General features: G+C 36.1%; 66 protein-coding genes, 1 tRNA gene and 2 pseudogenes (1 of these 69 running past the window's edge). 49 read left to right on the top strand and 20 right to left on the bottom strand.

Going from position 1 to position 57,671, the window contains the following annotated elements; all coding sequences use genetic code 11:
* The 4 genes from P177_RS00325 to P177_RS00310 form a co-directional block, all read right to left on the bottom strand.
* On the bottom strand, positions 1-597 hold the 5' portion of the coding sequence (locus P177_RS00325; RefSeq protein ID WP_036150630.1) for a GH3 family domain-containing protein. 927 nt of this gene lie to the left of the window's left edge; 597 of the gene's 1,524 nt are visible here — the first part of the coding sequence; its start codon is at positions 595-597; its stop codon lies off the left edge, out of view.
* Between the two features lie 152 nt (positions 598-749).
* Positions 750-1,337, bottom strand: a complete 588-nt coding sequence (locus tag P177_RS00320; protein ID WP_036150627.1) for an SUKH-4 family immunity protein — start codon at positions 1,335-1,337, stop codon at positions 750-752.
* A gap of 131 nt (positions 1,338-1,468) precedes the next feature.
* Positions 1,469-2,215, bottom strand: a complete 747-nt coding sequence (locus tag P177_RS00315) for a hypothetical protein (protein WP_036150625.1) — start codon at positions 2,213-2,215, stop codon at positions 1,469-1,471.
* Positions 2,216-2,277: 62 nt separating this feature from the next.
* A complete protein-coding gene (locus tag P177_RS00310; RefSeq protein WP_036150623.1) occupies positions 2,278-3,033 on the bottom strand; it encodes a sulfite exporter TauE/SafE family protein in 756 nt (251 codons plus the stop codon).
* A gap of 75 nt (positions 3,034-3,108) precedes the next feature.
* On the opposite strand from P177_RS00310, the gene P177_RS00305 reads away from it, so the two are divergent.
* The gene (locus P177_RS00305; RefSeq protein ID WP_036150622.1) at positions 3,109-4,920 is read left to right on the top strand and encodes a sodium:solute symporter family protein; all 1,812 of its coding nucleotides are present in this window, start codon (positions 3,109-3,111) and stop codon (positions 4,918-4,920) included.
* Between the two features lie 7 nt (positions 4,921-4,927).
* Positions 4,928-6,016, top strand: coding sequence for an acyltransferase family protein (locus P177_RS00300; protein WP_036150620.1), 1,089 nt, complete (start codon positions 4,928-4,930; stop codon positions 6,014-6,016).
* A gap of 4 nt (positions 6,017-6,020) precedes the next feature.
* Here P177_RS00300 and P177_RS00295 read toward each other — a convergent pair whose 3' ends face one another.
* Positions 6,021-6,605, bottom strand: coding sequence for a riboflavin synthase (locus P177_RS00295; protein WP_036150617.1), 585 nt, complete (start codon positions 6,603-6,605; stop codon positions 6,021-6,023).
* A gap of 138 nt (positions 6,606-6,743) precedes the next feature.
* Here P177_RS00295 and pdxA point away from each other — a divergent pair, with 138 nt between their 5' ends.
* From pdxA to P177_RS00240, 11 genes are all read left to right on the top strand, one after another.
* Positions 6,744-7,796, top strand: coding sequence for a 4-hydroxythreonine-4-phosphate dehydrogenase PdxA (pdxA, locus tag P177_RS00290; protein ID WP_036150616.1), 1,053 nt, complete (start codon positions 6,744-6,746; stop codon positions 7,794-7,796).
* 122 nt (positions 7,797-7,918) lie between these two features.
* Positions 7,919-8,449 carry a YceD family protein gene (locus P177_RS00285; protein WP_036150613.1) on the top strand — a complete coding sequence of 177 codons (531 nt, stop codon included), beginning with the start codon at positions 7,919-7,921 and terminating at the stop codon, positions 8,447-8,449.
* Positions 8,450-8,456: 7 nt separating this feature from the next.
* Positions 8,457-8,654 carry a 50S ribosomal protein L32 gene (rpmF, locus tag P177_RS00280; protein WP_027065618.1) on the top strand — a complete coding sequence of 66 codons (198 nt, stop codon included), beginning with the start codon at positions 8,457-8,459 and terminating at the stop codon, positions 8,652-8,654.
* 234 nt (positions 8,655-8,888) lie between these two features.
* On the top strand, positions 8,889-9,881 hold the full coding sequence (locus P177_RS00275; RefSeq protein ID WP_036150611.1) for a beta-ketoacyl-ACP synthase III: 993 nt from the start codon (positions 8,889-8,891) through the stop codon (positions 9,879-9,881).
* 33 nt (positions 9,882-9,914) lie between these two features.
* A complete protein-coding gene (gene accB, locus P177_RS00270) occupies positions 9,915-10,403 on the top strand; it encodes an acetyl-CoA carboxylase biotin carboxyl carrier protein (protein ID WP_036150610.1) in 489 nt (162 codons plus the stop codon).
* 84 nt (positions 10,404-10,487) lie between these two features.
* On the top strand, positions 10,488-11,840 hold the full coding sequence (gene accC / locus P177_RS00265; protein WP_036150607.1) for an acetyl-CoA carboxylase biotin carboxylase subunit: 1,353 nt from the start codon (positions 10,488-10,490) through the stop codon (positions 11,838-11,840).
* Between the two features lie 87 nt (positions 11,841-11,927).
* A complete protein-coding gene (locus P177_RS00260; protein WP_036150605.1) occupies positions 11,928-13,043 on the top strand; it encodes an NAD(P)/FAD-dependent oxidoreductase in 1,116 nt (371 codons plus the stop codon).
* A gap of 173 nt (positions 13,044-13,216) precedes the next feature.
* A complete protein-coding gene (locus P177_RS00255) occupies positions 13,217-13,825 on the top strand; it encodes a hypothetical protein (RefSeq protein ID WP_036150602.1) in 609 nt (202 codons plus the stop codon).
* A complete protein-coding gene (locus P177_RS00250) occupies positions 13,812-14,282 on the top strand; it encodes a GreA/GreB family elongation factor (protein ID WP_036150600.1) in 471 nt (156 codons plus the stop codon). The genes P177_RS00255 and P177_RS00250 overlap by 14 nt, the downstream gene beginning before the upstream one ends.
* 14 nt (positions 14,283-14,296) lie before the next feature.
* Positions 14,297-15,070, top strand: a complete 774-nt coding sequence (locus P177_RS00245; RefSeq protein ID WP_167333082.1) for an FKBP-type peptidyl-prolyl cis-trans isomerase — start codon at positions 14,297-14,299, stop codon at positions 15,068-15,070.
* A gap of 161 nt (positions 15,071-15,231) precedes the next feature.
* Complete coding sequence (locus P177_RS00240; protein ID WP_036150595.1) at positions 15,232-16,560, top strand: GntP family permease; 1,329 nt, start codon at positions 15,232-15,234, stop codon at positions 16,558-16,560.
* A gap of 13 nt (positions 16,561-16,573) precedes the next feature.
* Here P177_RS00240 and arfB read toward each other — a convergent pair whose 3' ends face one another.
* From arfB to P177_RS00205, 7 genes are all read right to left on the bottom strand, one after another.
* Entirely contained in the window at positions 16,574-16,975 is a 402-nt protein-coding gene (gene arfB, locus P177_RS00235) for an alternative ribosome rescue aminoacyl-tRNA hydrolase ArfB (RefSeq protein ID WP_036150592.1), read from the bottom strand.
* Between the two features lie 14 nt (positions 16,976-16,989).
* On the bottom strand, positions 16,990-17,979 hold the full coding sequence (locus tag P177_RS00230) for an ABC transporter ATP-binding protein (RefSeq protein WP_036150589.1): 990 nt from the start codon (positions 17,977-17,979) through the stop codon (positions 16,990-16,992).
* A gap of 85 nt (positions 17,980-18,064) precedes the next feature.
* Entirely contained in the window at positions 18,065-20,221 is a 2,157-nt protein-coding gene (locus tag P177_RS00225) for a prolyl oligopeptidase family serine peptidase (protein WP_036150587.1), read from the bottom strand.
* 86 nt (positions 20,222-20,307) lie between these two features.
* Entirely contained in the window at positions 20,308-21,297 is a 990-nt protein-coding gene (locus P177_RS00220) for an aspartate-semialdehyde dehydrogenase (RefSeq protein ID WP_036150584.1), read from the bottom strand.
* Between the two features lie 243 nt (positions 21,298-21,540).
* A complete protein-coding gene (gene mscL / locus P177_RS00215; protein WP_036150583.1) occupies positions 21,541-21,948 on the bottom strand; it encodes a large conductance mechanosensitive channel protein MscL in 408 nt (135 codons plus the stop codon).
* An 84-nt stretch (positions 21,949-22,032) separates the two neighbouring features.
* Entirely contained in the window at positions 22,033-23,139 is a 1,107-nt protein-coding gene (alr, locus tag P177_RS00210) for an alanine racemase (protein WP_036150581.1), read from the bottom strand.
* Positions 23,132-23,776, bottom strand: coding sequence for a thymidine kinase (locus P177_RS00205; RefSeq protein WP_036150578.1), 645 nt, complete (start codon positions 23,774-23,776; stop codon positions 23,132-23,134). The genes alr and P177_RS00205 overlap by 8 nt, the downstream gene beginning before the upstream one ends.
* Positions 23,777-23,879: 103 nt before the next feature.
* Here P177_RS00205 and P177_RS00200 point away from each other — a divergent pair, with 103 nt between their 5' ends.
* From P177_RS00200 to P177_RS00140, 13 genes are all read left to right on the top strand, one after another.
* Positions 23,880-24,572 carry a hypothetical protein gene (locus P177_RS00200; RefSeq protein WP_036150575.1) on the top strand — a complete coding sequence of 231 codons (693 nt, stop codon included), beginning with the start codon at positions 23,880-23,882 and terminating at the stop codon, positions 24,570-24,572.
* Positions 24,573-24,726: 154 nt separating this feature from the next.
* On the top strand, positions 24,727-25,398 hold the full coding sequence (gene rsmI, locus P177_RS00195; RefSeq protein WP_036150572.1) for a 16S rRNA (cytidine(1402)-2'-O)-methyltransferase: 672 nt from the start codon (positions 24,727-24,729) through the stop codon (positions 25,396-25,398).
* A 134-nt stretch (positions 25,399-25,532) separates the two neighbouring features.
* Complete coding sequence (locus P177_RS00190; RefSeq protein ID WP_051941655.1) at positions 25,533-25,856, top strand: hypothetical protein; 324 nt, start codon at positions 25,533-25,535, stop codon at positions 25,854-25,856.
* A gap of 234 nt (positions 25,857-26,090) precedes the next feature.
* Positions 26,091-26,894 carry an MbnP family protein gene (locus tag P177_RS00185; protein ID WP_036150569.1) on the top strand — a complete coding sequence of 268 codons (804 nt, stop codon included), beginning with the start codon at positions 26,091-26,093 and terminating at the stop codon, positions 26,892-26,894.
* Between the two features lie 52 nt (positions 26,895-26,946).
* Entirely contained in the window at positions 26,947-27,984 is a 1,038-nt protein-coding gene (locus tag P177_RS00180; RefSeq protein ID WP_036150567.1) for a cytochrome-c peroxidase, read from the top strand.
* Positions 27,985-27,987: 3 nt separating this feature from the next.
* Positions 27,988-28,959, top strand: a complete 972-nt coding sequence (locus tag P177_RS00175; protein ID WP_036150556.1) for a transporter family protein — start codon at positions 27,988-27,990, stop codon at positions 28,957-28,959.
* Positions 28,960-28,993: 34 nt separating this feature from the next.
* Positions 28,994-29,338, top strand: a complete 345-nt coding sequence (locus tag P177_RS00170; protein WP_036150554.1) for a HopJ type III effector protein — start codon at positions 28,994-28,996, stop codon at positions 29,336-29,338.
* A gap of 77 nt (positions 29,339-29,415) precedes the next feature.
* On the top strand, positions 29,416-29,988 hold the full coding sequence (locus P177_RS00165; protein WP_036150552.1) for a uracil-DNA glycosylase family protein: 573 nt from the start codon (positions 29,416-29,418) through the stop codon (positions 29,986-29,988).
* A 1,015-nt stretch (positions 29,989-31,003) separates the two neighbouring features.
* Positions 31,004-31,432, top strand: coding sequence for an OsmC family protein (locus tag P177_RS00160; protein WP_036150550.1), 429 nt, complete (start codon positions 31,004-31,006; stop codon positions 31,430-31,432).
* Positions 31,433-31,636: 204 nt separating this feature from the next.
* Positions 31,637-33,325: a single-stranded-DNA-specific exonuclease RecJ gene (gene recJ / locus P177_RS00155; protein WP_036150543.1), complete on the top strand. Its 1,689-nt coding sequence runs from the start codon at positions 31,637-31,639 to the stop codon at positions 33,323-33,325.
* Positions 33,322-33,705, top strand: a complete 384-nt coding sequence (locus P177_RS00150) for a VOC family protein (RefSeq protein WP_036150540.1) — start codon at positions 33,322-33,324, stop codon at positions 33,703-33,705. The genes recJ and P177_RS00150 overlap by 4 nt, the downstream gene beginning before the upstream one ends.
* 62 nt (positions 33,706-33,767) lie before the next feature.
* Positions 33,768-34,130, top strand: coding sequence for a hypothetical protein (locus P177_RS00145; RefSeq protein WP_036150534.1), 363 nt, complete (start codon positions 33,768-33,770; stop codon positions 34,128-34,130).
* A 104-nt stretch (positions 34,131-34,234) separates the two neighbouring features.
* A complete protein-coding gene (locus P177_RS00140; protein WP_036150532.1) occupies positions 34,235-35,497 on the top strand; it encodes an MFS transporter in 1,263 nt (420 codons plus the stop codon).
* A gap of 642 nt (positions 35,498-36,139) precedes the next feature.
* Here the strand turns inward: P177_RS00140 and P177_RS00135 are convergent.
* From P177_RS00135 to P177_RS00105, 7 genes are all read right to left on the bottom strand, one after another.
* The gene (locus P177_RS00135; protein WP_036150527.1) at positions 36,140-36,904 is read right to left on the bottom strand and encodes a UDP-2,3-diacylglucosamine diphosphatase; all 765 of its coding nucleotides are present in this window, start codon (positions 36,902-36,904) and stop codon (positions 36,140-36,142) included.
* Between the two features lie 74 nt (positions 36,905-36,978).
* Entirely contained in the window at positions 36,979-37,965 is a 987-nt protein-coding gene (locus tag P177_RS00130) for an endonuclease/exonuclease/phosphatase family protein (RefSeq protein ID WP_036150525.1), read from the bottom strand.
* An 81-nt stretch (positions 37,966-38,046) separates the two neighbouring features.
* Positions 38,047-38,496 carry a 6-pyruvoyl trahydropterin synthase family protein gene (locus tag P177_RS00125; protein WP_036150523.1) on the bottom strand — a complete coding sequence of 150 codons (450 nt, stop codon included), beginning with the start codon at positions 38,494-38,496 and terminating at the stop codon, positions 38,047-38,049.
* 56 nt (positions 38,497-38,552) lie between these two features.
* Positions 38,553-38,984: a hypothetical protein gene (locus P177_RS00120; protein WP_157486391.1), complete on the bottom strand. Its 432-nt coding sequence runs from the start codon at positions 38,982-38,984 to the stop codon at positions 38,553-38,555.
* Positions 38,985-39,197: 213 nt separating this feature from the next.
* Positions 39,198-39,965, bottom strand: coding sequence for an enoyl-CoA hydratase/isomerase family protein (locus tag P177_RS00115; RefSeq protein ID WP_036150519.1), 768 nt, complete (start codon positions 39,963-39,965; stop codon positions 39,198-39,200).
* Between the two features lie 21 nt (positions 39,966-39,986).
* Positions 39,987-41,321 (bottom strand): MATE family efflux transporter, encoded by a 1,335-nt coding sequence (locus tag P177_RS00110; protein WP_036150517.1) that lies wholly within the window; start codon positions 41,319-41,321, stop codon positions 39,987-39,989.
* A 12-nt stretch (positions 41,322-41,333) separates the two neighbouring features.
* Positions 41,334-41,834, bottom strand: coding sequence for a GNAT family N-acetyltransferase (locus tag P177_RS00105; RefSeq protein ID WP_036150516.1), 501 nt, complete (start codon positions 41,832-41,834; stop codon positions 41,334-41,336).
* 53 nt (positions 41,835-41,887) lie between these two features.
* Here P177_RS00105 and P177_RS00100 point away from each other — a divergent pair, with 53 nt between their 5' ends.
* From P177_RS00100 to P177_RS00090, 3 genes are all read left to right on the top strand, one after another.
* On the top strand, positions 41,888-42,685 hold the full coding sequence (locus P177_RS00100; protein ID WP_036150514.1) for a universal stress protein: 798 nt from the start codon (positions 41,888-41,890) through the stop codon (positions 42,683-42,685).
* Between the two features lie 137 nt (positions 42,686-42,822).
* Positions 42,823-42,896: transfer RNA gene (locus tag P177_RS00095), tRNA-Ala, on the top strand.
* 429 nt (positions 42,897-43,325) lie between these two features.
* Entirely contained in the window at positions 43,326-43,586 is a 261-nt protein-coding gene (locus tag P177_RS00090; RefSeq protein WP_036150512.1) for a GIY-YIG nuclease family protein, read from the top strand.
* 153 nt (positions 43,587-43,739) lie between these two features.
* On the opposite strand, the gene P177_RS00085 is transcribed toward P177_RS00090, so the two are convergent.
* On the bottom strand, positions 43,740-44,780 hold the full coding sequence (locus tag P177_RS00085) for a succinylglutamate desuccinylase/aspartoacylase family protein (RefSeq protein ID WP_036150510.1): 1,041 nt from the start codon (positions 44,778-44,780) through the stop codon (positions 43,740-43,742).
* Between the two features lie 217 nt (positions 44,781-44,997).
* Between P177_RS00085 and P177_RS00080 the strand changes: the two genes are divergently transcribed.
* The 20 genes and pseudogenes from P177_RS00080 to P177_RS20280 form a co-directional block, all read left to right on the top strand.
* Positions 44,998-46,161, top strand: a complete 1,164-nt coding sequence (locus P177_RS00080; protein ID WP_036150509.1) for an imelysin family protein — start codon at positions 44,998-45,000, stop codon at positions 46,159-46,161.
* Between the two features lie 110 nt (positions 46,162-46,271).
* Positions 46,272-47,666 carry a di-heme oxidoreductase family protein gene (locus tag P177_RS00075; protein ID WP_036150508.1) on the top strand — a complete coding sequence of 465 codons (1,395 nt, stop codon included), beginning with the start codon at positions 46,272-46,274 and terminating at the stop codon, positions 47,664-47,666.
* A gap of 1 nt (position 47,667) precedes the next feature.
* Positions 47,668-48,768: an imelysin family protein gene (locus P177_RS00070; protein ID WP_036150507.1), complete on the top strand. Its 1,101-nt coding sequence runs from the start codon at positions 47,668-47,670 to the stop codon at positions 48,766-48,768.
* 166 nt (positions 48,769-48,934) lie between these two features.
* Positions 48,935-49,108: pseudogene (locus P177_RS19575) on the top strand (flavodoxin family protein); the annotation flags it as partial.
* Positions 49,109-49,361: 253 nt separating this feature from the next.
* Entirely contained in the window at positions 49,362-49,907 is a 546-nt protein-coding gene (locus P177_RS00065; protein ID WP_245232984.1) for a sigma-70 family RNA polymerase sigma factor, read from the top strand.
* 54 nt (positions 49,908-49,961) lie between these two features.
* Complete coding sequence (locus P177_RS00060) at positions 49,962-50,840, top strand: PhzF family phenazine biosynthesis protein (protein ID WP_036150506.1); 879 nt, start codon at positions 49,962-49,964, stop codon at positions 50,838-50,840.
* Positions 50,841-51,108: 268 nt separating this feature from the next.
* Complete coding sequence (locus P177_RS00055) at positions 51,109-52,953, top strand: hypothetical protein (protein ID WP_036150505.1); 1,845 nt, start codon at positions 51,109-51,111, stop codon at positions 52,951-52,953.
* Between the two features lie 88 nt (positions 52,954-53,041).
* Entirely contained in the window at positions 53,042-53,578 is a 537-nt protein-coding gene (locus P177_RS00050) for a leucine-rich repeat domain-containing protein (protein WP_036150504.1), read from the top strand.
* Between the two features lie 53 nt (positions 53,579-53,631).
* Complete coding sequence (locus P177_RS00045; protein WP_036150503.1) at positions 53,632-54,204, top strand: hypothetical protein; 573 nt, start codon at positions 53,632-53,634, stop codon at positions 54,202-54,204.
* The gene (locus P177_RS00040; protein WP_036150501.1) at positions 54,204-54,521 is read left to right on the top strand and encodes a hypothetical protein; all 318 of its coding nucleotides are present in this window, start codon (positions 54,204-54,206) and stop codon (positions 54,519-54,521) included. Before P177_RS00045 ends, P177_RS00040 begins: the two co-directional genes overlap by 1 nt.
* 89 nt (positions 54,522-54,610) lie before the next feature.
* Positions 54,611-54,892, top strand: coding sequence for a hypothetical protein (locus P177_RS00035; protein WP_036150499.1), 282 nt, complete (start codon positions 54,611-54,613; stop codon positions 54,890-54,892).
* Positions 54,892-55,164, top strand: coding sequence for a hypothetical protein (locus P177_RS00030; protein WP_036150496.1), 273 nt, complete (start codon positions 54,892-54,894; stop codon positions 55,162-55,164). Before P177_RS00035 ends, P177_RS00030 begins: the two co-directional genes overlap by 1 nt.
* Before the next feature lie 315 nt (positions 55,165-55,479).
* Positions 55,480-55,548 carry a hypothetical protein gene (locus tag P177_RS20530; RefSeq protein ID WP_394330708.1) on the top strand — a complete coding sequence of 23 codons (69 nt, stop codon included), beginning with the start codon at positions 55,480-55,482 and terminating at the stop codon, positions 55,546-55,548.
* Positions 55,532-55,804 carry a leucine-rich repeat domain-containing protein gene (locus tag P177_RS00020; protein ID WP_084684578.1) on the top strand — a complete coding sequence of 91 codons (273 nt, stop codon included), beginning with the start codon at positions 55,532-55,534 and terminating at the stop codon, positions 55,802-55,804. The genes P177_RS20530 and P177_RS00020 overlap by 17 nt, the downstream gene beginning before the upstream one ends.
* Positions 55,805-55,820: 16 nt before the next feature.
* Entirely contained in the window at positions 55,821-55,973 is a 153-nt protein-coding gene (locus tag P177_RS20160; RefSeq protein WP_167333081.1) for a hypothetical protein, read from the top strand.
* Positions 55,955-56,212 carry a DUF6892 domain-containing protein gene (locus P177_RS19245; protein WP_157486365.1) on the top strand — a complete coding sequence of 86 codons (258 nt, stop codon included), beginning with the start codon at positions 55,955-55,957 and terminating at the stop codon, positions 56,210-56,212. Before P177_RS20160 ends, P177_RS19245 begins: the two co-directional genes overlap by 19 nt.
* Positions 56,213-56,405: 193 nt before the next feature.
* Complete coding sequence (locus tag P177_RS00010) at positions 56,406-56,603, top strand: hypothetical protein (RefSeq protein WP_036150488.1); 198 nt, start codon at positions 56,406-56,408, stop codon at positions 56,601-56,603.
* 430 nt (positions 56,604-57,033) lie between these two features.
* Entirely contained in the window at positions 57,034-57,219 is a 186-nt protein-coding gene (locus P177_RS20290; protein WP_245232983.1) for a hypothetical protein, read from the top strand.
* A 94-nt stretch (positions 57,220-57,313) separates the two neighbouring features.
* Positions 57,314-57,481: a hypothetical protein gene (locus P177_RS20285; RefSeq protein ID WP_245232982.1), complete on the top strand. Its 168-nt coding sequence runs from the start codon at positions 57,314-57,316 to the stop codon at positions 57,479-57,481.
* Positions 57,453-57,671 (top strand): annotated as a pseudogene (locus tag P177_RS20280) (oxidoreductase); the annotation flags it as partial. The gene P177_RS20285 and the pseudogene P177_RS20280, both read left to right, overlap by 29 nt.

Here is a 57,671-nt window from a genome sequence, read left to right as displayed (position 1 = left end):
ACGCTCGTCCCAGTCATCAATTTTGGCAATTTCCTTTCCAGGTTTGTAATATCCACTAAACCAAGATGGAATATTACTGGCACTAATACCGCTGATTTCACCTTCTAAATGGTCGTCGTTTTCAACCAAATCCGTAGAACTGCCCAGCATTAAAATTCCCGTTTCAAAGAAATCTGCCGGAAGGTCAAAATTTGATATTGCCAAAACTTGCTTTATTCCTGCTTGTCTTATAGCATCTATCATAGCATCGGTCACCGGAATACGTTTGCTTGTTTTACCAGTTGTACCAGAACTCAGCGCAAAATAATCAGGACTACCGGGCCACGTTACATCGGTCTGGTCTTCGTGCAATTTATGCCACCATTTTTCATTGATTTGATTATAGTCGAAATACGGCACGGCATCACGAAATGCTTGCTGAGGATCATCGCTTTCTAGAATATTATTGAAGTCATAGGCTTTTCCAAAAGAAGTATCTTTTGCGGTTTCTAAAAGGTTTTGAAGAACAGCTTTTTGATCTTCAATAGGGTTATCATCACCAGTAATTTTGTCGGTAATATCGATAACTCCTTTTATAAAATTTCCTATGATATTCATGTGTAACGGTATTTTAGGTTAGTACTGCTATATTACTGGTTACGTGGGGTAAAGATTAACCCTAATCTGAAATATGTGGACTTTATTGGGTTAAGGAGTTAAAAGATAATATTGAAACTTAATATTTCATTTTATATGAATCTTTAGAAACCTTATTCGTTTCGAAAATCTTTTCTCATTTCCAATTCCATTTCTATTTGCTCCAACCAAAATCCGTTTTGTTTTATAATTTTAGAATCTGCTAATAATAATTCCAATTTTAGGGGTTCAAACTGTTCATCAGAAAAATTAGAATTCATAAATGCGTCTTCTCCGTTTTCTTTTTGAACTCTTTCAATAAATTTTCTATAAGCAACTAAGCAGTCAGTCAATGAGCTAAAATTTGAGTTGAAAGGTTTGGAGGAGAAATAATCTTCATGGTCAAGATATTCTATTCGATGGTTTAATTCAGTATTTACAACGATGGGATCCCCGTCACTACAACTACCAATAACTATGTACTTATCAAATTCAGGCTCTAAAAACTCATAAATTTTTGTCAGCTTATGGATTCCCTTGTGTAAATCATCTGAATTCGTTACAAAACTAAGAAAGGGAGCAGCACTTTCTGGAAGTCCAACTGTGTTTAGAAATTGGATAGAGGCATCACATAATCCAAGTCCATTTAACCTATTTATACTAATAGGCTTAAGTTTTTCTTCATTTGAAGTCCATAATTTTTTAAATTCTTCTGGTTTCATTTATAAACGTGTTGAGAATAATTAATCTAAATCTAAAAACCCAATCCTTAACTAAGCATAATAAGCACAGCTCCCACAGAAATCAACACCAAAATAATTCTATTAATTGGACTTGTTTCTTTGGTAATATATTATTTGCCTACTATTTGAATATTGCCACATTTTGCATGCGATGTCCAAATCTTAGATGACACAAAATTGTATCTCAATAGCATTTCCCAACTTTCATTGTGGTATCTATATAGTAGGGTGTAACCTTCACCTTTACAACGGTGGTTTTCAAAAACCGAAATTTTAGCATATTTATGGTCTTTCGAAAATATTGGCTTAGAAATTTGAAAGTATATATTCTCTTCTTCATTAATTTCCTCGTCAATTTCCCAAGCTTTAACCAGTTCTTCGTTAAGTTTTTTATTTTCCCAAATCTTATTTTTATTCCAAAGAAGTTTTTTCTTTACTACTATGGAATGGCGTTTTTTATTTCTTAAAATACTATCGTATTTCCCGGGACTAATATTATACTTTACAAAAATGATACTCTTTGCTAGAGGTGGAGAAAACCTTTTAAACTTATTACTAGACAGAGTTTTTACATTTTTTAAAGAGTAGTTTGTCCAGTCTATAATTTCCTCATTTGATTTATATATCAAGTCTAAAGGAAAATTATTGCTTACCGATTTTAATTCTCTTATTTGATATTTTTGAAGCGAATCGTTTATAATAGGTTCTTCTAAACCTTCTTTAAATAATAAATATTGCTCAAAGTCTTTCGGAAAATTATGATCAATAACACTTTCAACTAAACTTGCAGTCATCGAATCTTGACTGAATATATTTAAGACAGAAAAAATTGAAAGTATTAAAATATAATTTTTCATCTAGTATCGAAAAAGGTCTTTAAAATTGATTTTCACACCAAAATAACTCAAACTTAAAAATTCTAACTAAGCATAATAAGCACAGCTCCCACAGCGGTCAAAACCAAAATCATCTTTCTAAAAAAAGCTTCCTTTATGTGTTTAATAAATCTTACTCCAACGAAGAAACCTAAAAGAATGCCTGGTAAAAGCATCAAGTTCAATTGTAAAGTTTCAATGGAAATGGTTTTCCAGACGAAAAAGTGAAATGGAAGTTTAATGATATTTACAATTAAAAATAACCAAGCTGCCGTACCTATAAATTGATTTTTTGGTAAGCGCATGGCTAAAAAGTAAATGTTAGAGAAAGCTCCCGCTAAATTACCCACCATGGTGGTAATACCTGCTATGGTACCAATGGCTCCGGCAAATGTCCAGTGAGATGGTACGTTCTTGTCTTTTTTGCGATCCCAATAAAACATCATACCAATAGTAATAATAATTATGATTGCCATGGCTATTTTAAAGAATTTTTCGGGCAGTTCGTTTCCTATGAATACACCTATTAATAGACCAACGAGCATCCACGGTAATACTTTAAAAACATATTTCCACTGTGTATATTTATTATAGTAGATAACGGAAAAAATATCAGCAAGAACTAGAAGAGGTACCACCATGCCTGTAGACTGTCTTGCGCCAAATGCTAAAGCCATAATGGTAACGTTCAAAACAGCAATTCCTTTAATGCCCGCTTTAGATAATCCTATAATAAAAGTGGCAATTGATGCCAAAATCCAAGTTGTTGGGGTAATTTCTGTAGTTATTGATAGAAGCACGTGGTACGTTTAGCGTATTAGATATAAAAATGTCCTAAAATAATATATCTTTAACAATCAACCTAAAACCAACTTATGGAACTCAGTACGCTAGACTATAGTTTTATTATAGTTTTCTTTTCCCTTGTCTTAGGCATAGGGTTTTATGTGTCAAAAACATCAGGTAAAAATTCATCGGAGTTTTTTCTATCGGGCCGTACGATGCCATGGTGGCTATTAGGGCTTTCAATGGTCGCAACTACTTTTTCAACGGATACACCCAATTTGGTGACAGATATTGTGCGTACCAACGGTGTTTCTGGTAACTGGGTATGGTGGTGTTTTTTAATCACGGGTATGTTGACTGTTTTCGTTTATGCAAAACTATGGCGTAAGTCAAATGTGAATACAGATTTAGAATTTTATGAAATGCGCTATGGCGGAAAACCTGCTAGTTTCTTAAGAAAATTCAGGGCAGTTTATTTAGGGGTTATTTTCAATGTAATAACCATGTCTGCCGTAACATTGGCAGCGATAAAAATAGGAAGCATTATGCTAGGTCTAGAACCTTGGCAAACGGTAATAAGTGCTGGTCTTATTACAGTAACCTTTAGCGCCCTTGGCGGATTCAAAGGGGTAGTGTATACAGATTTTCTTCTGTTTTTTGTAGCCATGGCAGGTGCCATAGGTGCTGCTTATTACTTGGTAAATCTTCCCGAAGTTGGCGGTATTGAAGCGTTAATGGCGAATGAAAATGTAACGGAGAAACTGAACATACTTCCAGATTTCAGTAACAAGAAAGCATTGATTACTTTATTTATTATTCCTCTAGCTGTACAATGGTGGAGTTCTTGGTACCCAGGTGCTGAACCAGGTGGTGGTGGTTATATTGCACAACGTATGTTGGCGGCAAAAGATGAAAATCACGCTATTGGAGCAACATTTTTCTTCAATATCATGCACTACGCATTAAGACCATGGCCATGGATTTTGGTTGCTTTGGCATCTATAGTAGTATATCCTGATTTGGCGAGTATACAAGAAGCTTTCCCAAATGTAACTGCCGATAAATTGGGGCATGATTTAGCGTATTCCGCAATGTTGACCAAACTGCCTAGCGGATTATTGGGTGTTGTGTTGGCATCCTTGGTAGCTGCGTATATGAGTACCATTAGTACACAGTTAAATTGGGGGTCGTCATACATTGTATTTGATTTTTATAAGCAGCAGATAAACCCGAATGCATCTGAAAAAAGATTGGTGGCAGTGGGTAGAATATCTACTATAGTTTTAATGTTGTTCAGTGCTGCATTAGCCTTGTTGCTTCAAAATGCACTTCAGTTATTTGATATTTTGTTGGCATTTGGTGCAGGTACCGGACTCATATTTATCTTAAGATGGTTCTGGTGGAGAATTAATGCATGGAGTGAGATTACTGCGATGTTCGCATCGGGTATTATTTCTATCATATTAAAACTAACTCCCGTAGGTGCATATCTTTTTGCTACGGAAACAGGCGTTTTGCCAGACTGGTCAGAATACATATTTATTGTAGTGTTGACTACGGTGATTTGGTTGATAGCGACATTTATGACACAACCAGAATCTAACGATACCTTAAGAAGTTTCTATAAGAAAATACAACCAGGTGGTCCGGGTTGGTCAAAAGTGGTAGCCGATGCAAAAACCGATGCAGTAGAGATTGTAAAAGATAAAGAAAAGTGGAGTGTACCCGCAGGTATAACGGCAATGTTGTTAGGGGTTATTCTAATTTATTCTATAATGTTCGCTACAGGGTATTGGATCTATGGTAGAACCACACAAGCTATTGTTTTAACCGTAGTATCAGCAATTGCAGGAGTGTTGTTGATTAAAGCTTGGAACCGCTTAAAAGGTAATATCTTATAGTAATAGGATGATAAAAGACAGAATTTTATCGGTCGATATTTTTAGGGGAGCTACCATATTACTAATGGTCTTGGTAAATACACCAGGTACATGGTCTAATGTTTATGCCCCTTTTTTGCATGCCGATTGGCATGGCTATACGCCGACCGATTTAGTTTTTCCTTTCTTCTTATTTATTGTGGGTACATCAATTGCATTCTCCTATAAAAATAGAACCGTAAATGCTAAAGCCTACAAGAAGATTGCGGTAAGAGCATTGAAGTTAATTCTATTAGGACTCTTCTTAGGAGCATTTATTATTCACTTTCCGTTCTTTAAAAATTTCGGTGATATTCGTTTTCCTGGGGTGTTGCAACGCATAGGTGTCGTGTTCTTTTTTGCCGCATTGTTATTCATCAACCTGAATTGGAAACAGTTGATTTGGGTAACAGTGATATTATTAATAGGATATTGGTTGTTGATGACTTTTGTTCCTGTAGACGGAGTGACATCAACATTAGAAAGGGCACCAAATAATTTAGCCAATTGGATAGATGTAAAAGTATTCGGTTCTCACAATTACAAAGCAGATTATGACCCAGAAGGATTGTTAAGTACCATACCTTCAATCGCAAGCTCCTTATTAGGAATATTTACAGGTCTTATTTTAACCAGCAAGCAAGAAAAGAAAGCCACCATTTTAATGGGGTTGGGCGGTAGTCTTCTTATTATAGGACATATTTGGGATATTATTTTTCCAATCAATAAAGCCCTTTGGACAAGTAGTTTTGTATTGGTCACTGCAGGTTGGGCAAACCTTATTTTAGCTTTGATTTATTATTTGACAGATGTAAAGAAAATAGAATTTGGTTCTATATTCAGGTATGCAGGTGCAAATGCCATCGTTATTTATTTCCTTTCAAGTTTTATCAGTAAGGTAATGGGGCAAGTACAAATTGGCGACACCTCTTTACATGGGTGGTTGTTCCAAAAAATATATGTCCATGATTTTTTGGCACTAGAAACATCGTCCCTTTTATATGGGTTGAGTGTAGTGCTATTCTATAGCCTTGTGGGCTATATTCTATATCAGAAAAAGATATTTATTAAGGTATAGCTGGTTATTTCGCCATCAATTTTGCAACATACTTCCCAATAACGTCAAACTCCAGGTTTACAATGGTACCCGGTTTATAGGTGTTAAATCTAGTATGTTCGTAGGTGTAAGGTATAATAGCTACGTCAAAAGAATTTTTTCCAGAATTAACAACGGTTAAACTAGTACCGTCAATGGTAATAGATCCTTTTTCAATGGTGGGGTTACCAGTTTTTACATCGTAGGTGAAAGAAAATATCCAACTACCATTATCTTCTTTTACGCTAGTACATTCCCCGGTTTGATCTACATGACCTTGAACAATATGGCCGTCTAACCTAGACCCTAAAATCATGGCACGTTCCAAGTTTACAACATCATTGGTTTTAAGCGTATCTAAGTTGGTTTTATTCAGTGTTTCTGCAATGGCAGTTACCGTGTAAGTAGTATCAGTAAGACTTACAACCGTTAAGCAAACGCCGTTATGTGCAACACTTTGATCTATTTTAAGTTCAGGAGTTAAGCTAGATTCTATAGTGATATCTAAGTTTCCGCCTTTGGCTTCCAGAGAAGTAACTTTACCTAATGTTTCAATAATTCCCGTAAACATGTGTCGTTTAATTTAAGTAATTTTGTCCTTTAATATGTGTCCCAATATTTAAATTAGGACGACCACTTTGCTTCTCCTTTTGGAAAGTTAAAACCAATTTTACGGTTTTTAAGTGGGGTTACAAAGGTACAGATTATCATGGAGGAAAATAGGAAAATAAGGTTAGGCATCTCAATAGGAGACTTAAACGGAATAGGATGTGAAGTTGCATTAAAAACATTCCAAGACAGCAGAATGTTAGACTTCTGTACTCCCGTTATTTTTGCCTCTAATAAAACGGTTTCCTTTCAAATGAAGCAGTTGAAACTTAATGTTGTTTTCAACGGAATTCCAGATGCGTCAAAAGCGATAGATAATAAGGTCAATATTGTAAATGTCTGGAAAGAAGTGCCAAGAATTGATTTTGGACAAGCAACTAAAGCTGGTGGTGAATATGCCATTAAATCTCTACGAGCAGCAGTAGATGCATTAAAAAAAGGAGATATAGATGTGTTGGTAACCGCACCGATCAACAAGAATAATATTCAGTCAGATGAATTTAAATTTCCAGGACATACAGACTTTTTAGCGCAAGAGCTGGATGGTGAGAGTTTAATGTTTATGGTAACAGATACCTTAAAGGTAGGTCTGTTGACAGATCACGTAGCGGTAAAGGATGTCTCTGCAGCTATAATACCGAGGTTAATACGCGATAAGATCAATACCATTGAAAAATCATTGAAGATGGATTTTGGTATTCGCAAACCAAAAATAGCTTTATTGGGTATAAATCCGCATAGTGGAGATAACGGAGTAATTGGCAAAGAAGACGATGAGGTAATGAAGCCCGTGATAAAAGAAATGTCAAATATGGGTCATTTAGTATATGGACCGTACTCAGCAGATAGTTTTTTTGGATCTGATGGTTATAAAAAGTTCGATGCCATTTTAGCGGCATATCATGACCAAGGGTTAATCCCTTTTAAAACCATATCATTTGGTCAAGGAGTAAATTTCACGGCAGGGCTAAGTAAAGTGAGAACATCACCAGATCATGGAACAGCCTATGAAATAGCAGGAAAAGGCGTGGCAGACGAGAGTTCTTTTAAAGAAGCTGTCTTTATGGCATTAAAGATTTTTAAGAACAGAACGGAGTACGAAGAGCTCACTAAAGACGTATTAAAAAAGCAACGTTTAAAGAGAGAACGTTAAAATTTAGTTAGATTAAAAAGTTATAAAGATAAATAGTTGATAACTATTGTCTTTTATCAAAATTATAGTATCTTTGCACCCGCCTTTTGTGGGCGATTAGTGTTAATTTAAGTGTGTACGTGATGAAGCAAAAGGAGTTCAATATTCCTTTCTCAGGATTGAAGCAAGGAAAACACAACTTTAATTACCAGATTGACAATACGTTCTTTGATTCTTTTGGATATGATGAGTTCAACGCTGCCAGCATCAATTTAGATGTGGTACTTCATAAAACAAGTACTATGATGGAGGTTGATATGGAGGCATCTGGAACAGTGAATGTTGATTGTGACATTACTAGCGAACCGTATGATCAAGCTATAAGCGGAGATTTACATTTGGTGGTAAAGTTTGGTGAAGAGTATAATGACGAGAATGATGAAATATTGATTCTTCCTCATAACGAGCACCAATTGAACATTGCGCAATACGTGTATGAAATGCTAGTATTGGCAGTTCCGCAAAAAAGAATTCACCCTGGTATTGAAGATGGCACTTTAGAATCTGAAGTGTTAGACAGGTTAAAGGAGCTTCAACCAAAAGAGAAAAGATCAGATAAAGAAGAAAACGATCCCAGATGGGACGCATTAAAGAAACTATTAACGGATAAATAAGGTTTAAATGGCACATCCTAAAAGAAAAATTTCCAAAACAAGGAGAGACAAAAGAAGAACACATTACAAAGCAGTAGCACCTACATTGGCTACCGATTCTACAACTGGCGAGACTCACCTTTTTCACAGAGCTCATTGGCACGAAGGTAAATTACATTATAGAGGTCAAGTTTTGGTTGACAAAACTGAAGAAGCAGAAGCTTAAGAACCTTTTAGATTATACTATACTCCCACTTCATTTGAAGTAGGGAGTTTTTTTTTAGCCCAATTTGTATTTTACACCCTTGTTACTCAGATAAATTAACTGGTAATAGAGGTATGGCTATTAATTGCAATTTTTCAAAAACCCGATAACTTTACCCAAAAAGTCGTTGAAAATCACTAATTTTCATGACTTTTGACAGGTTTTTTAAGTTTTTTACAAGAAAGCAAATAAAGTATGACCAAAATTACAGCAGCTATTACCGCGGTAGGAGGCTATGTTCCCCAGTTTGTAATGACCAACAAAATGCTAGAGGATTTGGTTGAAACCAATGACGAATGGATTACTACCAGAACGGGCATTAAGGAAAGAAGGGTACTTAAAAAGGAAGAGGGAGAAGGTACGTCGTATTTAGCCATTAAAGCGGCAAAGGACCTAATGGAAAAGAAGGGGCTAGATGCTTCTGAAATAGACCTTATTATAGTTTCTACGGCAACACCAGATAGTATGGTTGCTTCTACAGCAGCTTTCGTGGCTTCAGAAATAGGAGCGGTCAATGCTTTTGCCTATGATTTATTGGCGGCCTGTTCAAGTTTTCTTTTTGGCATGTCCACAGCCGCAGGTCATATAGAAACAGGTAGATATAAAAAAGTACTATTAATAGGTGCAGATAAAATGTCATCTATTATTGACTATACCGATCGTACCACATGTATCATTTTTGGAGATGGTGCCGGTGCAGTTCTTTTTGAACCTAATACAGAAGGGCTTGGTTTACAAGATGAGTATTTGAGAGCAGACGGTAGCGGTAGACAATATTTGGGCATGGAAGGTGGCGGATCAATTATGCCGGCGACTATAGAAAGTGTTACCAATAAAAAACACTTCATTTTTCAAGAAGGAAAAACGGTATTCAAATTTGCTGTTTCCAATATGGCAGATGTAGCGGCAAAGATCATGGATAGAAATGATCTTACCGAGTCAGATGTAGATTGGCTAGTGCCACATCAGGCGAACAAACGTATTATTGATGCTACAGCCAAAAGAATGGGTGTAGGTGAATCAAAAGTGTTGATGAATATTCAACGTTACGGTAACACCACTTCAGCAACACTACCATTATTATTATTTGATTACGAAAAACAGCTTAAAAAAGGAGATAACCTAGTATTTGCAGCCTTTGGTGGTGGTTTTACATGGGGTTCTATCTACCTTAAATGGGCGTATTAACTAACAACAACTACCAATTATAACTTAGAAAATATGGATATTAAAGAAATTCAAAGCCTTATCAAGTTTGTTGCCAAGTCTGGCGCTAGCGAGGTAAAACTGGAAACGGATGATATTAAGATCACCATTCGTACCGGAAGCTTAACTGGTAATTCTGAACCAACTTACGTGCATACTATGCCTATGGCGCAGCCAGCAGCGGCACCGGTAGCAGCGGCACCTGCAGCTCCTGCAGAAGCAGCTACACCTGCAGCTCCTGCAGCAGAGGCGGAAGATGATAAGTATATTACAATAAAGTCTCCTATCATTGGTACATTCTACAGAAAACCTTCTCCAGACAAACCTGTTTTTGTTGAAGTAGGTCAGACTATTGGTACGGGAGATGTACTTTGTGTTATTGAGGCAATGAAATTGTTCAACGACATAGAATCTGAAGTTTCTGGTAAAATCGTTAAGATTTTGGTAGACGATTCTTCACCGGTAGAGTTTGATCAACCATTATTCTTGGTAGATCCTTCTTAACTAAATTTTGAGTAGTTATTGTTAGATACCGCTGTTCTGCGGTGTGTAAGAATTATGTAGAACCAAGAACTTAAAATTTAAAAGATGTTTAAAAAAATACTGATTGCCAATAGGGGAGAAATCGCTTTGCGTGTTATCCGTACCTGTAAAGAAATGGGTATTAAAACGGTAGCCGTATATAGTAAGGCAGATGAAGAAAGTTTACATGTGCGTTTTGCAGATGAGGCTGTATGTATTGGTCCTGCCGCTAGTAGTGAATCCTATTTAAAGATCCCAAATATAATTGCAGCTGCAGAGATTACAAATGCAGATGCCATTCACCCAGGCTATGGTTTTCTTTCAGAAAATTCAAAGTTCTCACGTATCTGTGCAGAGCACGATATAAAATTCATTGGTGCCTCTGGTGATCAAATAGACAAAATGGGAGATAAGGCTACGGCCAAAGAAACTATGAAAGAAGCTGGCGTACCTTGTGTACCAGGTTCAGAAGGTCTATTGAAAGATGTTGCAGATGCCAAGAAGATAGCAAAGAAAATGGGCTATCCGGTAATGATCAAAGCTACTGCAGGTGGTGGTGGTAAAGGTATGCGTGCCGTATTTTCCGAAGATAAAATGGAAGAGCTTTTTGATAGTGCCGTTAACGAAGCAACTGCTGCTTTTGGCAATGGTGGTATGTATATGGAAAAGCTGATTGAAGAGCCAAGACATATTGAAATTCAAATTGTTGGTGATCAATTCGGTAAAGCTTGTCACTTGTCAGAAAGAGATTGTTCTGTACAACGTCGTCACCAAAAGTTGACAGAGGAGACTCCGTCACCTTTCATGACAGATAAGTTAAGAGAGCAAATGGGTGAAGCTGCGGTTAAAGCTGCAGAATACATAAAATATGAAGGCGCTGGTACCATAGAATTTTTGGTAGACAAGCACCGTAAGTTCTATTTTATGGAAATGAATACCCGTATTCAAGTAGAGCACCCTATTACAGAGCAGGTTATTGATTACGATTTAATTCGTGAGCAAATACTTGTAGCTGCAGGTGTGCCGATTTCAGGTAAAAATTACCTTCCAAAATTACATTCTATCGAGTGTAGAATTAATGCGGAAGATCCTTATAATAACTTTAGACCATCACCAGGTAAGATTACAACCTTACATACGCCAGGTGGTCATGGAGTACGTATGGATACGCATGTATATAGTGGGTACAGTATTCCACCTAACTATGATTCTATGATCGCAAAACTGATTACTACTGCCCAAACTAGGGAAGAGGCAATCAACAAAATGAAGCGAGCTTTAGATGAATTCGTAATTGAGGGAATAAAAACGACCATTCCTTTCCACAGGCAGTTAATGGACCACCCGGATTATTTGGCTGGTAATTATACAACAGCTTTTATGGACGATTGGAAAATGGATCCTCAACCAGAAAATTAATAACGAACTCCAACAGCAATGTTGGAGTTTTTTTATGTTCTTTTTTAAGATTGATTTTTTATCTTATATCAGAATCAAAATACGACTATGAATTTAAGCTACTGGGAACGTACATCTTGGTTTTCAAATATCGATTTTACTATTGTAGGTAGTGGAATAGTAGGTTTAAACTGTGCTTTAGAATTAAGACTAAAGCATCCTAAAGCACGCATTCTTATTTTGGAAAAAGGAAAACTTCCTCAAGGTGCCAGTACCAAAAATGCAGGGTTCGCCTGTTTTGGTAGTATTTCAGAAATTTTATCAGACTTAAAAATCCATTCAGAACAAGAAGTACTGCAATTGGTTCAAGATCGGTTTGATGGAATACAATCGCTACGTACGTTGTTAGGGGATGACGCAATTGGTTATCAGAATAATGGCGGACACGAATTATTTTTAAATCAGGATGTAGCGTTATATGAGAGCTGTCTAAAGGAATTAACGCGGGTCAATGAGCTACTACAGCCCGTCTTTAAGAATGATGCCTTTAAAGTCACGCCAAATAGTTTTAATTTCAATGGAATAAGGAGTAATTACATTTCTCAGGTATTTGAAGGGCAAATTAATACCGGTAAGATGATGTCAGCTTTAGTGCAATTAGCACAGCAAAAAGGCATCACAATTGTAAATTCAACCCAAGTACATTCTTTTGAAGATGTAGGTGCAAAAGTAATAGTCAGAACAAATGACCTGGAATTCACGACCAAAAAATTACTGATAGCGACAAATGGTTTTGCTGCTCAACTACTGTCAGAGAAGGTAAAACCTGCACGGGCACAAGTATTGATTACCAAGCCGATTAAAGACCTACATATAAAAGGAACATTTCATCTAGAAGAAGGCTACTATTACTTCCGCAATATTGATAATAGAATTTTATTGGGCGGTGGTCGTAATCTGGATTTTAAAACCGAAGAAACTACTGAGTTTGGAACAACCCGTTTAGTAGAAAATAAACTCCAAGGGTTGTTGAAATCAGTCATTTTACCAAAAACCGTTTTTGAAATCGATTACAGCTGGAGCGGTATTATGGGCGTTGGTAAACAAAAGAAACCAATACTTAAACAACTATCTGGTAATGTAGCATGCGGTGTTCGTTTAGGAGGTATGGGTATTGCTATCGGCAGTACTATTGGAAAAAAATTAGCCAATACTTTAGACTAGGAAATTATTCCGTTCACCCCATTTTTTGAAATCTTATCAAAAAGTCGGGTCTACTCTTGTATTTATTTATAAATTGTATGCCCCCTCAGATTATCTATTACCCAAAAATGCACTTATTGGTTTGCCATAGAACAGTAAACTTTTAAGATGGTTTGTAATAGCATGTATACTATATGAAAACATTGATCAGAAGAAGTACTTTGGCTACACTAATGGCCGTTATAGGAATATTATGTCTAAATAGCTGTGGTTTGTCTAAAACCCACTACCAGCGAGAATATGCAAAAGTTTGGAAAGAACATATAAAAAGTGAGGCTTGGAAACAATCCCTTATTGCCGATAATTCATATACTAAAGATGATTTATATGCCAGTTCAGATGAAGAAGTGGCATTGGCAGAAGATAATATGGAATCAGGTTTCAATTCTAAGTATGAATCTTTAGTGTCTAGAGCTTACTTTAAAATTATTACCGAAGCAGAAAAAGCAGACGCTCAAATTACGGCAGATTATAAGTTGCTAAACGATACCGAATCTACTGTAAAGGTAGATAAGAAAAAAGTTCAAGCAATTACAAACCGTTATGAAGCACATAAAGCAATGTTAAGCGGACTTAAATCATGGAATATTTTTAGTGATGATCGCTCTGGTGATTTAGATTATTTTAAGGCTGAAAATGAAATAGAGATTCAAAACATGATAAGTGGTGGTGAAAGTGATAATCAAATCGTAAATTACTTGATCTATAAACTAGCAGATCTGTATCACATTGAAGGAAACTGAATCACTTGATAACTTAAAGAATGGCGCTCATAATTTTTGCTTGCAATTTGTTGACGATAGGTCAACTAGAATACAGAATCAAATTAAAGAATTAGAGTCTGCCTTAACCTCAGAGACAAAAAGCAGTGCTGGTGACAAGCATGAGACTGGTCGCGCAATGATACAATTAGAGCGAGAAAAATTAGGTCAGCAATTGGCGGAATTAGAAAAAACACAACAATTACTTTCAAAAGTACCAAAAGACAGAAATGCCCCAACGGTAGGGTTGGGTAGTTTGGTCATCACAGATACCTTCATATATTACATTGCTATATCTGCAGGAGAATTTAAAAGCAAACCTAAGTCCGTCTATTGTATTTCTGCCGCAACACCTATTGGTAAACTTGTGTTTGGTAAGAAAGTAGGCGATGTTTTTAGTTTTAATGGTAAGGAGTTGGCTATTGTTGGTGTAATATGATTTCAACTATTAATATGAAAAAGATCTTTCTTCTTTTTGTTTTAATTATTTCATTCAGTTCTTGTAATCAGGGAGGGAAAGAGGAGAGAAGAGATATAATATTAGGTGATACAATAATTACAGCTAGTGGATTAAAATATATCTTTTTAAAAGAGGGTGACGGCAGACCAATTCATTCGAGATCTAAAGTGGAAGCATATATGGATTTGTACCTAAATGAATCTGATTCCATTTTTTGGTCAACATCCACAGAAGAAGATTCCATTATTAGATTTATTCATGGGGTAACTTTTATGATTAATGGGTTTGAAGAACTAAATAACTACTTGGTTGAAGGAGATGAGGTAACTGCTATTCTACCAGATTCAATTGCTTATGGAAAGGAAGGTGGTAATGGAATACCAGCGGCTGCTACTTTAATTTACAATCCATTAATCGTAAAAAAAGTTTCAGAACCTAAAAGGTTAATAAGTGATACACTTCAAATCATTACTATCAAAAAAGGTTCTCAAGCTGCAATTAACTTTTATAGTAAAACAATTAATAGTGAGTTAAAAGAGGAGTTTCATACGGATACGGAATTAATATTCAATTTACTTGATTCGCTAATAGACAAAAAATTTTATCAGGAAACTGAAAAATTATCAAAGTATTTTGAAAAAAGAACCAAGAATGTTTTTGAGTTACAAACCTTTGCTTATTATGAAATGCTTGGGTTAGAAGAGCAAGGTAAAGTCAATGACGCTATGCTAATTGTAGATGAGCAACTAGAGAAAGAATCGCATTAGGAATGGTGGAATGATAAAAGAATCGAATTATTACAGAAGCTAGACTCCTTGCAAGTAAATTAGTGCTTTGCTGAAATAGAAAGACTTGACTAAACTTTTTAAATAGGATTTGGTTAAATTGTTACTTAGTTCAACTCAATTAATAATTACAGCCACCAATCATGGAAATATTTTACCTATTTCTTGCAGTCATTGCCATAATTATATTAACGACAAAGCTTAAGATTCATGCTTTTTTAGCATTGTTCATCATTTCAATTTTATACGGCGTTTTTGCAGGTATGCCTTATGCTGATATCATTGTTTCTATAAATGACGGTTTTGGCGGAACGCTAGGTAAAATTGGGTTGATTATAGTTCTTGGGGTCATCATTGGTGCTTTTCTAGAACATACTGGTGGGGCATTTGCCATTGCGGAGAAAGTATTGGGTATAATAGGGAAGAAACGGGTAACCATGGCAATGGGAATCATTGGCTATATTGTTTCTATTCCGGTGTTTGCGGATAGTGGTTTTATGCTGCTACATCCTTTGAATAAAAGTCTTTCCAAGAAAGCTAAAATATCAATTGCCGGTCCGGCAATAGCATTAGGTTTGGGTTTAATGGCATCACATACAATGGTGCCGCCAACTCCTGGTCCTATAGCTGCAGCAGGTATTCTTGGTGCAGATTTAGGTTTGGTTATTGCCTTTGGGTTTCCAACAAGTATTGTCGCCTTGATTGTCGGAATCATATTCGCTAAGAAATATGCATCTAAAACCATGATAGCGCCTGATGTTGAAGATGCTTTAGAAGCAGAACAAGAAATTAAAGATTCGCCCAGTGCTTTAAAAGCATCTATACCCATTCTGGTTCCCATTTTTCTAATTGTTTTGAAGTCCGTACTAAACTCCATGGATATCGGACAAGAAAACGGACTATTAGATTTTATCAATTTTGTGGGTGAGCCAGTTATATCGTTATTAATTGGCGTATTCTTATGCCTGCTCTTGCCTAAAAAATTAAATTATGATATGCTCTCATCAGCTGGTTGGGTAGGTAAAGCAATTAAAGATGCTGCTTCTATTTTATTGATTACAGGTGCAGGTGGCATATTTGGTAAAATATTACAGAATTCCGGCATTGCAGAAATTCTAGGGCAAACATTGACCGATTATAATATGGGTATTTTCTTGCCTTTTGTTTTAGCGGCAGCGTTGAAAACAGCGCAAGGTTCTTCAACGGTGGCATTGGTAACAACAGCATCCATAATAATGCCGATGATGTCATCACTTGGTTTTGATACCGAAATACAAAAAGCTCTAGTCGTAGTTGTTATTGGTGCGGGTTCTGCTGTAATATCTCATGCAAACGATAGTTTCTTTTGGGTGGTAACGCAAATGAGCCGTATGAATGTAAAGACAGGGTATCGTCTTTTTGGCTTAGGCACTGGAGTGCTTGGTCTAACAGGAGCCATAACCGTATTTGTATTCTATTCCATTTTCGCATAAATGGATTTACATATTAGTAGTCTGGCTTACCTCTATTCAGCTTTTTTAAAGAAGCGATTTTCTTGCCTTTCAATCTTTTTTCAATAGATGATCTAGTGGGTCTGCTTTTCTTTCTTGCTTTAGGTACTACTAAAGATTTTTCTATAAGTTTCAAGAATCTTTTAATAACCAACTCTTTGTTTTTATGTTGGCTGCGAGATTCATCGCACTGTAAAATTAGTAAGCCCTCTTTACTCAGTTTGTTACCTAGTTTCAGAAGCACCCTTTTTTTCTGGCGTTCTGTTAGTCCGGCCGAAGCTCCAATATGAAAAGTTAATTCTACTTTAGAGGAAACTTTATTGGCATGCTGACCTCCGGGACCACTACTTCTAATGGCTTTAAATTGTAATTCGGTAAGAATTTGTTCTTTGTTCACAACTCGCTTTTGTATTAATTAGCAGCGGCTTCTTGTATGCGTTGATTGATAGTTTCAATGGCTACATTCAAAAACAATTCCTTCCCCTTAGGGTATAGTTTATCTGCGTTAAAGAAGATGGTTTCGTCATCATCGCTTTTACTTTCTGTTAGGTAATGACTGCCCATTGGGTATGCTTTTTCTACGGTAACATGAAAGCCTTGAGAAGGTGATACGCGAAACTCATGTGCATATACTATAATCTTTCTTTTGGTATTCGCATAGGTTTTCAGCACATCTATAGAAATCATACTGGCCTCGCCAAAAAGAGAGGCTACGTACAAGTTTTTAGGATTTTTATAAAGCTCCATAGGTCTTGCCCTGGCTATAATTTCTTTATCACGTAAAACAACCGCGCGGTCCGCAAAAGGTAAAACATCATGCACGTCATGCGTGGCAACAATGGTAGTAATAAGATTCTCTTTCAAGTAATTGAAAATATTTCGACGCAAGCTGTTTTTAAGAAAATTGTCGATATGACTAAACGGTTCGTCTAAAAGCAGCACTTCTGGTTTTTGCGCCAATACTCTAGCCAAGGCAACTCGTTGTTGTTGACCACCACTTAGGGTTTTTACTTTTTTATCTGCAAACTCGGTGAGCTCTATCATCTCTAATAGCTCTTGAGTTCGTTCTTTTAATTCATCAGGATAAAATACGGATAAGTACTGGCTAATGTTTTCAGAAACGGTAATGAACGGCATTAAATCAAAATCTTGAGACAGGTATTTCATAAAAGGCATACCTGGAACCAGATGAAATGCAGGACCTAAAATTTGTTCGTCTTCCCAGAATATTTCGCCCTGTTCTAGATCCATTAAACCATACATTAGTTTTAGCAAGGTGCTTTTGCCGCATCCGCTTTCACCAATAATAGCCACATGCTCTCCACGTTGAATACGTAAATCAATGGACTCTAAAACTGGAAGTTTATCATATGAAAATGATAGATTCTCTACTCGTAACATGTTTTTATTCTTAGGAATGTAAAATTGAAAAATCCGTTCCAATTTGAAACGGATTTTTCAATAATTTATTGATTTAAGATAGTAATTACTCCTTAAATTCTTTTAAAACACTTTTGTTAGGTAGCTCGGTATAGCCCATATTGTAAAGTGTAAAGCCAAAAATATCTGCATATTGCTCTATAGTTTTACTTACAGGTGTACCCGCCCCATGACCGGCATTTGTTTCAATACGTATTAAAGTGGGGTTTGTACCTACTTGTTTTTCTTGAAGTTCTGCCGCAAACTTAAAGCTATGTGCAGGTACTACTCGATCGTCATGGTCGCCAGTTGTAACCAACGTTGCAGGGTAAGCCGTACCTGCTTTTACATTATGTACAGGTGAATATCCTTTCAAGTACTGAAACATTTCATCATCGTCTTCTGCGGTACCGTAATCATAAGCCCATCCGGCACCAGCCGTAAATGTATGGTAGCGCAACATATCCATTACACCTACTGCCGGTAAGGCTACTTGCATTAAATCTGGTCTTTGCGTCATTGTGGCACCAACTAACAATCCGCCATTAGAACCTCCGCGAATAGCTAAGTATTCTTTTGAAGTGTATTTGTTTTCAACAAGGTATTCTGCAGCGGCAATAAAGTCATCGAAAACATTTTGCTTTTTAGTTTTAATACCTGCATCATGCCATTTTTTGCCATATTCACCACCACCACGAAGATTTGGTACAGCGTAAATTCCGCCTTGCTCCATCCAAACGGCATTACCGATACTGAAAGACGGGGTCAAGCTTACATTGAATCCGCCGTAGGCGTATAGAATGGTTGGATTTTTACCGTTTAATTCCGTACCCTTTTTATAGGTAATGATCATGGGAACTTTAGTACCATCTTTAGAAGCATAAAATACCTGTTCTGAAGTATAGTTATTAGGATTGAAATCTATCTCAGGTTTCCAGTACAATTCATATTCACCGGTTGTGGGATCGTATTTATAGGTAGAACTGGGTGTGTTGTAATTTGTAAAAGAGAAGTACAGTTCTTTATCTTCTTTATCACCACCAAATCCACCAACGGATCCTATACCAGGTAACTCTACTTCACGAATAAGTTTACCATCATAATCATATTGAATTACCTTAGAAATGGCATCTACCATATATTCGGTAAAAAAGTAACCGCCACCAGTATTTGGACTTAGTACGTTCTCCGTTTCCGGAATAAAATCTACCCAATTTTTTGCCTCAGGGTTAGCAGCGTCAACCGTAACTATTTTCTTGTTAGGTGCATTTCTATTGGTAACGATATACAGTTTAGATCCTATATTGTCAATAACATAGTTGTCAGAATCGGTGTCTTCAACCATGGGGATAAGTAATCCGTTAGGGTCTTCTAAATTTTTGATGAATAATTTATTACCAGAGGTAGAAACAGAAGCGCTGATCAGTAGGTATTTATTGTCTTCGGTAACATAGGCCCCTATATAACGATGCTTTTCTGCTGGAGTACCACCAAATATAAGTTCATCATCTTTTTGAGAAGTACCTAATTTATGATAGTATACTTTATGTTGGTCAGTTTTAGCCGATAGCTCACTACCTTTTGGTTTATCATAGCTGGAATAGTAAAAGCCTTCTTTACCTTTCCAAGAGAGTCCGCTGAATTTAATATCAATAAGGGTGTCTTCAACGATCTCTTTGGTTTCGGCATTTAAAATTATCGCTTTTCGCCAATCGCTACCACCTTCAGAAATAAGGTAGGCAGCCAATGAGCCATCTTTAGTAAAGCTTAAACCTGCGAGAGAAGTTGTGCCATCTTCAGAAAATGTATTCGGATCTAAAAAAACTTCTGGTTCTTCATCACCTTTGGCTCTGTACACTACATATTGATTTTGCAGTCCGTCATTTTTATAGAAATAGGTATAGTCGCCATTTTTAAATGGAGAACCTAATTTCTCATAGTTCCATAGTTTTTCAAGACGATTTTTTAGATCATTTCTAAAGGGAATATGTTCTAAATACCCGAAAGTAGTTTTGTTCTGTTCTTTTACCCAAGCTTCTGTTTCTGGGCTTCTATCATCTTCTAACCAACGATAGGGGTCTTTAATTTCGGTTCCAAAATAAGTATCTACAGTATCAACTTTTGCGGTAACAGGATAATTCACAGTAATAGGTTCAGGTTTAGATTCGTTTTTACAGGAAGAGATTAGCGCAAAGACAAGTAGCGCTGGTATTACTTTTTTCATGAGTAGTTCAGTTTGTACTAAAATACCATAAAAAAACCTTCAAAACAGTGAAGTTTTGAAGGTTTTAACGTTGTAAAAGGTATAAATTATACTAAGCCTTTTTCTACTAGGTATTCTGAGATTTGAACAGCGTTTGTTGCTGCACCTTTTCTAAGGTTATCTGCAACGATCCACATGTTCAAAGTATTTCTTTGCGTTTCATCTCTACGTATACGACCAACAAAAACCTCATCTTTATCATGAGCATAGATTGGCATTGGGTAGGTGTTGGTGTCTGGATTATCTTGAACTGTAACACCAGGCATTTCATTTAACAAACGACGCACTTCGTTTAGCTCAAAATCATTTTCAAACTCTACGTTTACAGATTCTGAATGCCCACCAGCGGTAGGTATACGTACTGCTGTTGCGCTAATTGAGAAAGTGCGATCATCAAGAATTTTCTGTGGTTCGCGAGCTAATTTCATTTCTTCTTTAGTGTATCCGTTTTCCATGAAAACGTCACAGTGAGGCAATGCATTTCTACCAATTGGGTAAGGGTAAGCCATTTCTCCTTGCACGCCGGCAATTTCATTTTCCAATTGTTTTACTGCTTTTACGCCAGTACCGGAAACCGACTGATAGGTAGAAACAACCACACGTTTCATTTTGTATTTGTTGTGTAAAGGGTGCAATGCCATTACCAATTGAATGGTAGAGCAGTTAGGGTTTGCAATGATTTTATCTTCTGCCGTAAGCTCATGAGCATTGATTTCAGGTACAACCAATTTTTTGGTTGGGTCCATTCTCCAGGCAGAGGAGTTATCTACTACCGTAGTTCCTACTTCTGCAAATTTAGGAGCCCATTCTAAAGAGGTGTCACCACCCGCAGAGAATATGGCAATATTTGGTCTTGCGGCTACCGCATCAGCTAAGCCTATAACCGTATGTTCTTTTCCTTTAAAGGTCATCTTTTTACCTACAGAACGTTCAGAGGCTACCAATAATAACTCCGATAATGGAAAATTACGTTCTGCCAATACTTTCAACATTACATCGCCAACCATGCCTGTGGCACCAATTACAGCTACTTTCATTTGTAAAACAATTATATTAAGCGGCAAAAATACGTATTACTGGTACTTGCACAAGTAAAAAAGAGTAGAATAATCAAAATATAACAAATTGTTTAAAATATAACAAATGAGTATGAAGAGGTAATTAGGAAAGTGTGCTATAAAAAAGAACCGTCAACTTTGTTAGCGAAACAAAGTTGACGGTTTTAATTAATGTAAGTTGCTGTGCAACGGTACCCTAGTGCTAGGGAGTATTATTTAAGATTACTTTTTTAAAGCATCTCTTATTTCTGCCAATAACTCTTCTGCAGTTGGTCCTTTTGGAGCCTCTTCTACTGGAGCTGGTGGAGTTTTAGTTTTGTTGTAAGCTTTAACGATCATAAACAATACAAAACCAACGATGATCAAGTTGATAATTGCATTTATCCATTTACCATAAAGAATTGCATTTTCTGGTTTAGCAACAGCGCCATCAGCACCTACTACAGCCTCATCTAATACTACTTTTAAGTCAGCAAAATCGACACCTCCACTGAAGTGACCTACTATTGGCATCATAATATCGCCAACAAATCCGCTAACTACTAATCCCATAGCACCTGCAAGTAATACGGCTACGGCTAAATCTATGACATTACCTGTCATAATAAAATCCTTAAATTCTTTTAACATGTTCTAATGTTTTTATTAATGGTTAATATAATAAGTACGGCAATTTACTAAAAAAAAATAACCCTTAAATAAATGTTAACAAAATCAATTTGTTAAAACTCGTTTAATACGTTGAGAAAGTCCCGTAAGTAGCTCATACGTTATGGTTTGGGCTGTTTCTGAAAATTTGTTTGCAGAAAGGTTTTTTCCAAAAACCTCTACTTCATCTCCTTCTTCGCATTCAATATTAGTGACATCGACCATAATCATATCCATACAAACGTTACCGACTATAGGTGCTAATTGACCGTGTATACTTACATAAGTTTTACCACGGCCATATTCTCTACCAATACCGTCTGCATGACCTATAGGCAAGGTAGCGGTTACAGTTTTATGATCAGATTTGTATTTACGATTATAACCAACAGATTCACCTGTTACTATAACATGCTTTTGAGAAATAATTGTTTTTAAAGTCATTACGGGTTGTAGATCAGCATCTACATGTGGTTCGTTACCATAACCGTATAGTCCAATTCCACTTCTAACCATATCATACTGTGCATGTGGGTAATTTATAATACCCGAAGTATTTAGCACATGCTTTAGAGTCTCGGTTTTCAATAGAATATCTGCCTTTTTACAAATAGCATCAAACCGTTCTAATTGAAGGTTAGTGAAGTCGGTCTCATTAGGGTCTTCGGTGGCTGCTAAATGCGATAATAGCGCAATCACCTTTATTGAATTTTGTTGCTGAATAAGCGTAGAGATTTCCGGTAAATCATCCGCAGAAAATCCAAGTCTATTTAGTCCTGTATTAAATTTTAAATGAATAGGGTAATCTGTCTTATCCATTTCTTTGGCTGTTGTAATGAAATCCGACAGTATATTTTTAGAATATACACTTGGCTCAAGATTGTTTTCTATGAGCGTTTTAAAATGGACTTTCTGGGGGTGAAGAACTAAGATAGGAGCGGTAATACCACCTTCTCTCAGCGTGATGCCTTCGTTCACGTAAGCTACTGCAAAATAATCGGCACCTAAATTTTCAAGCTGTTTGGCAATAGCTACAGAATCACTGCCATAGGCATAGGCTTTTACTACTGCCATAAATTTAGTGTTGGGCTTAATTTTAGAGCGTAAATACTTGTAATTATGTCCAAGTGCCTTTAGGTCAATTTCTAAAATGGTCTCTTCTGCCTTAGCCATTTTGCTTTTTTTTGAGAGAATCGACCTCCTCGGATTTTACATCCATGATTTTCACCTTTTCCTTAAGCATAGCCTTGTAATATGCACCTCTGCTTAAAGGCTCATATTCATTTACTTCACCCAACATCACTAAATTATCGTTGCTGGATTTTCTATAACTGTAATTTGCCAAATTGCCCGTGCGAGTACAAATGGCATGAACTTTAGTAACATATTCTGCAGTAGCCATAAGAGCAGGCATGGGACCAAAAGGTTTTCCTTTAAAGTCCATATCTAGCCCCGCGACAATTACTCTAACACCTTTGTTGGCCAGATCGTTACATACGGTAACTATTTCATCATCAAAAAATTGAGCTTCATCAATACCGATTACATCACAGGTATCTGCAAGAATGCGAATATTGGCAGCTGCGGGTACGGGTGTGGAGCGTATTTCATTGGCATCATGCGATACTACCATTTCATCATCATAACGAGTGTCTATCATCGGTTTAAAGATTTCAACCTTTAATTTGGCAAACTGCGCTCGTTTAAGTCTACGGATCAATTCTTCTGTCTTTCCAGAAAACATAGATCCGGCAATGACCTCTATCCAGCCGAATTGTTCTTTATGATTAACTGTGTTTTCAAGAAACATTTTGTAATTTTAGACGAAAATAATCGGTTTTTCGTTATTCTTTAAAGATGATAAAGGTATTTAAAAAACCCGCTATTTAGGTCTTTACCGTAAAAATTGTGAGATGAAAAATAAGTTGAAACTGGAATTGAGAAAGTTATCTACAGAAATTTTGACTGCCGATAATTTAGATGATGTAACAAAACTGTACGAGGTTTCTAAAAACCTTTACGAGAAACTTGCCGTGCTTAAGTTCATAGAGGTAGAACTTAATGATATGGAAGTCGATGTTTCTAAAAATGCCATTGCGGCAAAATTCGAGGAAATGGCGAATGCCGTAATGAAAGGAAATACAGGAGTGCCGGAAAATAATCCGCATGAGGAAGATATTATCCAGTACCCGGGTATGGATACTATTAAAGGGTTTGTTTCTGAAATGCCTAGCAAGGATGAATTAGAAGATGTTTTGACAGAGTTTATGTCAAAGCCAGATTTAATGAAGAATGACAAAGAGCTTTTTACTCCTTCAAAAGAAGACTTAAAGCAGGCGGAAGCATTACCAAAATCATTGAACGATCGTTTGGCAAAAAGTAACGTAAAAATAGATTTGAACGACCGCTTGGCATTTGTAAAGCATTTGTTCAATGATAGTATGGAAGATTATAACCGCGTACTATCTCAATTAAACACCATAGATACTGAAGAACGGTCTATTGCGTTTATTAAGAATATGGTAAAGCCAGACTATAATAATTGGTTAGGCAAAGAAGCATTTGAAGCACGCTTTATTGAATTGGTATCGCGTAGATTCTCTTAATAATTACAATATTTGTATTAAGAACCCAGCACCAGTGTTGGGTTTTTTACGCTATAATTAAGATTTAAATGCTCTAATTATCGCATCGGAATCTAAATTAAATTTTCAATACTATACCTCGCGAGCGAGCTTTGAGGTTTTTTACTTTTAATACATGGGAAAACTTTATTTAGTACCTACACCGATCGGTAATTTAGAGGATATGACCTTAAGGGCTATTAGGGTTCTTAAAGAGGTGGATTTAATTCTGGCGGAAGACACACGTACTAGCGGAAAGCTCTTGCATCATTTTGAAATTGGTACGCAAATGAAAAGTCACCACATGCACAATGAGCATAAAATGGTAGATTTTTTGGTTGAAAAATTGAAGGGAGGAGAAAATATTGCATTAATTTCAGATGCGGGTACACCGGCAATTTCCGATCCCGGATTTCTTTTGACAAGGGCTTGTGTTGAAGCAGGTGTAGAAGTTGAATGTTTGCCAGGGGCAACAGCTTTTGTACCGGCATTGGTCAATAGTGGTTTACCTAATGATAAGTTTGTATTTGAAGGGTTTTTGCCCGTAAAAAAAGGAAGACAAACACGTTTAAAGTTATTGGCAGAAGAGCCACGTACTATAATCTTCTATGAATCTCCGCATAAGCTATTAAAGACTTTAGGGAATTTCGTGGAATATTTTGGCGCTGAAAGACCTGTTTCCGTTTCAAGGGAACTTACCAAACTTTACGAAGAAACTGTTCGTGGTACTGCAGAAGAAGTTCTAAAGCATTTTACCGAAAAACCACCAAAAGGGGAAATTGTTATTATTGTTGGAGGGAATAAGTAGAAACAATAAAATTCTAAAGATTTAAGTGTTAATTCTAATAAAGAGTTAAGAAAATTTCAAAATCAGAATTATCTTCGTGGCGATTAATGAAAAAAATTCTCACATACACGTTTATCTTGTTATACCTCACTGCGATGGTAAAACCGGTCTTGCCTGTGTTGGAATATGTAATTAATCAAGATTATATTGCCGAAGTACTGTGTATCAATAAAGATAAGCCCATGCTAAATTGCGATGGTAAATGTTACCTCTCGCAATTGATTAAAAAGCAGCAGCAAGAAGATCATCAAGATATTCCGTCTGCTGACCTTCGTGAATACCCAATTGGGTTTGTAAGCATTCTTGATTGTAATTTTCAAAGTACGATTGTTGAAACAAGAGTGGTTTCAATACATCCTAACTTAAACGAGCAGCAGTATATATCAGCTGTTTTTCGTCCACCTAACTCCTTATCTTAAAGTACAACTTAGCATAGGTATGCCTTATTTAAAAGGCAGATGCTGTTATATGCTCACACCACGACACAAAATCTGTAGTCGTGTACACAATCAATTATTTTAAAATCATGCCTAATGCATTGTAATTAGGTGAAACCATTACATAAACTAAGGTGTAGTGCGTAGTTGTACTTTTTGTTTAAAAGCAGAGGTACAGTTTCTCGTACTATATCCGAATAATTAATAAATCAACAGATGAAATCTATATATAAATTTTTTGCAGTAACCCTAGTATTAAGTGTATTCGTAAGCTGTAGTAGCGATGATGACGCGGTAGCAGAGTTAACGGGAACAAACAGTGTAACTCTTGAGTTTGATAACAGTGTAGGATCAGACGATCTATTATTGGCAACTTCAAGTTATACCAACTCGCAGAACGAAACTTTGACAATAACTAGGTTAAATTACATTGTAAGTAATTTCAGTCTAACAAATGACAAAGGTGAAGTTTTTACATACGATAAAGACGATAGCTATTTTGTAACTAGTGAAGAAACGGGTAGTACGGAAGTCTTGTTAGAGAATATACCAGCAGGTAATTATGTGTCTATAACTTTTGGTATAGGTGTAGACCAAGAAAAGTATCTTCAAGGAGCAGAGGGTCAAGGAGATTTTTTGACTGTAGCCGAAGAAACCAATATGATGTGGTCATGGCAAGCGGGTTATAAGTTTCTAAATTTTGAAGGGACTTTTACTTCGGAAACTATTACTGAGGCAACAGATTTTAAAGTACACATGGGTAGCCACGGATCTAGTTTGGACAACTACAAAGAAGTAACCTTAAGCTTGGGTACAGATGCTTTGGTCAGCGATGAAATGTCGCCTATTATACATTTGGTAGCAGATGCCAATGCTATTTTAGATGGAGAAAATAAACTGTCTCTTACAGAGCAATCGGTTATTATGGTAAGCGAAGAAAAGTCGCCACAAGTTGCTTTGAATACTGCAAGCATGTTTTCTGTTGATCACGTACACAACGGTTCGGAACATTCACACTAAATTAATTAGGGGGGTCGCTCATTTTGGGCGACCCTACTTTAAAATATAACAGATGAAATATCTATTTTGGGTATTACTGTCCGTGTTTTTGGTGTCTTGTAATGATGATGATTATGTGGTTATTGAGAACACACTTTTAACGGTAGAAGTTCCAGAGAATTTTCCTGAATTGACTTATGATATTGAGGCTAATCCGCCAACACAATTAGGATTTGAGCTGGGTAAGAAATTATTCTATGATGGTAAACTATCTTCAAGTGGGTTTATATCATGTGGCTTTTGTCATGAACAGAGTTCTGCTTTCACTCACCACGGACATCAGTTTAGTCACGGTGTAAATGATTTGGAGGGTACAAGAAATACGCCTACCATATCTAATATGGCATTCTTTAATGAATTCGCTTGGGATGGTGCTACATCGCATTTAGACCTCTTTCCAATAATTCCTATCACTAATGAAGTGGAGATGGGTGAAACCATGACAGGGGTTATCAATAAACTGATAGCAGATGCCGAGTATCAAAAAGAATTTGAAATGGCTTTTGAGGAAGGTGGCGTAAATGCCGAGAACTTTCTAAAAGCGATATCTCAGTTTATGGTCATGATGATTTCTTCTAATTCTAAGTATGATAAATATGTGCGGAATGAAGAAGGAGGAGAATTGACTGAGCAAGAGGCATATGGTCTAGAAGTGTTTCAACAGAAGTGCGCTACATGTCACGCAACTGATCTATTTACCGATGGCAGTTTTAGAAACAATGGCTTGCCACCAAATCCACAATTAAATGATATTGGCAGAGCCGAGGTGAGCGGTAGCGATAGTGACAATTATAAATTTAAAGTGCCAAGTTTAAGAAACGTATCACTGACCGCGCCTTACATGCATGATGGTAGGTTTGGAAGTCTAGAATCGGTATTGAATTTTTATACCAATGGCATGATAGAATCAGAAACGTTGGATGATTCTTTACGCACCGATGACGGATTAGGAATAGCATTAAATGATACAGAAAAAGAGGGATTATTAGCTTTTTTTGAAATTTTGACGGATGATACTTTTATAAATGACGAACGATTTTCAGAATATTAAAAAATGAAAAAAATAATAATAAGTATACTTGTGCTTGGCGGATTTTTTACTGCCCAAGCAAATGATTTACCAGAAGAAACAACCGAGTGTATCTGGAAAAATACAGCATATGAATATTTCTGCGATACCTGTGGGTGTGGTGGCAATGGAGGAAGTATGGGTTTTGGAACCGGATTGAATAATAACTTTGTAGGACTTAGATATATTGGTCAGAAGTACCGTTCTCGCGATGGTATTTTTGATAATTCGCCATGGATAAATGAGAATTTCAATACCGTACAGGCGTGGGGAAAATTCCCGATTGGAGACAGATTTTTGGTAAATGCCATACTCCCCTATCATTCACACAATAGAACATTTGTAGATAATACAGAGCAGACTATAAACGGTATTGGTGATGCTACGGTTTTAGCATATTACAATGTACTTAAGCAGACTGCCGATAGTATAATTTCAATAAAACCAGAACATGCTTTACAAATTGGCGGAGGTATAAAATTACCAACAGGAACTTTTGATGCAGCCAATAATGAAGGCAGTGTTAACCCTGGTTTTCAATTAGGAACGGGAAGTTGGGATTATATTTTAGCTGCAAATTATGGTATTACACATAGAAATTGGGGTTTTGCCGCCCTATTGAACTACACGATAAAAACGGAGAACAGTAAAAATTATTTGTTCGGAAATCAATGGAATGCAACATTGAATACCTATAAAACCTATTACCTGTCTCCATCGGTATCGCTTACTCCACAAGCAGGTTTGGGAGCAGAGTTCTTCGCCGAAAATAAAGAGTTTGATTTTGCTGTTCCTGACACAGGTGGCGATGTGTATTTTGCTAGATTTGGGCTAGAGGCAAACTACAACAGGTATGCATTGGGCATTTCAAGTATGTTACCAATATCTCAAAATTTGAACGAAGGAAAAGTTGAAGTAAAAAATAGGGTTTCATTATATTTGAATATCAATATTTAATTTGATGACTATTTAAAAATCTAAATAACCAACCATGACCCTAGAAGAATTCAAGAAAAAATTAGCTATTAGTCCTAGAGAGATTTCCTTTTCAGAGACTATGGTGGCTATCGATTCTAAATATGCATTTACACCAACCGCTTATACCAATGGTAAAGTTAGAAATGAGGTTGGTCAGAACTCAGGTTCGTGTAAATTGTTCTCTTTTGCAATTAAAGAAGGACTTTCAAAAGAAGAAACTTTGACTTGTTTTGGTCAATATTATTTTGATGAGGTATTGTTAGACCTTAAAGGAAGCTCTCATCAAAATATTAGAAACTTTATGGAAACAGGTTTTGAAGGATTGTCTTTTGATGGTGAAGCATTAAAGTTGCTTTAGAGGCAATCTAATTTATCATGGCTAGAAGGTAATTCGTTAGTATTTATTATAAACATTTAATTCAATAGAAATATAACGTGCAAGAATTATTAGCTGAAATAAGAGGTTGCGAGGTTTGTAAGGCACATTTGCCATTAGAACCAAGACCTATTGTTGCGGGTACTAACAATTCTAAAATTATATTGGTAAGTCAGGCGCCGGGTAGAAAAGCCCATGTTGAAAACAAAGCTTGGGATGACCCAAGTGGTAAAAAACTTAGAGAGTGGCTTGGTGTAAACGAAGAGGTATTTTATAACCCTGATAATTTTGCAGTGTTACCCATGGGTTTTTGTTATCCGGGAAAGGGAAAGACCGGCGATTTACCACCTAGAAAAGAATGTGCCCCCTTATGGCATTCTCAGATATGGGACCAATTCAAAAATGTACAGCTCATTTTACTGATCGGTAAATACTCTCAAGATCAATACTTAGGTAAGCAAGCCAAAAAGAACTTGACGGAGAATGTATTGCACTATAAAGAATACCTGCCAAAGTTTTTTCTCTTACCACATCCATCACCTGTAAATCATTTTTGGAGAGGAAAGAATCCATGGTTTGAAGATGAGGTTGTTGGGGAGTTGCAGAAATTAGTGGCTAAGATTTTAAAATAAAACGCAATTGCGAGGCACGAAGCAATCTGCTTATTTTAGATTATCCTTTAAATTTAATCTAAAGACCTCCTGTTCACAAAAAGGGTAACGAATTAATAATTCTCAAAATTTCAAATATCCTGTTCGGAACAAAAATTAATAGCATGGTAAAAACTATGATGATTGGTATTACAGATGATAATAGTATCAAACGAATTGATTTGTAAATGTATTTTCCTTCCAACTTATTTAAGATGTTCATTTGAATAAGTATGTTGTACAAGCTATTATTAAGCCGTACAAACAATTCTGAAGATTATTTGAAATTTTCGCGTCTCCTCCTAAGAGAATAATTAGGCTAATTACAATTAAAAGAAAAGCAATGATGTTTTTAAAATTTTGCGTTAAGAACTTTTCCATTTCTAATTTTTATCAATATTTTTTCGTTTAACATGAAAAATCGGTAATAAAACCAATTCATCTATATATAAAACACAAATAGACTGATAGTGGCTAATAATAGAATTTAAGTAATTGATTTTAAACTAGTTGTGGGTAATTGGATAAAAAGAATAAACTACAGAAATATTGCTTGAAATTTTTATGTTTTTTGACTTTGAGATGTATAAAAACAATTTGTATTGAAGGTTTCAATGTCACTTCGAGTGAATTTTGGAGGCACGAGAAAATTAGTATCGAGAAGCAATCATGTTCTAAAGGCGATGTCCTGAACTCAGCCGAAGGGTTATAGATACCCTCCTAACCGGCGGGCATGCATTTTTCAAGTCAATGAAAAATTGAATTAAAAACTACTCAAACTGACAACAGAGACAACTGGAAAAAAGTTTTGATAGAAACAGTTAGTCTTGCACTTCTAAAAAACGATTTTTATTTTCCAACAGCCAACAGCCAACAGCCAACAGCCAACAGCCAAACAAAAATTGAATTTGATTTTTGAGTTTGCACTTGTGTTTTATCTTACCACTAACACAGCCTATATTATCGTATTTTTGTACCCTACAAAAAACATAAAATTATGAGTACAACAAATCATATTAGCACAAAGTGGTTGGGCAACATGTCCTTTGAAAGTAATAATCCTTCAGGGCATTCTTTACGAATAGATATTGCAAAAGAAGACGGTGGTGATGGTAGTGGTTTAAGACCAAAGGCATTGATGTTGTCTTCATTAGCTGGTTGTTCTGGCTTAGATGTCGCGGCAATGTTCAAGAAGATGAAGCTGGAAGTAGATGATTTTCACATAGAAACAATCGCAAACCTAACAGATGAGCATCCTAAGTTTTATGACAAAGTAGTTATAGAATACCATTTTCATGGCGCAAATTTAGCCGAGAAAAAATTACAAAGAGCAGTAGACCTATCTGTCGAAAAATATTGCGGAGTAATGGAGATGTTCAGACAATTTGCCGAGCTAGAGATTGAGACTGTTTTTCATACAAAATAAGACGTCATTGCGATTCCGATAGCAATCGGTAGAAGCAATCTGTTTGTTTGGTACAGCTAATTGAGAGATTGCTTCGTGCCTCGCAAAGACGATATCGATTATACTCTAAATACTGACAACTGATACTGCCAACTGAGAAATTTGATATTTGAGTTTGAATTTAAAGAACTGCCAACTGAAACTGTAAACTGAATACTGACTAGAATGCGCTGGACAATTAAACCAAAACCGAAACAAAAAGATATCGATGCTTTAGCCGATGCGTTAAATGTCGATGCTTTGGTGGCGCAGCTATTATTGCAAAGAGGTATTTCTACCTATGAAGAGGCTAAGAATTTCTTTCGTCCGCAGTTAGAAGATTTACATGATCCTTTTCTAATGAAGGACATGGATATTGCGGTAGAGAGAATTGAAAAAGCCATTGCCAACGGAGAAAACATTTTGGTGTATGGTGATTATGATGTAGATGGTACTACGGCCGTAGCTTTAATGTCATCATATCTATTAAGCTACTATCCTAATGTGGCAACTTATATTCCGGATCGGTATGATGAGGGGTATGGAGTATCATATAAAGGAATCGATTTTGCAGAGGATAATGGGTTTACATTGATTGTTGCGTTGGACTGTGGAGTGAAAGCAATTGACAAAGTAGCGTATGCCAAAGAAAAGGGAATCGATTTTATCATTTGTGACCACCATAGACCCGGTACAATATTACCGAGTGCAATAGCAGTTTTAGACCCAAAAAGAGAAGATTGTTCATATCCGTATGATGAATTGTGTGGCTGCGGAGTAGGTTTTAAATTGATTCAAGCTTTAGGTTCACGTAGAGGAGAAACTATTGACGATGTTATCTATTACCTTGATTTAGTGGCGACTGCGATAGGAGCGGATATTGTACCGATTACTGGAGAGAATCGAATATTGGCTTTTTATGGCTTGCAAGTTATCAATCAGCGACCTAGAATCGGTTTTAAAGCTATTATTGATCAAATCAATAAGAAAGAACTTACCATTACAGACGTGGTTTTCATTATTGCACCTAGAATTAATGCAGCCGGTAGAATGAAACATGGTCAATATGCAGTAAACTTATTGACCGAAACCAATATGAATCAAGCCATACAATTCGCTTCTGAAATTGAAAAATTCAATACCGATAGAAGAGGGCTAGATCAGGAAATTACGATTGAGGCACTAGGGCAAATTCAAGAAAATCAGGAGGAAGAAGGTTTTACTTCTGTAGTTTATAAAGATACTTGGCATAAAGGAGTTATTGGTATTGTAGCATCAAGGTTAACGGAAACCTACTATAGACCAACGCTGGTTTTTACAAAAAGTGGCGATAAGTTGGCAGCATCGGCAAGATCAGTTAGAGGTTTTGATGTGTACAATGCTTTAGAAGGTTGTGCAGATTATATTGAACAATTTGGCGGGCATAAATATGCCGCAGGTTTAACCTTATTAGAAGCGCAGTATAATAATTTTAAGCATCAGTTTGAGAAGGTGGTGAAAGAGAGTATTGACCCACAAATGTTGATACCTGAAATTACAATAGATACCGTAATAGAATTAAAAGATATTACACCTAAGTTAATGCGAATTCTAAAGCAATTTGCCCCTTTTGGTCCCGGTAATATGTCGCCAATATTTATGGCAGAAGATTTACATGATACTGGTTACGCAAAAGGTGTAGGTAAAGAAGAAGCACATTTAAAAGTTTCTGTGGTTCAGCAAGACAGTCATAGAATTGATGGTATCGGCTTTAATATGGGCGATAAACTTTCATTAGTAACGGGTAGAAAACCTTTTAGCGCTGTTTTCTCTATTGATGAAAATGAATGGCAAGGTAATGTGAGTTTGCAATTGAAGCTAAAGGACATTAAATGAGAATAGAGCATATTGCTATTTGGGTGACCGATTTAGAAGCTATGCGATTGTTTTATGAAACGTATTTTAATGCTGTAGCAGGAGAAAAATATCATAATCCTAGGAAAGAATTTACCTCTTACTTTTTAAGTTTTACCGATGGTGCTCGTTTAGAAATTATGCATAAACCAACTATTGTTGCCGCTTCTGATAATGCTTTAGATACCGGATTTATACATTTTGCCATGTCCGTAGGCTCAAAAGAGCAAGTACATGTTTTAACTGAAAAGTTGAGAGAAGACGGATTTACAATTGCCGGCGAACCTAGAACTACCGGCGATGGTTACTATGAAAGTGTTGTACTAGACCCGGAAGGTAATCAGATAGAAATCACGATTTAACAATACTATTTATAATTGTTCTAAATAAGATCTATATATTTATACTAAATATGAAGATTCTTATGAACGATATACATCCTATTTACCAAAATGATTTTGGAATAGCCTTCCAATGGAAAAAAGATAAACCTGGCCAAGCCAATAAAGTTCAAGTTATTTTCAGGGATATTGGATTATTACTTACCTATAGCGAGTTACGTCATTTTTCTAAGTGTATTGCAGATACTGTTGAAAACGGCAAAGGTCATCTTTGTGGAGATTGCAAAACAAAAGAGACTTGCAGGTCATTGTTATTGAACACGCCTGCCCATCAAATTACCTTTGCAGTAAGTTATCAAGAGGCTATAGAGGTTAGAGATTTAATAAATGGTACGTTATTTAAGTTAGAATTGGACTCCTTTTTCGGCGAATTGGGAATTGGATAGTATCCTATAATTTTTTTGCTAATGCTATCGACTAATTAGTTGCAAATTCTTGATTTGTCCATTCATTTATTAAATATCTTTGAAATCTATTCAGAGATTTACCTATGCGCGTAAATGATCCCTATGCAGCCTTAAGATATAAGGAATTCAATATTTTTCTTCTAGTTCGTTTTGCAATGGTTTTTGCCTGGTCAATGCAATTTATAGTCATAGAATGGCAAGTCTATTCAATGACAAAAGACCCGTTGTCACTAGGTATTATTGGTTTGATGGAAGTAATACCTGCGGTAGGTATGGCACTTTTCGCCGGTCATATCGTGGATCAGAAAGAGAAAAGAAATCTATTGATAAAATGCATATTCGGGTTTTCTGTCATTAGTTTTGGACTTTTTATGTTGAGTATGCCTTCAGTCCTAGAGACGTATGAAACCAAAGTAATTCTTTATGGTATCTATGCCTTGGTTTTCTGTGGCGGATTGGTACGTGCATTCTTAGGTCCTACCATATTTTCCTTAATTGCCTTGATAGTTCCTAAAAAAATATACCCAAATGCCGCTACTTGGAGCAGTACTACATGGCAAATGGCATCGGTTCTTGGTCCGGCATTAGCAGGATTTTCTATTAGCCTAATAGGCGTACACTGGTCTATGTGTGTCATTTTCGGCTTTTCATTGCTAGCATTGACCGCTCTTTTCAATATTTCAAAGAAACCAATTTTAAATCCTAAAATTGGGGAACCCGTTTTTCAGAGTTTAAAAGAAGGATTGACATTTGTATTTAAGACCAGAGCGGTTTTAGGTGCGTTGACTTTAGATATGATTGCCGTACTTTTTGGTGGAGCTGTGGCATTGTTACCCATTTTTGCACAAGACATTTTACATGTAGGGTCAGAAGGTTTTGGTGTGTTAAGAGCAGCACCTGCTGTTGGGGCTGCCTTAACTATGTTGGGTTCTACGAGATTTCCTTTACATAAAAACGCAGGTAAAAAGTTATTATTAGCCGTATTTGGTTTTGGGGTGTGTATGATTGTATTCGGGCTATCAACTTATTTCTGGCTTTCGGTGGCAGCCTTGTTTTTAAGTGGAGCAGTAGACGGTGTATCAATGATTATAAGACAAACCATATTACAATTAAAGACACCCGATAATATGCGTGGGCGTGTTGCCTCTGTAAATTCTATGTTTGTGGGGTCGTCTAATGAGCTTGGAGCATTTGAAAGTGGCGTAACGGCAAAATTGATGGGTACGGTAACTGCTGTTGTTTTTGGGGGTACCATGACCTTGTTGACCGTGGGTCTTACAGCAATTGTTTCTCCTAAATTCAGAAAGCTAGATTTACAGAAAGACGTAGAGGATCACGAGAGTTAACACTCTTAAAGTAACATCATAAAAAAAGCTCCTTATAAAGGAGCTTTTTTTATTGTAGGTGGTGCTTAATGTTTGGGTCATTAAGCTGGGGGAACTTGTAGGTAAACTGAAGATTTGGGAATCAACACTTAATCTAAACAACAGTGTAAAGATAGAACCAATGTCTAGTTTGTACTAACTTTTGTTGTGAAGTGTCTATTTTAATATGTAAGAAAAGGATTACATGTGGTTTGATGTATCTTTAAAATGTATTTTGTCCATTTTTTGTAAATCTTAATCAAAAATACGGAAAAATGTAGTTGTCATAAATGAACTGGTTATTTGGGAAATATATATTATTAAAAATTTTAGGGAATTTTTAAAAGGGGAAAATTTTGGAGGGTATAAAAAATTTAAAATCACCAAAGAAGCCCCTAAATTAGGGGCTATTCTTTAAAGTAGGTATGCTTAAAATTTGGGTTTTAAGCTGGGTAAACTTGTAGGTAATGTGAAGATTTGGGGTCAACACTTAAACTTAATAACAGGGTAAAGATATAACGAAGAGCTAGTTTTATAAAACTATTGTTGTGAACTGCTTAATTCCTGTTGTAAGAAAAGTATTACAATAGAATTTGTGTATTTCATCGATGTTTTTGATGAAATTTAGCTGAATTCTTTTAATGAAAGTTGCTGGCCGTCAAACTCGGCATACGTGTAGTAATTGATCCAATCTCCAAGATTGGTATATTTTGAATTTTCCTTCAATTCAATTTCTAATGGAAGATGTCTATGACCAAAAATGAAATGGTCATAATGTTGCGTTTCTAACTTTCGTTTTGCATATAAAACCAACCATTCTTTATCGTGTCCTAAAAACTTGGCATCATCATCTCCACTGATCAACTTATTACTTACAGAAAGGTGCTTCGCCAAACGAACACCTATATCTGGGTGTAGCCATCTAAAGAACCATTTGGCTACCGGGTTTGTAAATACCTTTTTCATTCTTTTGAACCCCTTATCATCTGGTCCTAGTCCGTCACCATGACCTATAAAGAACAAAGCTCCATTAATAGAATATTGTTGAGGTTTGTGGTAAACAGGTATGTTTAATTCTTCTTCAAAGTAACCGTTCATCCAAAGATCATGATTACCAACAAAGTAGTGTATTGAGATTCCGGCATCAGACAGTTCTGCAAGTTTTCCCAGTGTTCTGGTAAATCCTTTTGGGATAACGGTGGTGTATTCAAACCAAAAATCGAACAAATCACCCATTAAGAAAATGACTCCGGCATCCGACTTGATCGTCTCTAACCAACGAATAAACTTTAGCTCTCTCACTCTACTTTCTTCCATAGTAGGTGCGCCTAGGTGGTTATCACTAGCAAAATATACTTTTTTTCCTGCGGGAAGTTCAATGTTCGTCATCAGGATGTAAATATAATAACTGTTTTGCGTACCAAGGGAATACACAGGTCAAAATAAGAGAATGCAATTCTAAATCAAACGGCAACATCTTTTTCGTTCAGTACTATTTTTATGGGTAGGTGATCACTAAACCCTTTTTCATTGAATGTTGAAGAATTGGGTCTACCAAACTTTACAGGTTTCTGGTAAGATCCAGAAGTAAGCTCAGGGTATGCAATGATTTCTACGGTACTCAATTTAAAAGGTAATTCTGACTTCTCTGACAAAATACTTTTAGAAATCATAAACTGATCTAACATATTATACTCATTACCGAATACGAATGTACCTATTTGAGCATTTAAAAATCGGTGCATTACATTATAAAAGTACTTTAGGCGTACTCTATTACTTTTCACCAAGGCTTTGTTATTGATAGCCTTTAAATATGCTGTAATACTTTTGTTATAAGGGTTGTCATTGAAATCTCCCATTAATATGATATTGGCATCATTACCTTGTTCTTCGTAAATTCTCTCGATCCAGTACGATAAATTTTCCGCTACCATTATTCTAAATGGCTCACTCTCAAGTTCACCGCCAGATCTAGAAGGCCAATGGTTAAGTACACATACCAGCTTGTTGCCATTGGCAGTGTTGATGTGTACTTGAAATAAATCTCTTGTGGTATTTCGTTTTATAATACGTAGGCTGAAAGTTTGTTGCTCAGGTCCGTATTTGGTCTTGTCATAAATAAGCGCTGTATCAATACCTCGTTTATCTTCTCCTTCAGAGATAACATAACCATAGTTCTTATCAAGTGCCGTGCTCATGGCATCAATAAGTAATTCGATAACATATTCATTTTCTACCTCGCAAACTCCCAATAAATCAGGACCTTTACCATCATTGAATTTTGATATGACTGCGGTTAGGTTCGCAATTTTCTGATTAAGAATAGCAGCGTTCCATCCGTCAAGTTCCTTACCTAAATGGTTATTTAAAAATTCACTTCGTCTCGGAGAATTTTCTACATCAAATAGATTTTCAAGATTCCACCAGTAAATATGATGCTTTGTCATGTTGTTATATTAAGGAGATTCCTTAAAAATAAAACAATTTAAAAGCTTGTAAAGTAAGTATATGGTTAAGTTTTGTTGAACTTAATTGTCACTGGCATACCATTCTGCGAAAGAAGTATCTGTTTCTTGCAGTTTTAAAGAGAATAAAGAAATGTTTTCAGGAAGGCGAGATTTTATTTTCGCGGCAAAATCTATGACCATATTTTCACTAGTAGGTTGGTAATCTGCCAAGATAACGTTGTGCCCCCTATCGGTTAATTCTTTGGCCAGTTCTACATGTGGAGTGTTTTTATTGAATACGGTGGCGTGATCAAAAACATCAACGATATCTTCTTTCACTATTTTTTTAAGATCTCCAAAATCGATTACCATTCCTAATTTTACGTGGCTAGTATCTGTAATAGGTCTACCAATAACGGTTACTGATAATTTATAGCTATGACCATGTACATTTCTACATTTACCATCATAACCATAGAGTGCATGACCGGTTTCAAAATTGAATTGTTTCGTAATGCGAATTTTGCTCATAACCTTTAATTGTGTGGCAAAGGTAGGGAAAGTTTAAACGCATTAATAGCGAAAAATCATTCTAGAACAATGACTGTATTTCCTGTTATTAAGCTAACATGGCAACAGTCTGCAGCAACCTCATAGGTTTCATCAATAACCTTTTCATTGTGGATAGTACCTTTAAAAGTTAGTGTGGCAGTCGAATTTTGATATTGAACACGATTACCATCACTAAGAATAGGATAAACACCTTGTTCTTTCAAATATTTATATTCCTCACCGTTGAAATCTGCAGCAAGGTTTTCACCAGTTTCATTATCGATAACCTCATAGTTGTCAAGAGATACAGGTTCGCCCGACGCATCTTTAACGCTTACGGTTATAGTTACAAAATTTAAGGTACATATGACCGTAGAACAATCTACTGGCTCTGGTTCTGGATCAGCTTGGTCAGAACAGGTCATAAGAAAGAAGGATAGAAATACTAATGTGATTTTAGCGAACATGAAAACGGTTTATTAAGAGATGTTCATTTACCGATTAGTTGCGTAAGTTGTTGAACTACCTTTTATATTTCTTCTTTGCTCGCATTTTGTTAATGACATAAATGATCAAAACAGAAAGAGCAAGAACGGGAAATACCAGGTTACCGTTTAAAAACTGAAAGAATTCCATACTAATTATTTAGAAACAGAACGAATAGCTGTTTCAGTTATTGTTTATTTTTTAAATTTTGACAGTGCGTTTCTCGTAAAATCCGAAAGGGCTAATTTTCCGGTGATAGCGGCGCGTTCTGTCAATAAGGTATCCCAATGGTCGGTACCTTCCCATAAAACTTTCTTCCATTCCGTTATAGCTTCGGCATTATAGCTTGCCAATTTATGAATGAAGAAGTCAAGTTCCTTATCCATTTCGTCTGCAGAGTCATATACTTTATTGAACAGTCCTTTTTCTTGAGCCCAATAAGCACTTTTCCATTCCGTAGGTGCCAAAGACATTTCTCCCATAGCAGCATTTCCTATTTTGCGGGCTACGGCAGGCGCAATAACCAACGGAGCAATACCGATACTAAGTTCAGATAGTTTTATGGAAGAATTTACGTTAGAGTATACATAGTCACAAGCAGCGGCAAGACCTACGCCACCACCTACAGTTTTACCATGTACACGACCAACAATTACCTTTTTACATTTGCGCATGGCGTTGATGACATGGGCAAAACCACTAAAGAAAGCCTTACCTTCTCCAAGGTTAGAAACCTCTAACAATTCATCAAAAGAAGCACCGGCACAAAATGCTTTTTCACCTTCAGATTTTAACAGAATAACAGAAATTGCCTCATTATCTGAAAGCTCGTTTATCGTATACGTTAAACGTTCTAGAAGTTCAGATACAAAAGAATTACTGGCAGGATGCCCAAACTCTACATGAGCAACTTTACCATCTATTCGTGTATATAAACTTCCATTTTTTCTTGTAGTTACCATAGCATTTTATTTGCCTCAAAATTACGGATTTTGCAATAAAGGTTTGAATTTGTTTCTGAATTTCCACACTAGGGCAGCACTTCTAATAAACATCCAAACGGTGAAGGCAAGCCAAATTCCCGTTAATCCCCAATTGAGGGATTTGCCTAAGAATAGCGTTGGCACAAATCCTAAAAAGGTAGCTACAAGCAGGGTATTGCGCAAGTATTTCATTTCGCCGAGACCTTTAAAGACTCCGTCTAAAACGAAAGCGGTACTATTAAAAGGGAGACCCAGAATAATAATATAGAAGATGCCGTAAAAAGCGGATAGCACCAAAGGCTCGTTAGAAAACAAACTTCCTAAAGGTTTATAAAAAATAGTTGCCAATGCCATAATAACTAGGCTAACGAGTAGCCCGTATTTCGTAATCTTTTTTGCCAGTAGCCAGAGTCCGTCATAATTGCGTTCCCCTAAAAGTCTACCGCCCATAATATTACCAGCGGCACCGTAGCCATCAATAAAAAAGGCGGAAAATAACCAGAGGTTTATAGCAATGGTATGTGCGCCAATATATTTATCGCCAAGCGCGGTTGCTTCTCTAACGGCAAGAATCAGTGCGGTGTTCAAGGCGATGGCACGCACAAACAAATTTAAGCTCATAACTACCAACCTACCAAGTTCTTTGTGAATAGGTAGTTTTAGTTTTAGGCTAATATCGGTTTTGGTTACAAGAAGATAGAACGCCATGATAGCCATGATCGCTTGCGCCAACAAACTTGCATACGCGGCACCTTCAAGGTACATGGCTGGTATAAAGCCTTCAATTCCATACACAAAGGCAAAATCGAAAATTACGTTCAATACTGCTCCGGTAATGGCTATGACCATAGGCCAATAGGTATTCTGCAATCCGCGGAAAATACCCATCACTGCAAATACGAAAAGGGTTAATGGAAAGCCCCAAACACGAATGGAGTAGTAGCTGATGCAATATTGCAATATTTTTCCTTTGGCATTTAAGAGTTCAAAGATTTCTTGAATGACAAAAATGGTAGAAAGCAAAACCAGAATACTTAAGGCAATGTTGAGGTAAATTGCCTGAGCGGGCAGTGTTTTAACTTCTTCCAATTTACCAGCTCCTAAGTATTGCGAAATAATAGCGGAAATGGCGCTACGCGTCTGACCAAGAATCCAGATGAGCATAGAAAGAAAAGAACCCACAATACCTGCTGCGGCAAGAGACTCTAATCCGTCCACCGGAATATTACCTACAATAGCCGTATCGGTTATAGATAAAAGAGGTTCTGCTATACCTGCAATGGTAGCAGGTATAGCTAAGGCGTTTATAGATTTTAAATTAACAGAGGTTTTCAAAAAATGGGTTTTCTATAGTACAAGTTCGTAGCAATGAAAGGGGTGGTCGCTTTGTTTTGGAAAAAAGATATCTCCTAATTTGGTATACCCACGTTGCTCGTAAAATTTCTGATTTCTTTTGTTTTGGCTAAAGGTATCCAACCTAACCGATAGGGCATTATTTTCTCTGGCAAAGTTTTCTCCAAAATCCATTAAACGCTGAGCAAAACCTTTACCTTGATGTTTAGGGTGCACCGCAAGACGATGAATGTAGTAGTTCTTTGTGTTTTGGGTGAGCCAATCAACAGATTTATATTCTTCATCCATAAAAAGGGAAACAACAATACAACCAACTATTTCGTTATCAAGCTGAAGTACATAAAGTTCATTGCGTTCTATATCATTTTCAAATGCCTGCTTAGAAGGGTATTCGGTAGTCCACTGGTAAATACTATTGGCTTCCATAGCAATTCTACATGCATCTGTCATGAGAAGAATTTCAGGTATTTGCGATATCTTTGCCGATGCTATCATACAATGAATTTAATTAAATTGTAAATTTAGAGTTATAATCAATACTTTTTATCATGATGAATATTCTTGTTCCGATCGGGACCTCCTCAAATGCGAATCAAACATTACAATATGCAGTAGATTTTGCAAAAGACTTTGGTGCTGAAATATATGTAATGGAGGTTTTTAATGTCAGTGGAAAAACAGGAACACTTACCAATGTAACACTAAAGGTAGCCGAAAATTCGAAGGAAAGATTAAAAGAAATTATAGGAACCGTAGATACAAAAGAAGTATCTATAAAAATAGCAAGCTTTAACGGTGATCTAAAAGACGGACTTAAAGAAATTGATAAAGGAATTGGAATTGATCTTATTGTTTTGGCACCTAGAAGTAATGACATTCAAGAAGCGAATTATTTAGGACAAACATCAGGAGCCATTATTAAAAGAACGAACATACCAACGTTAATCGTACCAAAAGGAACAACATACAAATCGTTTGAAAATATATTAGTAGCTTTTAAATCTGGTATTCTAAGAAGAAAGAGAATTCTTGATCCGTTAATTGAAATTCAGAAAAAGCATAATGCAAACGTGAATTTATTGATGGTGAAAACACCAGGATATTCAGATGACGATCTAAAGATAAATACGGCGTTGATGGACATAAGTTCTCAATTGACCTTTACAGAAAACTCAACTACCTATCATGGTGTTTTAGAGCATTTTCAAGCAAAACACCCCGATTTACTATGTGTTTTTAGAAGAAAACGTGGTTTTTTCAAAAAATTATGGGAAAAGAGTACAATTTCAAAAACAGAGTTTTATGCCCCAGTACCGGTATTGGTGCTTAGCGTAAAGAAAGATTAAGTAGTACTTTGATGGCTTGTTAAAATAGGTTTTCTTTGAGCTGCTTAAAAATTGAGGGATTTATTCTGTTTGCTAGAGCGTCCCGAAGGCATTCGGGAAGGTCGTTTTTGGTGTTTTAAGAAAAAATGGTAATATAAGGGGGATTAGCTCAGTTGGCTAGAGCGCTTGCCTGGCAGGCAAGAGGTCACCGGTTCGAATCCGGTATTCTCCACTTAAAGCTTCCATTTTGGAAGCTTTTTTTATTTATAGTCATTAGGCGATTATTTATCGTATTAAATTGATCAGATATTAAAAGAATAGAGCGTCCCGAATGCTTTCGGGAAGGTCACCGGTTCGAATCCGGTATTCTCCACGTATAAGGCTTCCAGTCATGGGAGTCTTTTTTTTGGTTTTAATTTGATGATGTTAATTTGGTTAAGAGCGTCCCGAAAGCTTTCGGGAAGGTCACCGGTTCGAATCCGGTATTCTCCACGTATAAGACTTCCAGTCATGGGAGTCTTTTTTTTGGTTTTAATTTGATGATGTTAATTTGGTTAAGAGCGTCCCGAAGGCTTTCGGGAAGGTCACCGGTTCGAATCCGGTATTCTCCACACAAAAGGCTTCCAAAATGGAAGTCTTTTTTATTTGTTTATTTTTAGAAATGTCATTTACTACATACATTATTTATAGTCAGACTTTAGACCGTTACTATATTGGTAGTACAGAAGATATTAATGAGAGACTTATACGGCACAATAATGGTAACGGCTCTACATATACAAAAAAAGCAAAAGATTGGGAATTGAAATGGAAACGTGAACATGAGACTAGAGCTGATGCTATGTCTTTAGAATTTTCAATTAAAAAGAAGAAAAGTCGAAAGTATATTGAATATTTGATTTCAAAATCGAATTTAGAATAGAGCGTCCCGAAAGCTTTCGGGAAGGTCACCGGTTCTAATCTTCTCCACGCAAAGCTTCCATTTTTTGGAGCTTTTTTTGGTTTTAATTAGGGAGTCATTTGGTTTAGAGCGTCCCGAATGCATTAGGGAAGCTCACCAGCTACAGCAGATCACCTACAAACGCTTACTAATACACATTAAAGTATCATCAATATTAACGGGCGGGGTAGAGATTTTGTACAATATAATACCCGATGTATGTGCTTTGTACTCCTTAAGTTTCTTCCCAAATTCATTGGTGATATAACCTACAACATCCCCTTCTTTAACGGTATCTCCCGCATTAAGGTCGCTGTAAAAAAGTCCTGTTTCGGTAGCGCTTAAATAGGTTTGGTTGTTGAGCTGAATAAGGTTGGTATGTGGTCCGGTTCCGTTATCATACATATCCATATTGTCAAGCATATTATAGACTCCATTTTTTATTAAGCTAACCGCATCTTCCTGTACATTGCCCAATTTGCCACTTTCAAAGCTCAAGGCTATTTTACCATCTTGTGAGGCTTGCTTAAAAACATATTTTGCAGGTTCATCATCCCTTAAAGAGAAGGGATATGAAACTATATATTCAAATCCGCTGTTCTCAGTCAGTTCCCTGGCTTTTTTGGTTTGTTCTGGATAATTAGGGTTATCGTAAAAAAGTGCAAACGGAATCAAATCTTCATTGACCCCACCACCGTGTATATCTATAAAAACATCGCTTACAGGTATGATGGTCGTAGTAATAAAATCCGCAATTTTTTGGGAAACGCTACCCGTAGATTTTCCGGGAAAGGCACCATTTAAATTTACTTGATCATGCGGATTTACAATAGAAGTTCTCGAAAAAAACGAACTGGTATTTGCAATAGGTATAATGATCACGGTGCCGTTTAATTTATCGACATCAATTTCGCTTAACAGCTCTTGTACACCAACAATTGGTGGATATTCAAACCCGTGTACACCGGCTACAATGGTAAATACAGGTCCTTCGTTCTTTCCTTTTAGTACAGAAATAGGCAAAAAGGTTTTGTTATTTCTAGCGTCTTGAAATTCAATACGTATGTTGTCTTTTGATGGTCTTATGGTGTTTGAAAATACATCTTTAAAGCTGTTTTGGGCAATCGCAAAAGTGAGAGAGAAAAAAATGAAAATGGTAAAAAGAAGCTTGTGCATGATACCCTTGTTTTATGTGATGTGTTTTGGTAAGACCAAATTATTAAAAAGACATTATTTAATTACCTATACAGCTCCTTTTCTTATTAGAAATTGCAGTACTAAGACCAAATGTTAAATTTCTTATGTTAATTTAGAATAATTAAAAATAACTTGTTCATGTCTTTGTGATGATTTAGATTTGGCGTCTATTTAAAATAAATCTAAATAAAATATAATGAAAAGAGTTATTCTGGCTGTAGGTTTTATCGGTCTAACATTAATAGGTTGTTCATCAGATGATGATTCAACATCAGAAGTCGTGATAGACGATTCTATCGAGTCATCAGCGGTAATAGAAAATTATGCAGATTTGGTATTGGCCAATTATCAAGCTGCCATGGTAGATGCAGAAGCATTGAAAGTCGCTATTGACCTTTTTGTAGCAACACCAACAGAAGATAATTTTAACGCTGCCAAAGAAGCTTGGTTAACGTCAAGGGAAAGCTATGGTCCTTCAGAGGCTTTTCGTTTTGCAAACGGACCTATAGACACGGGCGATACCGAAGAAATTGAAGGGTATTTAAACTCTTGGCCTTTAGACGAAGCATATATAGATTATGTTGAAGGAGATGTTGATGCCGGTATTATCAACAACCTTGCAGATTTTCCAACATTGACTAAAGAAGGCCTAACTGGTGAAAACGGTATTGGCGGTGAAGAAAATGTTGCTATTGGTTACCATGCCATTGAATTTTTACTTTGGGGTCAAGATCTTACGGCACCATCAGAGAATTTAGCAGGTCAAAGAACATATACTGATTTCGTAGATGGTGGTACGGCTGCCAACCAAGATCGTAGAAGAGCATATTTGGCGATAGTTGCAGATTTGTTGACCGATCACTTACAAATTATTATAGATGAGTGGAGCGGTGACTATAGAACAACCTTCTTGGCTTTAGATGAAGATGAAGCTTTAGATAACATGATCAGTAGTATTGCTGAGCTTTCTAGAAGCGAGCTGGCTATTGAGCGTATGGCGGTAGCCTTACAGAACCAAGATCAAGAAGATGAGCACTCATGTTTTAGCGATAATACTGATAGAGATATTAGATTGAATTTGGCAGGTATCGTAAATGTATACACTGGAGTTTACGGTAGTGTAAATGGGAACTCTTTACAAGATTTGATTGAAGAGGCCGATGCGGATCTTGCAGCAGAATTAGATGCTTTATTGGCAACTGCGGTTACTGATGTTGATGCAACATTAGATCCTTTTGATTTAGCGATCGTTGATGGCGAGTCTAGCGTAGAAGGTGCAAAGGTACAAACAGCTGTACAAGCGTTGGTAGCTTTTGGTGACAAGCTTTTAGAAGCTAAAGTTGCACTTGATATTGATTAAAAATTATGGCTAAATGCCAATTATACCTAGGGTTGTGATAAGCTGTCCTATATAAGAAAATTGTAAATTAAAACTGGATTTTTTAAAATCCAGTTTTGTTGTTATATAAAATGAACAGAATTTCAATAACGATTTTATGTCTGCTGGTAATTATGGTTACCTCTTGTGGTAAAGATGAGGTAATTGTTCCCTTAATGGCAGAAGAAGGTGAAGAGCTTTCTGGCGGCACCACTTCATCTTCTAATTTTTCTGCGGAAGCGTTTGGTTTTGCTTCCCCAGATCTAACGTTTGATGAGCGTGTAACCTTTGGGGTGGGCAACTCGCTTTTCAACCAGAGTTGGGTTACTGCACCGGCGTCTACCACCGCTAGAGATGGTCTAGGTCCTTTTTTTAATGCAAGAAATTGCTCTGGTTGCCATTTTAAAGATGGTAGGGGAAGACCGCCGGAGTATGACGGTGAGTTTTCTAGTGGTCTTTTGCTGCGTTTGGGTCTTTTGCAAACCACTGAAAATGGAGAAAATATAGGCGATCCCATTTACGGCACGCAATTTCAAGACAATTCTATTTTAAGTGTAGATAAAGAAGGTACTATTATTATCACCTATACACCATTGATCGAAAGCTATGCCGACGGTACGGAAATATCTTTACAGGTGCCGGAATATTCGTTTACCGGTCTAAGTTATGGGGGTTTAAGTGCAGCTACGAGAATATCGCCCAGAGTGGCCAATCAAATGATAGGCTTGGGTCTTTTAGATGCTATACCAGAAGCAACTTTGTTGAGCTATGCTGATCCTAATGATGCCGATGGTGATGGTATTTCCGGTAAAACCAATATGGTCTACGATGTTGAAACGGGTACCCGGGTCATAGGTCGTTTTGGTTGGAAAGCCAATCAACCTAACATTAAACAACAAGTAGCCGCTGCATTTTCTGGCGACTTGGGTATAACGTCATCTCTATTTCCTAATGAAAACTGTCCTGATCCTTTAGATTGTGATGATTACCCAAATGGTGGAACACCGGAAATTCCCGATGATAACTTAGAAAACGTCACTTTTTATGCTGCATCGCTATCCGTACCAGAAAGAAGAGATGTAGATGATCAAAATGTGTTAGAGGGTAAAGAGTTGTTTGTAAGTATAGACTGTGCTAAATGCCACATACCAAAATTGGAGACGGGTGCTTATGAAATAGAGGCATTGGCACACCAGACCATTCGCCCTTATACTGATATGTTGTTGCATGATATGGGAGATGGGCTAGCGGACGGTCTGCCCGATTTTGATGCTAATGGCAATGAATGGAGAACACCACCATTGTGGGGTATAGGATTAATTGAAACAGTAAACGGCCATACCAATCTATTGCATGACGGTAGGGCCAGAAATATAGAAGAGGCCATATTATGGCATGGTGGGGAAGCTTTAGCTTCAAAAGAAAAATTTAAGAAGCTTTCTATAGAAGAAAGAAACAAAATTATTCAGTTTTTGAATACACTTTAAGATGATGAAAAAGACAATTTTATATGTAGTTGTGGTATTGTTCATAATTTCTTGCGGCAATGATGATGGTGTAACTATTGATGAACCAGCATTGTTACCTGTAGAAGAAGGTCGTAGCCTACAGGTATCCAATTTATACGATTATCAGATAGAGGTAAACCAGGCGGCACATGTGGCAGTTTTGAATAATTTGGTAACTCAAAGTTTAGCCTTTGAAGCTAATATTACGGAAACTGAGCTAGTGGCGTTGCAAAATGCTTGGAAAACCGCTTTTTTAAACTGGAAGAGTAATGAAGTATTTAACCTAGGTGCCATTCAGAGCTCGTTTATACATACCAGAATTAATCAATGGCCTACAAATGATGAGGCATTGGAAGAGAATATTGCAGGCGAAGAAACATTGAACAGTGATTTTGTATCAAGTGTAGGGGCAAATACAAAAGGGTACAGTGCTATTGAATATTTGTTGTTTCATGATACCAACGCCGTTGTACTTGCTGAGTTGACCACAGCTGAACATGCCGAAAGACGTATGCAGTACTTGTTGGCATTAATAGAGAATTTAGCGGAACAAGCCGCCTTTTTACAAACCTTTTGGGAAGGGGTAGAACCTAGCTTTAAAAGCAATTTAGAGACTGGCGTAAATGGAAGCCAGAACCAAGTGGTCAATGCAATTATTGCTTCGTTAGAAGGCATGAAAGGCACTAAAATAGAAGAAGCGCTAAATGCTGAAACAGATGCTGTAACCTATTTTGAAGCGTATAGGAGCAGAACCAGTAAAGAAGCCTTGATCGTAAACCTAAATACATTGTATAATAGTTATTTGGGTGAGTATGAAGGCCAATCAGGTTTTGGGTTAGAAGATTATATTTTAGAAGTTTTAAACCGACCTGAAATCGATACCGCATTGCAAGAAGCCTTTGTTGTGGCTATGAGCGATTTAGAAGCTATGGATGGCGCTATTGAAGATGTTTTGGTGTCCGATGTTACGGCTCTTGAAACCCTTAGAACAGATCTGCAAACCATTATAGGTTTGCTTAAAACAGATTTGTCAAGTGCGGCTAATATTGTAGTAACTTTTAACGATACTGATGGAGATTAAATAGCACCTATTTAGAAGTTGAGACTACTATATGTGGTACAGCTATGATAATCGAGGTTAAAAGCAACTTTTCATTATTAAGTTCTTTTAACCTTGTTTGTTTTTAATATAGCCTACTACATAATTAAGATTTCAACATTAAATATTTTCCCCAGGTTTTAAAGAACCCGTAGGTTTTGATAGTGATTTCACCAATAGAAACACCACTTTTATGACCTACAAACTATTGCATTTAGCCAGAATGTTGAAAGACAATAACGGTTACCCCAACTACGGAAATAGCCGTACCCAATGGGATGATGGCAAACGGTGGGAGTTTGAAAATCCAGAGTATAGATAGTGGTTTAGTTTATAGTAATAAGTATCAAGTATTAAGTATTAAGTACGGAGTACTTAGATGTAACTTTTAAAATAATTTACTTATTACTTTGTACTCAGTACTTAATACTATTTTTCTCCTAACTCCTAACTCCTAACTCCTAACTCCTAACTCCTAACTCCCTAATTACTTTATACTTTTTTCACTTAACACACAACAGTACTCATCTTATAAAACGTTAACTTACAGCCAGTTCATCCAAAAAACAAATCGTTTGTCACTGATACAAAATGAAATCAATACCATTTGGCTAGACCTCAATGAAGAATTGTATCATTTTATATTGGGCAAGATCAAAGATGAACAAGTGTCAAAAGACATTCACCAAGAAGTATTCTTGAAAATACAGACCAAAATCCATCAATTGCAGCATACCTCTAAATTGACTTCTTGGGTGTATCAAATTACTAGAAATACGATTATAGATCATTTTAGAAAACAGGGTAAAACCACTTCGAGCATTGAAGGTATAGAGCTTGCAGAAGAACAGTCGGGTGATTTCGACTATGCCAAGCTCACTAATTGCATTAATCAGAAAATAGGGGAGTTATCAGGGCAACATAAAGAAGCCATTGTATTGACCACCTTTCAAGAATACTCGCAAAAAGAGCTGGCCAAGCATTTAAATATCTCGTATTCGGGAACAAAATCAAGGGTACAAAAAGCTAGGGAAATATTAAAGGTACAACTGCTTTCTTGCCCCAATGTAATAGCTGACCGAACAGGAAAATTGCTGGATTTTGAAAATAATGAAGAATAGCTACGTCTTTTTTTAAAGTTTGCCGTCTATCTGATATAATCTTAAAAAATTACGATGGACGAATTAAAAAAAGTAACCGTACAAATACTAAATGCCTTTACAGAAAATGATAAAGGTGGTAACCCGGCAGGTGTCGTTTTAGATGCAGATGCACTCTCGCATGAAGACAAATTACATGTTGCCAAAAAAGTGGGGCTCTCTGAAACCGCTTTTATTTCTAGATCCAACACGGCAGATTTTAAGTTAGATTTCTATACACCCACCAAGCAGATAGCCCATTGTGGACATGCTACCATAGCAGCATTCTCGTACTTAAAACAGTTGGGGAAATTAAAGGGCAAAGCATCGTCAAAAGAAACCATAGATGGAAACAGAAAAATAGAAATACAGGGCGATTTGGCATTTATGGAGCAATTGGCACCCACGTATAATAATGTTATCGAAAAAGAGATCCATATTCTAACGTCTTTAGGATTAACAAAAGCAGACCTACTACCAAACGCACCGTTGCAAGTGGTCAATACGGGGAATTCATTTCTGTTAATCCCCGTAAAAAACAGCAAGATCTTAGCAGGAATGTCACCAAATATTGATGCCATAGATCAGCTAAGCGATCATTTCAATTTAATTGGCTACTATGTATTTACTACGGATTCTACGGCAGATATCGATGCTACGGCTAGAATGTTCGCGCCACGCTATGGTATTTTAGAAGAAGCCGGTACGGGCATGGCTGCAGGGCCGTTAGCCAGTTATTTGTATGATGTTTTACAGATCAAGAAAACTACTTTTCAAATACAGCAAGGTAAATATATGTTACCGCCATCACCAAGCGCTATTACGGTACAGTTGCAAGTGGAAAATGAAAAAATAGCCGGACTTATGGCAGGCGGAAAAGGAGTAGTGACTCGTAAACTAGAAGTTAATGTATAAGCAGAAAAACCAACCAATTACTCTTTACTTAATACTTTGTACTCAGTACTTAATACTATGTTTTCTCCTAACTCCTAACTCCTAACTCATAACTATTTTACACCTCGTATTTCTCTTTTACGGTTACCCGTAATACTACATTGAAGAAAAATACTACCTTTCTAGTCGGTTCTAAAACATTACTTCCCCCTACCGTTTTAGAGTTTAAATTTTTTACTGTCGCATTATTTATTCCAGAATTAATTATAACAAGTAGGTATCAAGTATTATGAAACTAGAGAAAATATTAGATAAGTTAGGATCTATTGAAAAGAATTCATTTATTAAGATTATTGATAATATCATATCTAAAAATCCAACAAACGCAAAGGAAATTGATAAGATTTTAAGCTCCTCGGATAAAGGTTTGAAATCTGTTGATAATCAAAATATTTCCAGGATATTTAATTTAACATCTTCAGAATTTAGGGGTTACATAGAATGTGAGTTTCAGGAAATAACATCACAATTAGATATTTTAATAGATATAATAATTCGTGATGGTAATTGTATTATGAAGCAAGATTGGCTCTCAAGATTATATGAAACGGAAATAAAAAATTTAAAAGGTAGAATCAAAGTTTTAAATGCAGATTTTGAAGATGAGAAGTCCGATTTGAGTTCAGCTAGAAAAAGAGATTATAGAATTTATAAATCATGCTTGCAAACAGCTTATCAGAATGATATAGAAAATAATAGAGATGCTAAAATAACGTCAGATGAACTTTCTATAATATTAACTTTAGGAAAGCAACTGGGTCTTTCTCAAGAAGAAGTGAAACTTATTAATTATTCCATTATCCCAATTAAGAAATTGGACATTCAGGAAGTAATTAAAAGTCTTAAAAATATTGGCGTAATATTTTATTCTAACAAAGAAAACACCATTTATGTAGCAGATGAAATGGTTAGATTATTAAGAAACATTAGGAAAAAAGAAGTTGCTACTAAGTTTTATAGAAGAACATTAAAATTGCTGCGAGAACCTATAATAAATCAAATTGCAAGGAATCATAATATTGATAGAAAATTATCATCTGCACAAAAAATAGAGGAAATTATAAAAGAGGGAATTTCTTTCACCAATTTGCTTTCAGAAGATATTTATAAACCGGGAAGTACTTTGACCGAAAAAAAGAAAACTCTAAATGAATTGTGTGAGAAAGGCTTAAATATTGAAAATCTAAAAGGAAGTGTTTTAGAAGATAAAATAGGTAGTTTAATTCAACATTTTGAAAATGTAGAGCGTGACGAAAAAGTAGGTATTTCTTTGGATGGATTTGATAAAATGCTGGTAGAGCTAAACCAATCATTACCGAAATTAAATAAAGAAATTAGAACTCAATTTGAACTACAAGAAGAGTTTGTTCTAAAAGGGGATTACCTATTGGACTATAACATCAAACCTAGAGATATTCTTGACTTAATAACTAAATCTGATTTAACTAAGTTTATTAAGGATAATGGAATTAAACAAAGAGGAGACGATATATTAAATATTTTAGAGCATTACAAAGATGTTGAAAATCTTTATTTGGAAAACTACTCTAATGTAGCTTTTAGAGATTTGAATGTTCTAAAGGAAAATGGCATCACCGTAAAAGAAAGTGAATTAGGATCAAAGTTTGAAGAATTGACGAAAGTAATTTTTAGAGGTTTAGGTTTTGATGTCGATGAAGCTTTGAAAAGTAAAATTAATACACAAAAGGATATGATAGATATTCTTTTAAATTTAGGAAATGATGAGATTATTATTGTTGAATGCAAAACTAGCAAGGAAAGAGGTTATAATAAGTTCAGCACGGTTTCAAGACAATTAAAGTCCTATCAAAAATTAGCATTGAAAAATAATCTACGAATTGTTAAGATTTTATTGGTTGCTCCAGAATTTAGTGACGATTTTGTTACAGATTGCGAAATGGATACGGAGATGAACTTATCACTATTAACGGCATCAACATTATCAAATATTTTAGAATCTTTTAAGGAATCCAACTACACTGAATTTCCTCATGTATTATTTAGGGATATTGTAATTAACGAAGAACGAATTTTAAAAGCATTGAGTAAATAATTAGACTTTACGAAAACTAAACCGCCAACTACAGCGAAAAGACCCGTACTATGAAGTAACAGATTGCTTTTTTAAATTTCTACGAAAAATGAAAACTCTAACCCTAATTACACTACTAATTTTAATCTTCTCTTGTCAGCCTAATCACCTTTTTAAAGATTTAGAAAATCAAGAGCAGGTCTTTATTGAGCTTTCAAAATATGGGTTAGAAGATATACCTAAAGAGGTTGGGCAATTAAAGAATGCAAAGAAATTAGAAATCTACGTTGATAGTTTAGAAGGTTGGGCTATTTATCCTCCACTGAGCGCAATGGACCAATATATAGACGAACCACCATTTAGAACCATACCACCAGAATTATTAGAACTTGAAGGTCTTGAACAACTAACGTTATATGACCTAGATATTAAAACCTTACCCGAAGATTTGTACAGACTCAAAAATCTAGAATATCTAGACCTATCAATGAATAAACTGACCGTCTCAAAAGAACTGGCCAAATTGAAAAAGCTAAAGAAACTGAAATGTGTAGAGCTGTTTGGTAACAGAATAAATAAGCTAGAATTAGAAAAGTGGAGAAAAGAAAACCCAAATCTTCAAATGCGGTATGGTGATCAATATTGAGTTTCTAAAGGTCTTAAAGTACTTGGTTCAATCTTAATCCCTATTTTTAAAAAATGAAGGAAGGCTTAATAAAAGATACTTATGAACTAATAATAAAAGAAATACAGACTGTAATTACGGTTTGTTATCTCTTGGCTGTAGGTATAGGTATGATATTTAATTATAAAAAGTATGCTGAGTTTGGCATAAACATTTTTGATTACGGAGACGTTTTTGACTTCTTAATAGCTCCATTTTCAGATGTTTACATTATTCTTTTTGCAGCGGCATCTACGTTGTTTATTTCCATCCTATTTTACCTTGATTATGTTTGGTTAAAAAGATGGCCTAAATCATATTCAAGATTCAATTTTGGGAGCGATAGAAATAAATGGTTCAAACAGTATAGAGTGTTAATGATAATAACAGGTCTTATTGTGTATTTATTTTTATCTGCTGATTTTTACGGTATGTACACGAAGAAAAAAATAATCAATCAAAGAGATATTACCATTACTCTAGTAGATAATGAAATGAAGAAGGGTAAACTTATTGGTAAGACCAAGGATATTGTTTTCTTATTAAATGATGACGGTGTTTTTGCAATACCCCTTACTTCTGTAGTAAAACAGATAAAATTAAAGTAATGGGCATTTTCGGCTTGTTTAAAAAAGAGAATAATAAGTCCGAAGTTTTAAACACAGACAACGGCATCTTAGGTCCTACATTTCTTAATGATCTTACGGAGCATATTGAAAACCCTAAAAACTTGCAGTCGCACGAATGGCGTAGAAAATTAAGAAATGCATCAGGCGAGAGCAAATTCAAAATTAAATACTACGGAGAACTTAACGAAGATTATAACAACCTAATAGTGGAGACAAATGTTGCAACGGCTTTGATTATATGGGCGACAAATGATAATGGTGAGACAATTGAAATGGTATCAGAAGAATTGGCTTAATTGAAACGTATTCTAAATGTTTATCAAAGCAATAAAACTTCAAAAGAACCGCTTAATTTTACAACTATAGTCTTAGTCAACCCTAATCTATGAGTCAACAAAAGCTACTTCAAGCCATATTTCAAGACCAGAAACCAAGAGAAATACTAGCCATAAATTCCTTTGGTGACATTCTCTTTAAAACCAAAAACACCCAAGGCGATTGTTATGCTTTATTGCAGATTTACATAAATAATAACAATACAGACAGGGAGTATGCATTTTACTTTAAGCAACATCTACTGGGCAATAGCTCAAAACAATACAAACAATTTTTAAGCGGTAAGGGGTATTTAGAACGGCAGAACAAAAAGAACTACATGAAACCCTAATGTTACGTAATGGGCTACTTGCAACTCTAGATAAAAAACTATCAAAAAAACCGAACGAAGTTTACGTAGCCAATGAATACCTAAGCAACCTAGACAATATTGAAGCCTTCTATACCTTGCCCAGTGACACTTTTTATGAGAAGCTATTACAAGAGTGTACGTTTAATGAAGACACACTTACCGATCTTACCGAGATTGACAATATTGGCGAGAAGCCGGCTTTTATATTCAAAAGTTGTACTGGGGCTACGGTAGGGAAGATAGCACGGTAAAAGAGAAATTGTATGAGTGTGTTAACCTTCAAAATTTGTCTGTTTGGAACGAATTTGGCGATTTTTTAAACGATCAAATTTCAAAATTACAGGAACTGAGTACTGTAAGTGTGTTTAATATGTATAGCATTCCAGATGCCTTTTTAAATCAGTTACATACGTTGACCAATTTGGTGAGCCTTACATTGGGTAGCCATACATCTAACGCAATGGATCATCAATATCAGCTAAAGACCTTACCTAAGAATTTAGTTGTGTTACAAAATTTAAAATACTTGAATCTAGGATGGCAATCAACTAACCGATTTTGCCGAGATAAGCAGATTATCAAATTTAAAAACTTTGAGTTTATACAACAACGAGTTTTCTGATTTGGAGGTATAGGGGGCTACAGCATTTAACGGAATTGAATCTGACGAATAATGCCATAACAGAATTACCGGTAGCCTTAAAAGAACTGTCTCAATTAAAAGTACTTGTCCTTAGCAAAAACCCTTTACAAGAAATACCGAGTTGGTTGGGTGAACTTACCCAGCTAAAAGAGCTTCATTTAGAGCAGACACAGCTAAAAAACACTACCGGAAAGTATAGGTCAATTGACCCAATTAAAAGTGTTAGGGTTAAAGAAGAACCCGTTTGAGACTTTGCCAAAGGTTATGGCTAAGATTCCTAAGCGTGTTTTGGATCTAGAATTAAGAAACAGGGCGTTGTTTGATGCTAAGGCTAAACAAAAACTCTCCGCCTACCCAGAGGGAGACTTCTTATTTGAAACCGACCTTATTTTAAGTTATTGGTCATTCAAAAATTAATGTATGAAGATGAGCTGCTGCTGCCAAAGTTTAGTATTTATGAGTTTGCCAAAACACATGATGTTGATATTGAAGAAAGGGGCTATGAATTACTTCCGGAAGCGGTAGCGTATTTCAAAAACATAAAAATTCCGTCTAGCCTGTTAATAGATATTGAAGAGTTATATCCGGATGGAGGCAGTGAAATTTACGGTCAACTGTACCCTTTTTGGGACGGTGAAGATGACTGTTTGATGTAAATAAGCATAGACGATATAGCATATCTTCCACGCTTAAAACGAACCAACAATTTATTCTTCAACAAAGAACAGGTTAAAGAACTAAGAAAAAGAAAAATCAAGGTAAGCAACTATTAATGCATGTCTAAAGCAATGTTTACTGAATCATATAGTTGTTATCTTATGAGTTTTAAAATTTTAGTCATAGTCTGTATTGCCTTCATATGCTTTTCCTGTAAAGAAGAAAAAGAAAGTGTATACCCCAATAGAATCTACGTCTATTGAAGTAAATATGACTTTAAATGAAGCTCCAGAAGATTTTAGGGTACAAACCATAAACGGCAATATCTTTGATTCTGCCGATCATAAAGGTGGCTATTTGGTGTTGTTATATATGATAAAAGTTATTTAAAAAGCAGTGAAACCTATGGGCCGAATTAAATGAAACCTATAGTAGGTTCAAAGGCAAGGTTACCTTTGTAGGAGTTATTGAAGGGCTTATAGAAAGCGAGGAAGAATTACGTGGTATTGGCTAAGTGCGATATTCATTTCAATCAGATTGATAACACAAAGAATTGGTCTATGCAAAAGCAAGAGAACAACACTCCTGCAAAAATCATCATTGACCCAGAAGGAAAAGTGATTTTCAGCAGTGGTGGAAAACGGAAAGTTTAAATAACGAACTAGCTTACCTAGTAAAGGATTTATAAGTAATAGTCTCACTATCCCACTAACAAACGAATCCCCACCAAAAAGTACACAAGATTCGAAAATGTGTGTAAAAAGCCTATCCTCCATTTTACCTTTGTCCTATTCTTTAGACATATAAAAAATAGGATATAATGAGTACAACACAATTTGGCAAACAAGGGTGGACACCCGCTAGAATAAAAAGCCTTAAAGGCAAAACATTCTTAATTACGGGCACTACCAGTGGTACCGGTTTTGAGTCGGCAAGGATACTGTTGTCTAAAGGCGCAAAAGTGGTGATGGTGAACCGTAACCCAAAAAGGCTGCAGATACTATAGCAACCTTACAAGAAGAATTGGGTAGAGCCATACCGGTAAGCAATATAGAAATGGACTTGGCATCATTGGCTTCCGTAAAAAAAGCCGCAGATGGGTGCTAAGAACCGTATCACAAATAGATGCTTTGTTATGTAATGCCGCCATTGCCCAAGTGCCCAAACAAACGTTTACCGAAGATGGATTTGAAAGTCAGTTAGGTGTAAACCACTACGGTAATTTCTTATTGCAGGCATTTGTTATATCCGCGCATAGAGGAATCTGAGGGGCGTTTTGTAACTGTTGGCAGTATGGGGTATAATATGGGCATCAAGACCATACAGTTTAATGATATGAACTGGGACAAGAATTATAATCCGAATGCAGTTTACAGTCAAAGCAAACTGGCGCAGATGATGACGGTTTATGAATTACAAGATAGATTGAAAAAGGCAGGTAAAACAAATGTTAAGGCA

The organism is Maribacter forsetii DSM 18668, from assembly GCF_000744105.1.
GTDB lineage: Bacteria > Bacteroidota > Bacteroidia > Flavobacteriales > Flavobacteriaceae > Maribacter > Maribacter forsetii.
Note: the sequence above shows the minus strand (reverse complement) of the source record. Positions and strands in the feature narration are given on the sequence as shown.

Bases quoted from the DNA above. Each gene is read 5' to 3' on its own strand.
- P177_RS00320 (WP_036150627.1), bottom strand. From the start codon at position 1,337: ATGAAACCAGAAGAATTTAAAAAATTATGGACTTCAAATGAAGAAAAA.
- P177_RS00315 (WP_036150625.1), bottom strand. From the start codon at position 2,215: ATGAAAAATTATATTTTAATACTTTCAATTTTTTCTGTCTTAAATATA.
- P177_RS00305 (WP_036150622.1), top strand. From the start codon at position 3,109: ATGGAACTCAGTACGCTAGACTATAGTTTTATTATAGTTTTCTTTTCC.
- P177_RS00300 (WP_036150620.1), top strand. From the start codon at position 4,928: ATGATAAAAGACAGAATTTTATCGGTCGATATTTTTAGGGGAGCTACC.
- P177_RS00295 (WP_036150617.1), bottom strand. From the start codon at position 6,605: ATGTTTACGGGAATTATTGAAACATTAGGTAAAGTTACTTCTCTGGAA.
- pdxA (WP_036150616.1), top strand. From the start codon at position 6,744: ATGGAGGAAAATAGGAAAATAAGGTTAGGCATCTCAATAGGAGACTTA.
- P177_RS00285 (WP_036150613.1), top strand. From the start codon at position 7,919: ATGAAGCAAAAGGAGTTCAATATTCCTTTCTCAGGATTGAAGCAAGGA.
- rpmF (WP_027065618.1), top strand. From the start codon at position 8,457: ATGGCACATCCTAAAAGAAAAATTTCCAAAACAAGGAGAGACAAAAGA.
- P177_RS00275 (WP_036150611.1), top strand. From the start codon at position 8,889: ATGACCAAAATTACAGCAGCTATTACCGCGGTAGGAGGCTATGTTCCC.
- accB (WP_036150610.1), top strand. From the start codon at position 9,915: ATGGATATTAAAGAAATTCAAAGCCTTATCAAGTTTGTTGCCAAGTCT.
- accC (WP_036150607.1), top strand. From the start codon at position 10,488: ATGTTTAAAAAAATACTGATTGCCAATAGGGGAGAAATCGCTTTGCGT.
- P177_RS00260 (WP_036150605.1), top strand. From the start codon at position 11,928: ATGAATTTAAGCTACTGGGAACGTACATCTTGGTTTTCAAATATCGAT.
- P177_RS00255 (WP_036150602.1), top strand. From the start codon at position 13,217: ATGAAAACATTGATCAGAAGAAGTACTTTGGCTACACTAATGGCCGTT.
- P177_RS00245 (WP_167333082.1), top strand. From the start codon at position 14,297: ATGAAAAAGATCTTTCTTCTTTTTGTTTTAATTATTTCATTCAGTTCT.
- P177_RS00240 (WP_036150595.1), top strand. From the start codon at position 15,232: ATGGAAATATTTTACCTATTTCTTGCAGTCATTGCCATAATTATATTA.
- P177_RS00230 (WP_036150589.1), bottom strand. From the start codon at position 17,979: ATGTTACGAGTAGAGAATCTATCATTTTCATATGATAAACTTCCAGTT.
- P177_RS00225 (WP_036150587.1), bottom strand. From the start codon at position 20,221: ATGAAAAAAGTAATACCAGCGCTACTTGTCTTTGCGCTAATCTCTTCC.
- P177_RS00220 (WP_036150584.1), bottom strand. From the start codon at position 21,297: ATGAAAGTAGCTGTAATTGGTGCCACAGGCATGGTTGGCGATGTAATG.
- mscL (WP_036150583.1), bottom strand. From the start codon at position 21,948: ATGTTAAAAGAATTTAAGGATTTTATTATGACAGGTAATGTCATAGAT.
- alr (WP_036150581.1), bottom strand. From the start codon at position 23,139: ATGGCTAAGGCAGAAGAGACCATTTTAGAAATTGACCTAAAGGCACTT.
- P177_RS00205 (WP_036150578.1), bottom strand. From the start codon at position 23,776: ATGTTTCTTGAAAACACAGTTAATCATAAAGAACAATTCGGCTGGATA.
- P177_RS00200 (WP_036150575.1), top strand. From the start codon at position 23,880: ATGAAAAATAAGTTGAAACTGGAATTGAGAAAGTTATCTACAGAAATT.
- rsmI (WP_036150572.1), top strand. From the start codon at position 24,727: ATGGGAAAACTTTATTTAGTACCTACACCGATCGGTAATTTAGAGGAT.
- P177_RS00190 (WP_051941655.1), top strand. From the start codon at position 25,533: ATGGTAAAACCGGTCTTGCCTGTGTTGGAATATGTAATTAATCAAGAT.
- P177_RS00185 (WP_036150569.1), top strand. From the start codon at position 26,091: ATGAAATCTATATATAAATTTTTTGCAGTAACCCTAGTATTAAGTGTA.
- P177_RS00180 (WP_036150567.1), top strand. From the start codon at position 26,947: ATGAAATATCTATTTTGGGTATTACTGTCCGTGTTTTTGGTGTCTTGT.
- P177_RS00175 (WP_036150556.1), top strand. From the start codon at position 27,988: ATGAAAAAAATAATAATAAGTATACTTGTGCTTGGCGGATTTTTTACT.
- P177_RS00170 (WP_036150554.1), top strand. From the start codon at position 28,994: ATGACCCTAGAAGAATTCAAGAAAAAATTAGCTATTAGTCCTAGAGAG.
- P177_RS00160 (WP_036150550.1), top strand. From the start codon at position 31,004: ATGAGTACAACAAATCATATTAGCACAAAGTGGTTGGGCAACATGTCC.
- recJ (WP_036150543.1), top strand. From the start codon at position 31,637: ATGCGCTGGACAATTAAACCAAAACCGAAACAAAAAGATATCGATGCT.
- P177_RS00150 (WP_036150540.1), top strand. From the start codon at position 33,322: ATGAGAATAGAGCATATTGCTATTTGGGTGACCGATTTAGAAGCTATG.
- P177_RS00145 (WP_036150534.1), top strand. From the start codon at position 33,768: ATGAACGATATACATCCTATTTACCAAAATGATTTTGGAATAGCCTTC.
- P177_RS00140 (WP_036150532.1), top strand. From the start codon at position 34,235: ATGCGCGTAAATGATCCCTATGCAGCCTTAAGATATAAGGAATTCAAT.
- P177_RS00135 (WP_036150527.1), bottom strand. From the start codon at position 36,904: ATGACGAACATTGAACTTCCCGCAGGAAAAAAAGTATATTTTGCTAGT.
- P177_RS00130 (WP_036150525.1), bottom strand. From the start codon at position 37,965: ATGACAAAGCATCATATTTACTGGTGGAATCTTGAAAATCTATTTGAT.
- P177_RS00125 (WP_036150523.1), bottom strand. From the start codon at position 38,496: ATGAGCAAAATTCGCATTACGAAACAATTCAATTTTGAAACCGGTCAT.
- P177_RS00120 (WP_157486391.1), bottom strand. From the start codon at position 38,984: ATGTTCGCTAAAATCACATTAGTATTTCTATCCTTCTTTCTTATGACC.
- P177_RS00115 (WP_036150519.1), bottom strand. From the start codon at position 39,965: ATGGTAACTACAAGAAAAAATGGAAGTTTATATACACGAATAGATGGT.
- P177_RS00105 (WP_036150516.1), bottom strand. From the start codon at position 41,834: ATGATAGCATCGGCAAAGATATCGCAAATACCTGAAATTCTTCTCATG.
- P177_RS00100 (WP_036150514.1), top strand. From the start codon at position 41,888: ATGATGAATATTCTTGTTCCGATCGGGACCTCCTCAAATGCGAATCAA.
- P177_RS00090 (WP_036150512.1), top strand. From the start codon at position 43,326: ATGTCATTTACTACATACATTATTTATAGTCAGACTTTAGACCGTTAC.
- P177_RS00085 (WP_036150510.1), bottom strand. From the start codon at position 44,780: ATGCACAAGCTTCTTTTTACCATTTTCATTTTTTTCTCTCTCACTTTT.
- P177_RS00080 (WP_036150509.1), top strand. From the start codon at position 44,998: ATGAAAAGAGTTATTCTGGCTGTAGGTTTTATCGGTCTAACATTAATA.
- P177_RS00075 (WP_036150508.1), top strand. From the start codon at position 46,272: ATGAACAGAATTTCAATAACGATTTTATGTCTGCTGGTAATTATGGTT.
- P177_RS00070 (WP_036150507.1), top strand. From the start codon at position 47,668: ATGATGAAAAAGACAATTTTATATGTAGTTGTGGTATTGTTCATAATT.
- P177_RS00060 (WP_036150506.1), top strand. From the start codon at position 49,962: ATGGACGAATTAAAAAAAGTAACCGTACAAATACTAAATGCCTTTACA.
- P177_RS00055 (WP_036150505.1), top strand. From the start codon at position 51,109: ATGAAACTAGAGAAAATATTAGATAAGTTAGGATCTATTGAAAAGAAT.
- P177_RS00050 (WP_036150504.1), top strand. From the start codon at position 53,042: ATGAAAACTCTAACCCTAATTACACTACTAATTTTAATCTTCTCTTGT.
- P177_RS00045 (WP_036150503.1), top strand. From the start codon at position 53,632: ATGAAGGAAGGCTTAATAAAAGATACTTATGAACTAATAATAAAAGAA.
- P177_RS00040 (WP_036150501.1), top strand. From the start codon at position 54,204: ATGGGCATTTTCGGCTTGTTTAAAAAAGAGAATAATAAGTCCGAAGTT.
- P177_RS00035 (WP_036150499.1), top strand. From the start codon at position 54,611: ATGAGTCAACAAAAGCTACTTCAAGCCATATTTCAAGACCAGAAACCA.
- P177_RS00030 (WP_036150496.1), top strand. From the start codon at position 54,892: ATGTTACGTAATGGGCTACTTGCAACTCTAGATAAAAAACTATCAAAA.
- P177_RS20160 (WP_167333081.1), top strand. From the start codon at position 55,821: ATGGCTAAGATTCCTAAGCGTGTTTTGGATCTAGAATTAAGAAACAGG.
- P177_RS20290 (WP_245232983.1), top strand. From the start codon at position 57,034: ATGAGTACAACACAATTTGGCAAACAAGGGTGGACACCCGCTAGAATA.